At 60.1% G+C, this 55,004-nt stretch carries 57 protein-coding genes (2 of these 57 only partly in view); 29 read left to right on the top strand and 28 right to left on the bottom strand.

Annotated elements, in window-relative coordinates:
* Together ACQ4N7_RS13310 and ACQ4N7_RS13305 are read right to left on the bottom strand one after the other, a co-directional pair.
* Positions 1-950 carry the 5' portion of a CocE/NonD family hydrolase gene (locus ACQ4N7_RS13310; protein ID WP_430711987.1) on the bottom strand. The gene continues 811 nt to the left of window position 1, outside the view, so 950 of the gene's 1,761 nt are visible here — the first part of the coding sequence; it begins with the start codon at positions 948-950; its stop codon lies off the left edge, out of view.
* Between the two features lie 45 nt (positions 951-995).
* Positions 996-1,481, bottom strand: a complete 486-nt coding sequence (locus ACQ4N7_RS13305; RefSeq protein WP_430712006.1) for a cupin domain-containing protein — start codon at positions 1,479-1,481, stop codon at positions 996-998.
* Between the two features lie 503 nt (positions 1,482-1,984).
* Here ACQ4N7_RS13305 and ACQ4N7_RS13300 point away from each other — a divergent pair.
* Positions 1,985-3,118 carry a SpoIIE family protein phosphatase gene (locus ACQ4N7_RS13300; RefSeq protein ID WP_430711986.1) on the top strand — a complete coding sequence of 378 codons (1,134 nt, stop codon included), beginning with the start codon at positions 1,985-1,987 and terminating at the stop codon, positions 3,116-3,118.
* 102 nt (positions 3,119-3,220) lie between these two features.
* Here the strand turns inward: ACQ4N7_RS13300 and ACQ4N7_RS13295 are convergent, their stop codons facing one another.
* Genes ACQ4N7_RS13295 through ACQ4N7_RS13285 form a run of 3 tightly spaced genes read right to left on the bottom strand, consistent with a single transcriptional unit; the run spans position 3,221 to position 6,428 of the window.
* Positions 3,221-3,547 (bottom strand): STAS domain-containing protein, encoded by a 327-nt coding sequence (locus tag ACQ4N7_RS13295; protein ID WP_430711985.1) that lies wholly within the window; start codon positions 3,545-3,547, stop codon positions 3,221-3,223.
* 53 nt (positions 3,548-3,600) lie between these two features.
* Entirely contained in the window at positions 3,601-4,713 is a 1,113-nt protein-coding gene (locus ACQ4N7_RS13290; protein WP_430711984.1) for a glycerate kinase, read from the bottom strand.
* Between the two features lie 5 nt (positions 4,714-4,718).
* Positions 4,719-6,428, bottom strand: a complete 1,710-nt coding sequence (locus ACQ4N7_RS13285; protein ID WP_430711983.1) for a DUF3352 domain-containing protein — start codon at positions 6,426-6,428, stop codon at positions 4,719-4,721.
* Positions 6,429-6,781: 353 nt separating this feature from the next.
* On the opposite strand from ACQ4N7_RS13285, the gene ACQ4N7_RS13280 reads away from it, so the two are divergent.
* Positions 6,782-7,447, top strand: a complete 666-nt coding sequence (locus tag ACQ4N7_RS13280) for a Pr6Pr family membrane protein (protein WP_430711982.1) — start codon at positions 6,782-6,784, stop codon at positions 7,445-7,447.
* A gap of 41 nt (positions 7,448-7,488) precedes the next feature.
* Here ACQ4N7_RS13280 and ACQ4N7_RS13275 read toward each other — a convergent pair whose 3' ends face one another.
* The 4 genes from ACQ4N7_RS13275 to ACQ4N7_RS13260 form a co-directional block, all read right to left on the bottom strand.
* Complete coding sequence (locus ACQ4N7_RS13275; RefSeq protein ID WP_430711981.1) at positions 7,489-7,896, bottom strand: hypothetical protein; 408 nt, start codon at positions 7,894-7,896, stop codon at positions 7,489-7,491.
* Between the two features lie 93 nt (positions 7,897-7,989).
* Complete coding sequence (locus tag ACQ4N7_RS13270; RefSeq protein ID WP_430711980.1) at positions 7,990-8,646, bottom strand: pentapeptide repeat-containing protein; 657 nt, start codon at positions 8,644-8,646, stop codon at positions 7,990-7,992.
* Between the two features lie 29 nt (positions 8,647-8,675).
* A complete protein-coding gene (locus ACQ4N7_RS13265) occupies positions 8,676-10,067 on the bottom strand; it encodes a DICT sensory domain-containing protein (protein WP_430711979.1) in 1,392 nt (463 codons plus the stop codon).
* Positions 10,068-10,108: 41 nt separating this feature from the next.
* Complete coding sequence (locus tag ACQ4N7_RS13260) at positions 10,109-11,704, bottom strand: photosystem II high light acclimation radical SAM protein (protein ID WP_430711978.1); 1,596 nt, start codon at positions 11,702-11,704, stop codon at positions 10,109-10,111.
* 484 nt (positions 11,705-12,188) lie between these two features.
* Between ACQ4N7_RS13260 and ACQ4N7_RS13255 the strand changes: the two genes are divergently transcribed.
* From ACQ4N7_RS13255 to ACQ4N7_RS13235, 5 genes are all read left to right on the top strand, one after another.
* The gene (locus ACQ4N7_RS13255) at positions 12,189-12,602 is read left to right on the top strand and encodes a DUF1830 domain-containing protein (protein WP_430711977.1); all 414 of its coding nucleotides are present in this window, start codon (positions 12,189-12,191) and stop codon (positions 12,600-12,602) included.
* A gap of 159 nt (positions 12,603-12,761) precedes the next feature.
* Positions 12,762-13,199 (top strand): DUF4079 domain-containing protein, encoded by a 438-nt coding sequence (locus ACQ4N7_RS13250; protein WP_430711976.1) that lies wholly within the window; start codon positions 12,762-12,764, stop codon positions 13,197-13,199.
* 118 nt (positions 13,200-13,317) lie between these two features.
* Positions 13,318-13,896 (top strand): hypothetical protein, encoded by a 579-nt coding sequence (locus ACQ4N7_RS13245; RefSeq protein ID WP_430711975.1) that lies wholly within the window; start codon positions 13,318-13,320, stop codon positions 13,894-13,896.
* A gap of 293 nt (positions 13,897-14,189) precedes the next feature.
* On the top strand, positions 14,190-15,326 hold the full coding sequence (locus ACQ4N7_RS13240) for an ABC transporter ATP-binding protein (RefSeq protein WP_430711974.1): 1,137 nt from the start codon (positions 14,190-14,192) through the stop codon (positions 15,324-15,326).
* A gap of 131 nt (positions 15,327-15,457) precedes the next feature.
* Positions 15,458-16,141, top strand: coding sequence for an SH3 domain-containing protein (locus ACQ4N7_RS13235; protein ID WP_430711973.1), 684 nt, complete (start codon positions 15,458-15,460; stop codon positions 16,139-16,141).
* 125 nt (positions 16,142-16,266) lie between these two features.
* Here ACQ4N7_RS13235 and ACQ4N7_RS13230 read toward each other — a convergent pair whose 3' ends face one another.
* From ACQ4N7_RS13230 to wecB, 3 genes are all read right to left on the bottom strand, one after another.
* On the bottom strand, positions 16,267-17,172 hold the full coding sequence (locus ACQ4N7_RS13230) for an MBL fold metallo-hydrolase (protein WP_430712005.1): 906 nt from the start codon (positions 17,170-17,172) through the stop codon (positions 16,267-16,269).
* A 329-nt stretch (positions 17,173-17,501) separates the two neighbouring features.
* The gene (locus tag ACQ4N7_RS13225) at positions 17,502-18,206 is read right to left on the bottom strand and encodes an RNA polymerase sigma factor (protein ID WP_430711972.1); all 705 of its coding nucleotides are present in this window, start codon (positions 18,204-18,206) and stop codon (positions 17,502-17,504) included.
* A gap of 380 nt (positions 18,207-18,586) precedes the next feature.
* A complete protein-coding gene (gene wecB / locus ACQ4N7_RS13220; RefSeq protein ID WP_430711971.1) occupies positions 18,587-19,714 on the bottom strand; it encodes a non-hydrolyzing UDP-N-acetylglucosamine 2-epimerase in 1,128 nt (375 codons plus the stop codon).
* 134 nt (positions 19,715-19,848) lie between these two features.
* Here wecB and ACQ4N7_RS13215 point away from each other — a divergent pair, with 134 nt between their 5' ends.
* Positions 19,849-20,325, top strand: coding sequence for a CRR6 family NdhI maturation factor (locus ACQ4N7_RS13215; protein WP_430711970.1), 477 nt, complete (start codon positions 19,849-19,851; stop codon positions 20,323-20,325).
* A gap of 218 nt (positions 20,326-20,543) precedes the next feature.
* Here the strand turns inward: ACQ4N7_RS13215 and ACQ4N7_RS13210 are convergent, their stop codons facing one another.
* Both ACQ4N7_RS13210 and ACQ4N7_RS13205 read right to left on the bottom strand, forming a co-directional pair.
* Positions 20,544-21,275 carry an EcsC family protein gene (locus ACQ4N7_RS13210; protein ID WP_430711969.1) on the bottom strand — a complete coding sequence of 244 codons (732 nt, stop codon included), beginning with the start codon at positions 21,273-21,275 and terminating at the stop codon, positions 20,544-20,546.
* A gap of 84 nt (positions 21,276-21,359) precedes the next feature.
* Entirely contained in the window at positions 21,360-22,199 is an 840-nt protein-coding gene (locus ACQ4N7_RS13205) for a DNA adenine methylase (RefSeq protein ID WP_430711968.1), read from the bottom strand.
* A 243-nt stretch (positions 22,200-22,442) separates the two neighbouring features.
* On the opposite strand from ACQ4N7_RS13205, the gene ACQ4N7_RS13200 reads away from it, so the two are divergent.
* The 4 genes from ACQ4N7_RS13200 to ACQ4N7_RS13185 all read left to right on the top strand — a co-directional run bounded on the left by ACQ4N7_RS13200 (position 22,443) and on the right by ACQ4N7_RS13185 (position 25,338).
* On the top strand, positions 22,443-22,640 hold the full coding sequence (locus ACQ4N7_RS13200; protein WP_106903601.1) for a DUF751 family protein: 198 nt from the start codon (positions 22,443-22,445) through the stop codon (positions 22,638-22,640).
* 27 nt (positions 22,641-22,667) lie between these two features.
* Positions 22,668-23,111, top strand: coding sequence for a 30S ribosome-binding factor RbfA (rbfA, locus tag ACQ4N7_RS13195; RefSeq protein ID WP_430711967.1), 444 nt, complete (start codon positions 22,668-22,670; stop codon positions 23,109-23,111).
* Entirely contained in the window at positions 23,108-24,763 is a 1,656-nt protein-coding gene (locus ACQ4N7_RS13190) for a glycoside hydrolase family 3 N-terminal domain-containing protein (protein ID WP_430711966.1), read from the top strand. The genes rbfA and ACQ4N7_RS13190 overlap by 4 nt, the downstream gene beginning before the upstream one ends.
* 128 nt (positions 24,764-24,891) lie before the next feature.
* On the top strand, positions 24,892-25,338 hold the full coding sequence (locus ACQ4N7_RS13185) for a hypothetical protein (RefSeq protein ID WP_430711965.1): 447 nt from the start codon (positions 24,892-24,894) through the stop codon (positions 25,336-25,338).
* 97 nt (positions 25,339-25,435) lie between these two features.
* Here ACQ4N7_RS13185 and ACQ4N7_RS13180 read toward each other — a convergent pair whose 3' ends face one another.
* On the bottom strand, positions 25,436-25,843 hold the full coding sequence (locus ACQ4N7_RS13180; RefSeq protein ID WP_430711964.1) for a nuclear transport factor 2 family protein: 408 nt from the start codon (positions 25,841-25,843) through the stop codon (positions 25,436-25,438).
* Between the two features lie 157 nt (positions 25,844-26,000).
* Positions 26,001-26,498 (bottom strand): orange carotenoid protein N-terminal domain-containing protein, encoded by a 498-nt coding sequence (locus tag ACQ4N7_RS13175; RefSeq protein WP_430711963.1) that lies wholly within the window; start codon positions 26,496-26,498, stop codon positions 26,001-26,003.
* Between the two features lie 379 nt (positions 26,499-26,877).
* Between ACQ4N7_RS13175 and trpD the strand changes: the two genes are divergently transcribed.
* The 3 genes from trpD (at position 26,878) to ACQ4N7_RS13160 (ending at position 28,806) form a co-directional block, all read left to right on the top strand.
* Complete coding sequence (gene trpD, locus ACQ4N7_RS13170) at positions 26,878-27,936, top strand: anthranilate phosphoribosyltransferase (protein ID WP_430712004.1); 1,059 nt, start codon at positions 26,878-26,880, stop codon at positions 27,934-27,936.
* Between the two features lie 94 nt (positions 27,937-28,030).
* Positions 28,031-28,372: a DUF6883 domain-containing protein gene (locus tag ACQ4N7_RS13165; RefSeq protein ID WP_430711962.1), complete on the top strand. Its 342-nt coding sequence runs from the start codon at positions 28,031-28,033 to the stop codon at positions 28,370-28,372.
* Positions 28,372-28,806 (top strand): hypothetical protein, encoded by a 435-nt coding sequence (locus ACQ4N7_RS13160; RefSeq protein WP_430711961.1) that lies wholly within the window; start codon positions 28,372-28,374, stop codon positions 28,804-28,806. Before ACQ4N7_RS13165 ends, ACQ4N7_RS13160 begins: the two co-directional genes overlap by 1 nt.
* Positions 28,807-28,957: 151 nt before the next feature.
* Here ACQ4N7_RS13160 and ACQ4N7_RS13155 read toward each other — a convergent pair whose 3' ends face one another.
* The 4 genes from ACQ4N7_RS13155 to ACQ4N7_RS13140 all read right to left on the bottom strand — a co-directional run bounded on the left by ACQ4N7_RS13155 (position 28,958) and on the right by ACQ4N7_RS13140 (position 32,423).
* The gene (locus ACQ4N7_RS13155) at positions 28,958-29,155 is read right to left on the bottom strand and encodes a hypothetical protein (RefSeq protein ID WP_430711960.1); all 198 of its coding nucleotides are present in this window, start codon (positions 29,153-29,155) and stop codon (positions 28,958-28,960) included.
* Positions 29,156-29,205: 50 nt separating this feature from the next.
* Positions 29,206-29,811, bottom strand: a complete 606-nt coding sequence (locus ACQ4N7_RS13150) for a rhomboid family intramembrane serine protease (RefSeq protein WP_430711959.1) — start codon at positions 29,809-29,811, stop codon at positions 29,206-29,208.
* Between the two features lie 30 nt (positions 29,812-29,841).
* Positions 29,842-31,452, bottom strand: a complete 1,611-nt coding sequence (locus ACQ4N7_RS13145) for an NAD(P)H-hydrate dehydratase (protein ID WP_430711958.1) — start codon at positions 31,450-31,452, stop codon at positions 29,842-29,844.
* Positions 31,453-31,514: 62 nt separating this feature from the next.
* A complete protein-coding gene (locus tag ACQ4N7_RS13140; protein WP_430711957.1) occupies positions 31,515-32,423 on the bottom strand; it encodes a hypothetical protein in 909 nt (302 codons plus the stop codon).
* 565 nt (positions 32,424-32,988) lie between these two features.
* On the opposite strand from ACQ4N7_RS13140, the gene pip reads away from it, so the two are divergent.
* Positions 32,989-33,936: a prolyl aminopeptidase gene (gene pip, locus ACQ4N7_RS13135; RefSeq protein WP_430711956.1), complete on the top strand. Its 948-nt coding sequence runs from the start codon at positions 32,989-32,991 to the stop codon at positions 33,934-33,936.
* A 154-nt stretch (positions 33,937-34,090) separates the two neighbouring features.
* On the opposite strand, the gene ACQ4N7_RS13130 is transcribed toward pip, so the two are convergent.
* Positions 34,091-34,582 carry a hypothetical protein gene (locus ACQ4N7_RS13130; RefSeq protein ID WP_430711955.1) on the bottom strand — a complete coding sequence of 164 codons (492 nt, stop codon included), beginning with the start codon at positions 34,580-34,582 and terminating at the stop codon, positions 34,091-34,093.
* Positions 34,583-34,671: 89 nt separating this feature from the next.
* Complete coding sequence (locus ACQ4N7_RS13125; RefSeq protein ID WP_430711954.1) at positions 34,672-35,349, bottom strand: diacylglycerol/polyprenol kinase family protein; 678 nt, start codon at positions 35,347-35,349, stop codon at positions 34,672-34,674.
* Between the two features lie 73 nt (positions 35,350-35,422).
* On the opposite strand from ACQ4N7_RS13125, the gene pyrH reads away from it, so the two are divergent.
* Both pyrH and frr read left to right on the top strand, forming a co-directional pair.
* Positions 35,423-36,151: a UMP kinase gene (gene pyrH / locus ACQ4N7_RS13120; RefSeq protein WP_430712003.1), complete on the top strand. Its 729-nt coding sequence runs from the start codon at positions 35,423-35,425 to the stop codon at positions 36,149-36,151.
* The gene (gene frr / locus ACQ4N7_RS13115) at positions 36,141-36,701 is read left to right on the top strand and encodes a ribosome recycling factor (RefSeq protein WP_430712002.1); all 561 of its coding nucleotides are present in this window, start codon (positions 36,141-36,143) and stop codon (positions 36,699-36,701) included. Before pyrH ends, frr begins: the two co-directional genes overlap by 11 nt.
* A 39-nt stretch (positions 36,702-36,740) precedes the next feature.
* Here the strand turns inward: frr and ACQ4N7_RS13110 are convergent, their stop codons facing one another.
* Positions 36,741-36,899: a family 2 glycosyl transferase gene (locus ACQ4N7_RS13110; RefSeq protein WP_430711953.1), complete on the bottom strand. Its 159-nt coding sequence runs from the start codon at positions 36,897-36,899 to the stop codon at positions 36,741-36,743.
* A 787-nt stretch (positions 36,900-37,686) separates the two neighbouring features.
* On the opposite strand from ACQ4N7_RS13110, the gene aroF reads away from it, so the two are divergent.
* The 9 genes from aroF (at position 37,687) to ACQ4N7_RS13065 (ending at position 48,729) form a co-directional block, all read left to right on the top strand.
* Complete coding sequence (gene aroF, locus ACQ4N7_RS13105; RefSeq protein WP_430711952.1) at positions 37,687-38,598, top strand: 3-deoxy-7-phosphoheptulonate synthase; 912 nt, start codon at positions 37,687-37,689, stop codon at positions 38,596-38,598.
* A gap of 86 nt (positions 38,599-38,684) precedes the next feature.
* Positions 38,685-39,494, top strand: a complete 810-nt coding sequence (locus ACQ4N7_RS13100) for an LmeA family phospholipid-binding protein (RefSeq protein ID WP_430711951.1) — start codon at positions 38,685-38,687, stop codon at positions 39,492-39,494.
* A gap of 99 nt (positions 39,495-39,593) precedes the next feature.
* Entirely contained in the window at positions 39,594-40,253 is a 660-nt protein-coding gene (locus tag ACQ4N7_RS13095) for a MotA/TolQ/ExbB proton channel family protein (protein ID WP_430711950.1), read from the top strand.
* The gene (locus ACQ4N7_RS13090; protein ID WP_430711949.1) at positions 40,250-41,551 is read left to right on the top strand and encodes an NAD(P)/FAD-dependent oxidoreductase; all 1,302 of its coding nucleotides are present in this window, start codon (positions 40,250-40,252) and stop codon (positions 41,549-41,551) included. Before ACQ4N7_RS13095 ends, ACQ4N7_RS13090 begins: the two co-directional genes overlap by 4 nt.
* A gap of 13 nt (positions 41,552-41,564) precedes the next feature.
* Complete coding sequence (locus tag ACQ4N7_RS13085; protein WP_430711948.1) at positions 41,565-41,846, top strand: hypothetical protein; 282 nt, start codon at positions 41,565-41,567, stop codon at positions 41,844-41,846.
* A gap of 189 nt (positions 41,847-42,035) precedes the next feature.
* Entirely contained in the window at positions 42,036-44,135 is a 2,100-nt protein-coding gene (locus tag ACQ4N7_RS13080) for an FAD-dependent oxidoreductase (protein ID WP_430711947.1), read from the top strand.
* Positions 44,136-44,320: 185 nt separating this feature from the next.
* Positions 44,321-44,971 (top strand): type I restriction endonuclease, encoded by a 651-nt coding sequence (locus ACQ4N7_RS13075; protein WP_430711946.1) that lies wholly within the window; start codon positions 44,321-44,323, stop codon positions 44,969-44,971.
* 111 nt (positions 44,972-45,082) lie between these two features.
* The gene (clpB, locus tag ACQ4N7_RS13070) at positions 45,083-47,698 is read left to right on the top strand and encodes an ATP-dependent chaperone ClpB (protein ID WP_430711945.1); all 2,616 of its coding nucleotides are present in this window, start codon (positions 45,083-45,085) and stop codon (positions 47,696-47,698) included.
* A gap of 437 nt (positions 47,699-48,135) precedes the next feature.
* Positions 48,136-48,729, top strand: a complete 594-nt coding sequence (locus ACQ4N7_RS13065) for a late competence development ComFB family protein (RefSeq protein ID WP_430711944.1) — start codon at positions 48,136-48,138, stop codon at positions 48,727-48,729.
* A gap of 42 nt (positions 48,730-48,771) precedes the next feature.
* Here the strand turns inward: ACQ4N7_RS13065 and ACQ4N7_RS13060 are convergent, their stop codons facing one another.
* The 3 genes from ACQ4N7_RS13060 to ACQ4N7_RS13050 are packed head-to-tail and all read right to left on the bottom strand — an operon-like array spanning position 48,772 to position 51,755.
* On the bottom strand, positions 48,772-50,007 hold the full coding sequence (locus ACQ4N7_RS13060) for a tetratricopeptide repeat protein (protein ID WP_430711943.1): 1,236 nt from the start codon (positions 50,005-50,007) through the stop codon (positions 48,772-48,774).
* Positions 50,007-51,401 carry an argininosuccinate lyase gene (argH, locus tag ACQ4N7_RS13055; RefSeq protein ID WP_430711942.1) on the bottom strand — a complete coding sequence of 465 codons (1,395 nt, stop codon included), beginning with the start codon at positions 51,399-51,401 and terminating at the stop codon, positions 50,007-50,009. Before argH ends, ACQ4N7_RS13060 begins: the two co-directional genes overlap by 1 nt.
* Positions 51,402-51,416: 15 nt before the next feature.
* Positions 51,417-51,755, bottom strand: coding sequence for a hypothetical protein (locus ACQ4N7_RS13050; protein ID WP_430711941.1), 339 nt, complete (start codon positions 51,753-51,755; stop codon positions 51,417-51,419).
* 29 nt (positions 51,756-51,784) lie between these two features.
* Between ACQ4N7_RS13050 and ACQ4N7_RS13045 the strand changes: the two genes are divergently transcribed.
* On the top strand, positions 51,785-53,527 hold the full coding sequence (locus ACQ4N7_RS13045) for a PhnE/PtxC family ABC transporter permease (protein WP_430711940.1): 1,743 nt from the start codon (positions 51,785-51,787) through the stop codon (positions 53,525-53,527).
* Between the two features lie 138 nt (positions 53,528-53,665).
* On the opposite strand, the gene ACQ4N7_RS13040 is transcribed toward ACQ4N7_RS13045, so the two are convergent.
* Positions 53,666-54,025: a hypothetical protein gene (locus tag ACQ4N7_RS13040; protein ID WP_430711939.1), complete on the bottom strand. Its 360-nt coding sequence runs from the start codon at positions 54,023-54,025 to the stop codon at positions 53,666-53,668.
* Between the two features lie 454 nt (positions 54,026-54,479).
* Between ACQ4N7_RS13040 and ACQ4N7_RS13035 the strand changes: the two genes are divergently transcribed.
* A complete protein-coding gene (locus tag ACQ4N7_RS13035; protein ID WP_194050585.1) occupies positions 54,480-54,701 on the top strand; it encodes a DUF4327 family protein in 222 nt (73 codons plus the stop codon).
* A gap of 44 nt (positions 54,702-54,745) precedes the next feature.
* Here the strand turns inward: ACQ4N7_RS13035 and ACQ4N7_RS13030 are convergent, their stop codons facing one another.
* On the bottom strand, positions 54,746-55,004 hold the 3' portion of the coding sequence (locus ACQ4N7_RS13030) for a DUF72 domain-containing protein (RefSeq protein ID WP_430711938.1). 644 nt of this gene lie beyond the right edge of the window; the window shows 259 of its 903 coding nt (coding positions 645-903); the start codon falls outside the window, past its right edge; the stop codon is at positions 54,746-54,748.

Below are 55,004 nucleotides of genomic sequence, written 5' to 3'. Positions count from 1 at the left end.
ATCGGGCTATCGGCCTCAGGGCCAAAATCGACAGCGCCCACCCGGCGGCCCCAGGGCAAATGTCCCCAGGGGCCAATCCAAAGAGCCTGGGGGGCCTGGCTCTGCGCCACCATCTGCTGGTACAGGCGCAGGTCGCCGCGCAGGTAGGGGTCGTACCAGCCGCCAATGTGCAGCATCGGCAACTCTACCCCGGTTAAATCGGGCTGCAGCGCTTGCCAGTAGTCATCGGGCTGGGGATGGTCGAGCCACTGGTGAAAAAACGAGTCGGGGGCGTAGGTCTTGAACACCTGGGGCCGAGCGGGAACAGCATCCCCCAGTGGCAGGGCGATCGCCGCCTGGCGTAGGGCCTGGTAGGCCGTTTCATCTTGCGCTAAACGAGCGGTTTCGGCGGCGATTTGAATTGCCCAGCCCAGGCCAATTTGCAAAGGCAGGGCACCGTTCTCGTAGGCCCAGTCGGCGTAGAGGTCGTAGCCCACCATCGCAGGGGCGATCGCCCTCAGGGCAGGCGGTTTCTGCGCTGCCGCATACAGCTGCGTCATACCCTGGTACGAAAAGCCGTACATGCCCACCGCACCGCTGCTCTGGGGCAGGGCCGCCGCCCACCGCACCGTGGCGTAGCCGTCGGCAGCCTCATGGCGAAACAGGTCAAACTCGCCGCCGGAGCTGCCCCGCCCCCGCACGTCCTGAATCACCACGATATAGCCGTGGCTGGCGTACCAGCTGGGGTGGGCATAGACCACCGTTGAGGCGATCGCGCGTCCGTAGGGCTGCCGCATCAGCAGCACTGGAAACGGCCCCTCTCCCACGGGGTAATACACATCGGCGTCAAGGTATACGGCGGCGGGGTGTTGCCCTGCGGCTGTTCCCTCAAGCTGGGGAGAGGCTAATTTCAGCCTGAGCGTTTGCTTGGGCGCAACGGGGTAGGGGCCGGGGGCATGGGGCGTAGGCAAGGGTCAATGATTTGTGTAGTGGGAGACAGGTGGGCATTGCCCACCCTACTGGGCGAGAGATATGGGCTGGGGCCTGTCGTGCCGCCCCAGCACGGCCAGGTCTTCGTCGTCGAGCGTGACAGGAGTGCCGCTGCGAATCAGCTCCGCAAAGTCTTCGTTGGGCACCATAATGCACAGGGTATAGAGCCGACAGGGGCCGGTATTTTCAACGACGTGGACGCCGTTGGGGGGCACCAAAATGCTGTCTCCCGCTTGAATAGCCACCGTTTTGCCGTCGCAGGTGGCGCGGCCCTCGCCCTTGAGCACAAAGAACATTTCGACGGCGACCTGGTGGCGGTTGGGGGGCGTTTTGCCGCCGACATCAAAAATTTCGACGCAGTAGGTGAGCGACATATCGGCAATGGTGGGGTCAAACACCAGGGCCAAACGGTTGGAGTCGCCGGGGCTAATGCGGTAGGCCTGATAGTCTTTAGGCGATTTATAAACGGGTACCACGCAGCTCGTGGGCAACGAGCAAGCCACCGTATCCATTACAGGAGCGTCCATAACCAGAGTGTCCATAAAGGTCGACCTAACGGTTCGGGCTTGACTATGCTTACAGAGTCCCACGGCGATCACAGTAGCTCACTGTACCTTTCATAAAAAGTTGCCTGGCTGACCAGGGGCGTCATCAGTTGTTGGTCATAGCTAGAAGGGGTCAGTCCTCCGTCTGTTAGCTGGGTGGGGCATGGCAGCGCTGATGTCTTAGCCGTCAGGCCAGCCGTTGTCAGGCCAGAATGGATGGCACGTCCTGGGCCTGTTGAGAGGTACTCCGTAAGGTTCAACCAGAACTCCTGCCGTGTAGTCAGGCTGCATAGTTGCATAGGTTCTTCATGAAGCTTCTTGACAACGTGGTTTAGGGTTACGCTAAACCTGTGTATACCGCTCAGCGGCGATCGCAGGGTTGTGATTAAACCCCGTGTCGATTTCCGCCGCCATCTGCCCCCTCTATACTCTGGCGGTTTTACGATTAACCCCTCAAGCCACAGCGCAGCATGATCGACATCCTCATCATTGAGCACGATGCCGCTACGGAGCAGTTTTTGGTCAGCGCCCTCAAACAGCAGGGCTACAGCGTGACCACGGCCCGCAGCGGAGCCGAGGGGCTAACCCTGGCCGAAAAGCTGCAGCCGGGGGTGATCATCTGCGACTGGAATATTCCGGGCGACATTGGCGGGCTGGCAATTTGTCAGGCGCTCAAGCACCACCCGGTGCTCTCAATTACCTCGCTGCTGCTGCTGACGGCCCGCTACAGCACCGCCGATCGGGTCAAGGGGTTGGAGATGGGGGCCGACGACTTACTCTCAAAGCCGGTCGATATCAACGAGCTCAATGCGCGGGTGCGGGCGGGGTTGCGCATTTACCAGCTGACTCAGGATCTGCGCCAGCAAAAGCAGCGCATGGAGGCCGAAATGGCCGAGGCTGAGGGCTACGTGCGATCGCTCTTGCCCAACGATCAAACCGGTCGGGTGCCGATTCAGTCGCGGTTTTTGCCCTCTCAGCAGCTCGGTGGCGACTGCTACGACTACTACTGGCTCGACCCCGACTACCTGGTCGTGTACCTGCTCGATGTGTCGGGGCACGGGCTGGGGTCGGCGCTGCTGTCAACCTCGGTGCTGAATGTGCTGCGATCGCAGTCGCTGCCCGACGTGAGTTTCTACCGCCCCGAAAAGGTGCTGCGAGCCCTCAACGAAACCTTTCAGATGAGCGACCAGAACCAAAAATACTTCACCATCTGGTACGGCGTGCTCAACTGTGCCAATCGCCAGCTACTCTACGCCAGCGCGGGTCATCCACCGGCGGTGCTGGTGTCGATCGACGGCGACCAGCAGGTGACGACCACCCGCCTGCGCACCCCCGGTATGCCCGTGGGCATGCTGCCCGACGCCAAGTACCAGTGGCAGCGCTGTCAGCTGCCCCCCAACAGCAGCCTCTACCTGTTCAGCGACGGCCTCTACGAGGTGCTGCAAAGCAATCAAAAGTACCTCGGCCTCGACGCCTTTGTCGAGCTGCTGGCCCTGGCCAAGCGCGAAAAAAGCGTTGACCACATTCTCAATGCGGTCATTAAGCGTCAGGCGGGAGAAATTGCCAGCGACGATATGTCGCTGATGATGGTCAGCCTCGACTAGCGTTCTGTGGCAGCAAAACCATAGGCTTGGCTATGGTTGTAATTTGTGCAACCCGCAGCCTGGCGCTCTAAACGCCAACCATGCGTGATGCTTCAAAACGAATTAAGACACTTGGAGCTTGGCTGCTTCAAAGGCCTGTCGGTTTTCGTAAATTTCAAAGACGCGATCCATGCTGGTGAGTTCAAACAGCATCTTGACCTGGTCATTCATCGAGCAAATGCAAAGGGTGCGGTTTAGCCCTCGAATCTTTTTGAGCAGCACAACCAGCGTGCCCAGGCCCGAGCTGTCGATAAACGTAATATCTTTAAGGTCGACTAAAATAATTTCGGCTCCGTTTTGCAGCAGGTCTTCTACTGACTGACGAAACTCTTCGGCTTTAGTGCTGTCTAAAATACCGGCAGGCTCAATAACTTGAACGTTAGCGCTCATAATAAAAGTCACTATCCTAAACTAAAAACTTGCTTAACAGCTAACTCATATCTCTACGCCTCAGCCATAGCTAAAGCCGGAGAATAAATCGCTCTGGGCGTGCGATCGCGGTCAATTTCTACTACCAGGTTAACGTGTTCGCCGTCCTGCTTGAGCGGAGCGATAAACAGCTCTGGATGCAGCGCTCGCCAAAAATAGTCGACAAATTCGTCGATGGTGGCATCGCTCATGCCCGCTTTGCCCTGGGCTTTCATCTGGTGCTCGGCGTCTTTGCGCCACTGCTTGCTGAGGCGGTAGTCGGCCGGGCAGAGCACCATCAGGCGATCGAGGCAGTCCCACAGGGGCAGGTAGGTGGCCAGCTGCGCGTTCATATCGCGGGCAAACTGACGGTCTGCCTCGGTAACGATGGGGGAGGGGGGCCGATCAAAACAGCTGGGGTCGATGGGGCGCGCTCCCAAAAACCAGCCCTCAAACAGCAGAATATCGACATTTTGCACCCATTCGGGGTCGGTGCGATCGCCTTCGCCACCGTGCAGAGATTTATCAAAGCGGGGCAGGGCTACCGCTTCCCCCGCCTGGGCTGAACGAATGTGGGCCAGCGTAGCAAGCCCCAGGTCGATATCGTGGGTGCCCGGTGGTCCTCGCCAGCGCAGCCGGGGGTCGCTCTGAATGAGCTGCTGGCGATCGCGGTAGGTCTTATAAATGTCATCGATGGAGAGGCCCACCGCCCGGTAGCCCATTACTCCCAGCAGGTGCTGCAAAATCAGAGTGAGAGTGGTTTTGCCGGTGCCCTGTCCGCCCAGCACCCCCTGAATGAGCGGCGCATTGAGCTCGTCGCGGGCCTGCTTGAGGGTGAGCGCCAGGGGCAGCCACAGCTGCCAGTACAGGCTCAGGTACTGGTCTATTGGGGCTGGGGGCAGGGGCAAGGCTGTGTGGTGGGGCACCAGCCTGTGCAGCCAGTTCAGGCGCTCTTGCAGTTTGTCTGTGCCATTGGCAGAGGTAATGCCCCAGGCGGCGGCCCGGCGAGGGTCAGTCAGTTCCCACGCCAGCAGCAGCTGAATCTGGGCCTCGTCGAGGGGGGTACCCGCCAGGTGGGTAGCCAGCAGGGCGGCAATATCAAAATTGCCGGGCACAACGTTCATCACCGAATCTGCCGAATCTACCATAGCCGTTACTGGTTGCTGAGCTGAACCAAAATGCTGCCGGTCTGCATGACATCACTGCGATCGCCGCTGACCAGCGTAATCTCTTGCAGATGTTTGAGCGCTGGTTGGGCTGCCGTGCCCCACAGCCGCCACTGGGGTAGCTGTGCGACCAAAGCCGTCTGCACCTGAGCCCAGTCAATATGCACATAGCCATTGCTGGGGCCAGGCAGCTGCGCCACCTGCTGCCACCAGGCTGGCTGCTGGCGGGGCTGGTCGGCGGGGTGAAGCACGGTATCGAGGGTAGCGGGAGACGCCGCCAGCACCTCGTACTGGTCGACCTCGGCACGTAGCCCAGCCACCTCGGCGACCACCTGCAAGGGCCGGGGAACTCGGGTTGGGGGGAGAGTAAGACGAGTCCAGGCGATCGCCGGAGTTCCCCTCAAGTCGAGGGCTCCAGTACCCAAGCCCTGCTGCCGCGCCAGCTCGTCCAAATGCTCCAGGGTTTCGGCCAGAGTCGTGGTTTGGGGGGCAATAATCAGCCAGTCAGGGGAGGCCGTGCCCAAGGCCGCTAGCCCCACGCCGTAGGCGCGATCAACGCCGCGCTGCAACAGGTCGGCGGCTCCCGAACCTAAAGCCCCATCCATAGTGCGAGCCAGGGGTGTAGTCGCGTTCTCTGCCCGAGCCGTCAGGGCCAGCAGCGGCTTTAGGCGCTGGCTCAGGGCCGTTAAATCAGAGCCTACCGCCGTCACCGCTAGCGAGTCGGGCAGGTAGGGCGCGATCGCCTGCCAATCGAGCGCTGTCGCCCGCTGGGGATGCAGCCGGTGCCCTTGGGCCGCGAGGAGGGCGGTGTGGCCCACCAGCCCCTGGCGGGTGAGCTGCCACGACATCAGCCCCCAGCCCACTTCATCGTCGGCGGCCTCTAGCTGGTTCAGGCTCACGGTGGCGTCTCGATCGGGGTGTAGCCAGCGATCGACGGCGGGCAGGTTGAGGGCCAGCAGCCCAACCCGAGACTGGGGCAGCTCTTTCAGGGCGATCTTGTAGCGGCGATCGGCCTGAAGGTTGAGATCGCTCGACTGGGCGGCGGTGAGCGCCTGACGCAGCACATCGGGATGGTTGGCCGCCAGCACATAGCGGTTGGCTACCAGGGTGGTAGCAAGCTGGGCCGTTTCTTCGCCAGGAAACCGCTGTACGCCTCGCTGGGCATAGATCAGGCGGTTGCCCGAAAAGTCTTCAAAGGTGAGGGCGTCGCCTGCGATCGCGCGGTTTTGCCAGTACAGCTCCAGGGCCGCCTGGGCAGCGGCGCTGTCGTTACAGGCCAGCGCCACCAGGTAGCCGGGGGTCGTGCCGTTGGTGGCATCCTGATCGAGATCGGGGGTGACCAGGGCGGCGGTTACCTCTTCTCCCAGCCAGGGCTGAATGTCGCGGCTGTAGCTGAGGCCGGTGTTGGCCAACAGCGCCTGCTCAATCAGTTCTTGGTCGCGGTGCGTCTGCTGGCGCAGGCGGGGAGCCGCCAAATAGTCCCAAAGGCTGGCGAGGCGATCGGGGCGCACCAGCACCGAGGCCACCACCGTGGCCTGTTTGGGCACAAACTGCAGCGCCAGCGGCTGGGCCTGACCGCCGCGCTCAATCAGGTACAGCGGGGTATTGAGGGTGAGACGGCCCAGCAGGCCCAAACCCAGCACCAGCACCAGCCCGGCGGCAATGGCGAGGGGACGAATAAAGGAGCGAAACTTCATTGACCTCACGCTTGAAACCCCAAAACACCCGCAGCACCACGGCTGCGCTGACTAATTCTTCTTAGTGTATGGCCCTACGAGACCCGTAACTCCTCCGATGCCAGCGGGCTGTTTAGAAATTAAACAATGTAAACCTTCAGAACTCCAGGGATGACTCGGGGAAGAAGGAGAAACGGCGGCGGCTGCGATCGCCCCTGTCTGCGCCTGTAAGAGTATTTTGGGCCAAATTCCGCCGAATGCTATAGTTAGCGTTAGAAAAGACCGATGGGCTACCCGTACCTGCCGCTAAGATTAACTCTCGTTATCCAGCGTTTTGATACTGACGTTTTGATATTGGCTTTTTGATACTGACTATGACGCACTCCTCTGGCCTCAAGCGGTTTGCCGCCCTCTCAGCTTCAGTCGGCTGGTTGGCGCTGGCGGCGCAGTTTTACCTCTCGGTGCAGCTGGGCATAGCCAACGGCAACGGCGTACTGGGCGGCGTTGTGGCCTACTTCAGCTATTTCACCATTTTGACGAACGGACTGGTGGCGATCGCGCTCACCGCCGGGGCGCTCCCCGACTCGACCGCTCCCGCCTGGCTGGCATTCTTTCGCCGACCGGGCGTGGTCACAGCCATCACCGCCAGCATTATCGTGGTGGGCAGCGTTTATTTTTTAATCTTGCGCCACATTTGGGAGCCCCAGGGGCTGCAGTGGCTCGCCGATGTGCTGCTGCACTACGTCATGCCGCCGCTGTTTTGGGTCTACTGGTGGTGGGCCGTACCCAAGCAGGCTCTGCACCCTACCGCGATCGCTCGCTGGATGGCCTATCCCCTGGGCTACGCCGTCTACGCCCTGGGTCTGGGCGCGATTCGAGGCCGCTATCCCTACCCGTTCATCGATGTTATTGCCCTGGGCTACCCCCGCGTGCTGGTCAACTCAGCGGCGATTTTAGCGGTCTTTGGCCTCCTTTGTCTGGCCCTGATTCTGCTGGGACGGCTAGATCGGCGCTCCCGCCGCTTCTTCCGGCTCGGTTGAGGTCAAACCAGCTCGATGCTGGGCTTTTTCCTGGTTGACGACTACTCCCAGTCCACTGGCTGAATGCGCTCGATGTAGTCGAGGTTGGCCAACTCGATCAAAATGGTGTCGTAGTCGGCCTGATTGGTGTTGCCGATTGCCAATACCTCACCCTCACCGCAGTCAATCCGGCCCCGACTCTGGGGAAATAGCTGCACCGAAGGGTCAATCGCACCTACGGCCTGGGCGTAGGCGTCGCCCACGGGAATGCAGAATTCATAGTCGAGCGATCGCTTGCCGTTGGGCGGACCGTAGAGGCCGTTTTCATCGAACGTGCTGAGGTCAAAGGCAATTTTTTCGCTCGCACCGCTGTTTGAGGAGGACACTGGCTGGCAGGCGACCGCGATCGCAAGCACGGCTGCCCCTGCGGGTAGGGCGATCGCAACCCGAATGCCAAAGCTAGAGATCATGGGCACAGCGGAGGTTTTAGGGCAATGGAGATTCGATAGCGACGATACCAGTCTAACTGGGTAGCTACCCCGATCGCTGCTCCAGCCCGCAACCTACTTGTCTAAGCGGGTGCCAATCAGGCAGGCTCCGCTGAGGCTGACGCCATCGAACTGGGTACCCGTGAGGTCGGCGCAGAGCAGGTTGGCCCCGCCCAGCGTTGCTCCCGACAGGTTAGCCTGGCGCAGGTCGGCTTCTTCTAAATTGGCGTTGTCTAGCCGCGCCCCCTGCAGGTCGGTCTGAGAGAGATCGGCTCCCTTGAGGTTAGTATCGCTGAGGTTAGCCCCCCGCAGGTCGGCACCGCGCAGATCAACCCCCTGCAGGTTTACCCCCATCAGGTTGCAGCCGCTTAAGAATGCCCCGGCCAGGCTCACCCCAGCCAGGCGAGCTCCCATCAAGTTAGCGCCACGCAGGTTAGCGCCGCGCAGGTCGGCTCCGGTGAGGTCGCACTGCATCAGATTGGCTCCCCACAGGTTGGCCCGCAGGTCGGTACCCACCAGGCTCGCCCCCATCAGGTTCGCGCCTTCCAGGTGAGCCTTGGCGAGGGAGGCGCGGCTCAGGTCGGTGCCGACCAGGCTGGCCCCGGCCAGCTGGACGCCCGCCAAATCAGCGCCAGAGAGGTCTTCGTCTTCTAGATTGGCCCCGGCCAGGTGACGGAGCTGGCCCGATCGCAGGGCGGCAATATCTACAGAGTCGCTAGGCACAGGGGTCACGGTTACAGGGGTCGCGGTTACAAAAGAGGCTATCGAGGCAGCAGTTCAGAGGAGGTGGGAAAGACCGATGTTTGGTCAGCGACATCAGGGTTTAACAGCCCCGATCCCAGGGTAATTTTAGTCGGTATCGTGGGCAAGCTCATGCCCTGCTGCAGGCCCATTACCATCAGCCCCAGTATTTCGACCAGTTTTGGATCCCATTGCTCTCCGGCTTCGGCCTGGCAGGTGCTCAAGACCTCACCCAACACGGTCATATTGTCAGCGTCAGCGTCTTGGCCGTGGCGGGCTGCGGCCACTCGGCGCTGGAATTCGGCCACCAGGCTAAGCATGCGCGATTCTAGCGGCACCGCATCTCCGGCTAAGCCTGCCGGGTAGCCGCTGCCGTCCCAGCGCTCGCCCTGGTGGGCAATAATGGCGGCCACCGCCCGCAGCCGGGGCATCAGCCGCAGGGCCTGCACCTCCGGAATCAGCGGACAGCTCGGCCCATCGTTAGAGGGGGTAGCCAGGTCGGGGGCCGGGGCGATGCGGTGCAGCATCCCGGCCAGACGCAGCCGCTGCAGCTGCCAGGCGGGCAGATCGAGCAGCTGACCCATCATTTCTAAAAGTGACACCACTTCGCTGGCGGCCAGGGGGTTGACCGGGTCGCTGAGGTCAACCAGCTGGGCCATCCGCAAAAAGGCCTGCAGCTCGTTGGACACCAGATTTTGCTCCAGGTCTTCGACCAGGCTAAAGGCGAGGTTGCCCTTGAGGTCGTTGCGGCTATTTTGCAGGTAGTGCACCACCTGGCTAACGGTGTGGCTGACGGCAGTAGATTCGTCGCCCTGGAGGGCGGGGTTTTGCTGCTTGAGCAGAGCCAGGTGGTCGGTCAGCTGCGCCTGCAGGGCCGTGTCGTAGTGGCCAATATGGGCAATGGCAAGCTCGACCGTCTGTCTGACCAGGGCCGCGTCAAAGGTCCAAAAGCCGTAGAATTTGCGCTCCAGGTCGTGCTCCGGCACCCCGCCTGGGCCGTAGTCGGCCGCCGACAGCTCCTGACACAGCACCATGGCGGTGTAGTCAGGCGAGAGAATCATCAGGTGCCACTCTTCGGCCACGGGGTCATCGCTGGCCAGATCCACCAGGGCGACATTCTCGCGCTGGCTGGTGGGGTGGTCGTGAAAGCCCGCCTCTGGGGCGGCCATAATCACGATCTGCTGAGCCTGGTCGGCGATCGCGCTGTAGCGATCGGCTTCTTCTAGATACCACTTGCCCCGCTGAAAGGCCGTAACCACCAGGGGGGCTGAACCCGATGTCAAAATGCAGTCTTCCAGGGCGTGACAGAGGGCAACGAGAGTGTTTTTGTAGTACACGCCATAATTGAGCGGCGTGGTATCTGGTTCAGCTCGACCATCTACCAGCTGCTTTAGTATCGACCCCTCCAGCATTGCAATCCCCTATAGTTTTTATTTAACGGTAGCCCCGGTGATCAGGATGATAACGCAGCCACGGGGCGGCGGTCAGCCTGAATGGGGGCGCTCAAGGCCTCTTCTAAAGGCGCACGACCCAAACGTTCTTCGAGAATATCCATCACCTCGCGGCCAAAGTCATCGGGGTTGCGCTGCCAGGCTTCCAGGCAGACTTCCCCAAAAAACGACCCCAGCGGCTCCGGGTTCCACAGCAGCTTCTTTGACACCCAGGGCAGATGAATATCGAGGGGGTTGTAGTCGCGCTTGAGAATGTTTTTGTCGAAGGCGTACTCTTCTAGGTGAGTGTGGGGCTGCAGGCCAATGAAGAAAATGGCGGGTTCCACCTTGTCGCGGCCAAACACCTCCTCCAGCGCCCGGTGGTAAGCGAGGGTCTGGCGAATGGTTTCGGGCCGCTCGTCAATCACATTAAAGGAGTAGTTGACCGACACCAGGTCGTTAAACCCGGCGGCTTTGAGGTCTTTGCAGTTTTGCAGCACCGTGCGCAGGTTGTAGCCCATCCGCATTTTGCGCACCAGCTCCTGGGAGCCGCTAGTAATGCCAATTTCAAAGTAGTTCATGCCGGTGTCGGCCATCAGCTGAGCTAGCTTGGGCGTCAGGTTGTCGGCACGAATGTAGGCCGCCCAGTGAATATCGGTCATGCCAGCGTCAAGAATTTTTTGCAGCAGCTCTTCGGCATCCTGCATGAAGCGGCGGGCCGGAATGAACTGGGCATCGGTAAACCAGAAGTTGCGCACGCCCCGCTTGTAGAGCTGCTGCATTTCGGCCACCACCTCGTCGGCGGGGTTGATGCGCACCTGTTTGCCCTCCACCACTGTGTAGACGCAGTAGCAGCAGTTGTGGGGGCAGCCGCGCTTGGTCTGCACGCCAATGTAGAAGTCCTGGTCTTGCAGGTAGTAGTCAAACTCGGGCCAGATCGCCTCAATGTAGTCGTAGTTGCAGGCGGTTTTTTCCAGCGGGGTGGGCTCCTCGTGAATTAGGCGATCGCGCGGTGTGGTTTCTCCAGCAATGTAGCAGCGCTGGTCGGCAAAATCTTCGCCCCGCAGAATGCGCTCTAACAGCATTTCCCCCTCGCCCACGGAGATAATTGTGCCCTTGGGCAGGCGGTTGTGCAGCTGCTCGTAAAATACGCTGACGGCACCGCCGCCAACCACGGTGGTCACGTCTTTGTGGTAGCGCCGGGCGCGCCTAAAACCGCGCTTGATCAAGCCCTGGTTGCGCCAGAGTTCGGCCAGGTAGGTGGTCGCCATGCGCAGACCGCCCAAAGCACCCCTGGCTTTTAAGAACAGGTTGCGGGCGTAGAAAAACTCAAAGGCGTTTTGCAACGGGTTGCCGCCGCGACCGCCCACGGGGGCAAAAATTTGAATATCGCGCCAGGAAAATACCAGCAGGGTGGGCTGAAAGGCGTCGATGCAGCGATCGAGGGCAGCCCCATAGTCGAGGGGAGGAACGGCCCCCAGATCAAAGATGCGCTGCTCTACATCGGGGAACAGCTTGTGGACATGATCAGCCAGGTAGACTACCCCAACGGGAAAGATGGGATTGCAGGGCAGCCGCACGTAAAGCACACGGGCCTGGCTAGCGGTGAAGAAAGGCATGCTTATCAGGCTTGATACATATCTTCACGATAACACTGTCCTATCGCTTAGATAGGGTAAAACCACAAATCTCTGCCATCAAACCGCCGCATCTATAAATAGACGTAAATTTGCTCTGGAATTACGCTGAAGGAGACTGAGGATCTTTGTGAACTTCTGCACTCCGCCGCGAGGTGTAGAGCCAGAACGGCAGCAAAACTTTGGACTATGTCTTTAGACGTATCTGGGCATGGTATAAAAATATAATTAAGTTTTGAGCCTGGTCGCAGAACAAAGGCTTCGAAGACCCCCTCGCGCCGATGCTGGCGAGGTGCGGCTGAGAAAAAGCTTCAAGTCGGAGCTGTTGCAAAGCTTGAAGCAATGTGTCCGATTGTTGTGAATAGTGACGGCGTTGTAGGGGTTGGTAGTCGCCTTTACAACAGCTGGGGATCGCGAAGTGTTAGGCTTTGCCCAGTGATTCTTGCAGTATTGCCGTAAAGCATCAATGGCACAAATCCTTGATCCCCTTCCCTCCGATGGCCAGAGCCAGATTCTCTGCTGCTACGTAAATGCCACCAGTAAGATCCAGGTTGCTCGCATTACAAATGTGCCCGATTGGTACTTTGAGCGGGTGGTTTTTCCGGGGCAGCGGCTGCTTTTTGAAACCGTTCCAAAAGCACTCCTAGAGATCCACACCGGCATGATGGCCAGCGCCATTTTGTCAGACAGCATTCCCTGCGATCGCCTGCAGGTCGATGCCTCTGAGCCAGCGGGTTTTGACTCGGCCTCAAGTGAGGAGCTTGAGGCCAGCCGAGTCAGTGCTCCGCTAGATAGTCCCCTGGCAGAGCAAGCCCCTGCGATTCCGGAACGGATTGCTCCGCAAATCGCTGTCTCCCCTGCCGGCAGCTCGATGTTCTAGAGAGCTATTGGGCTGCCATTGGGCTGTGAGTCAGTAGACTGTAGAAATAGCGCAGTCGCCCTGGCTTTAGCAGCTTAGCCTTCACAGCGGTTGAAGGTAGGTTATGCACCTGCTCAATGTCACCAGGGCCGTGCCGACGGTGACAGTTAAGGGGGAACGGTGAACCTACCTTCATTTTTATGGTTGTGGCGCATTGCCGCCTGGTCGATGGGGCTTACCCTCACGGGCTATGTGCTGCTGGCGATGACGGGTGGCGTGCTCTACTACACTCGATCTAGAAAGCAGAAGCGGTCGGCCTGGGTGCGGCCTCTGCACATCGGACTGGGCACGGCGATCGTGACGCTGGTGCTGGTGCTGCTTGCCATTGGCATTATTGGCACTCTGGGAGAGTATGGCCGTCTGGGCCACTCTGTCCATCTGCTGTTTGGGCTATCGGTGGTGGCGCTGGTGCTGGCTTCGGCCTGGAGCGCTAGCCGCATTGCCCCCGAGCGCCCCTGGGCGCGCCCGCTCCATGTGGGGCTGAATAGCGGTTTAGGGCTTGGGCTCGCTGCCGCTGGGCTGTCGGGTTGGCAGGTTGTGCAGAAGTATTTACCTTAGAAGCATAGTCAGGGGACTGGTCAGCCTTGGAACGCGCGGCGCTGATGCTCTGCGAGAGGCCCGCTTCCCCTGAACGTTGATCGCACTATTTTGATCCCAGCTTGTCACCGTACTCGTAATGGTTGAGTCTTCGCCTTTAGCCCCGGCTGCTTCGGCTTCCAGCGATCGCCAGAGCTTTAATATTTCGCCGCTCATTCGCCTGACGCTGCTGCTGCTGTATCTGGCTCTGATGGGGCCGCTGCCGTTTTTAGCCCAGGTGACTGAGGCGGGCATCTCTCCCCAACTCATGACCGCAGGCATTGTTCTGGGTGGTCTTGGCCTCTATGGCGCACTCGGCCAGCGGGTCGAGGTCGATGACCAGGGCATTCAAGTCACCTACCCGGCCTGGATTCGCTGGCTGTTTCGCGGCGGCTGGCAGCTGCCCTGGAGCGAGGCCCAGGCCCTGAAGCCCCGCTCGACCGGTCAGGGAGGCATTGTGTATTACTTCGTCGGAGCGAATCAGCAGGCCTATCTGCTGCCCATGCGGGTGGCCGGGTTTGCCCAGCTGGTCAGGCTGGTCGAAACCTATACCGGCATCGATACTCAAGATGTAAAGCCCCTGGCTCAGCCCTGGATGTACTTTATTTTGCTGGGGTTTACCCTGCTGCTGCTGCTGGTCGATGCCTGGACGATTACTACCGCGCTGCAAATGGCTTAGCTTGCCTGTTTAGACCCTCACTTAGAATCAGAAATTTAATAAGGTGGGATAGCCGTCTCGGCTGTCCACGGTCAGGCAGAATGCCTAGCCTACAAAACGTGGATTTAATAAAATCCCTACCTCTTAATCGCCCCAGTAGCGGCGACCCTTTCGATCTGCGGTAAGCCTGCGATCGCTCAAGGAGCGGTACAGTAGAGCGGTATAGTTAATGAACAACATTTTCAATAGTGCCCCTGCCCTAGCGCCCCGCCCTGCTGCTAGCGGCCCCGCCGCCCGTTGTTTTTTGACTGGCTATGACCCCACCGAATATTCTTCGCCTCGATGCCGTTACCAAGGGCTACAGCCCCAATCTGCCCCCGGCGGTAGACCAGGTCAGCTTGAGTTTGAGGGAAGGAGAAATTTTGGGGCTGCTGGGTCCGTCGGGCTGCGGCAAAACGACCTTGCTGCGACTCATTGCTGGCTTTGAACGCCCCGATCGCGGCACGCTTTACCTGGGCCGTCAGCCGGTGGGTGGCTCTACCTGGTTGCCTCCAGAACACCGCGACGTGGGTATCGTGTTCCAGGACTATGCGCTGTTTCCGCACCTGACGGTCGAAAAAAATGTGGCCTTTGGTCTACAGCGGCGGCGAGAAAAAGGCCGGCGACAGGTAGCGCAGGGGCTGTCCTCGGCTGATATCGCTAAGCACACGGCGGCGGCGATCGCCCTGGTCGGCCTCGAAGGGCTCAAGCACCGCTTTCCCCACGAGCTGTCGGGGGGGCAGCAGCAGCGGGTGGCCCTGGCCCGCGCCCTGGCCCCGCGCCCGGCCATTATTCTGCTCGACGAGCCCTTCAGCAACCTGGATGTGCAGGTGCGACTCTACCTGCGCCAGGAGGTGCGCGATATTTTGCGCCAGGTGGGGGCTTCAGGAGTGTTTGTCACCCACGACCAGGAAGAAGCTCTGGCCCTGGCCGATCGCGTTGCCGTGATGAACCAGGGCCGCCTGGAGCAAATTGATGTGCCAGAAGTAGTCTACGGCCAGCCTGCGTCGCGCTTTGTGGCTGAGTTTGTCACCCAGGCGAATTTTCTGCCCGCCCAGGCCAGTCCCCAGGGTTGGCAAACCGAGGTGGGCTGCTTTACCGCCGCGAGCACCGGAGCCCAGCCCGCCCAGGCCGACCTGATGGTGCGCCAGGAAGACATTGCCCTGGCAGAAGATGCCGAGGGGGCGGCGGTAGTGCGCGATCGCCAGTTTTTGGGCCGCGAGTACAAGTACTGTCTGCAAACGCCCGGTGGGCAGCTAATCCATGCTCGGCTGCCCCTGGATAGCGCGATCGCGGTGGGCCGTCGGGTTAGGGTGACGGTGCCGTCGCAGCGGGTACGGCTGTATCCAGCGGTGGGCCAGCCCCTGGCTGAAACCGCCAGGCCCAACAGTCTCTCAGTGCCCTTGGTCTAGCGACCTCGCCTGGCCGCCCGCACCCACAGGTGCCCAGGTTTAGAATTTTGCAGTAAGGTTACGCTGGGGTGCTGGAATGGCAATTCTGCCCTGCCCCCGCGTCACCCTAGTCACTTCAGGTCGCTGTAATTATGAACCGGGTTTCTCGACGAGTTTGCCTGTCTCTTGCCGCTTTGAGTCTGCTGGCCGCCCCAGTTCTGGCTGCCGGTTCGACGACCCCAACGCCCGCCAACCTAGGGGAGCAAACCCCGCTGCTGGCGCAGGAAGACATTGTTGAAACGGTGCTCTATTTTGAAACGGCGACCAGGGCGGTGCGCGTTTACCGCAGCGGTAGCGCTCTGTTTATGAACCTCTACAACAAGACTACCGATGTCGTAGAGGTGCGGGGCGTCCCCGTCCAGCTGGTGCCCAGCACGCGCGATCAAACGGTTTACGCCACCACGGGTGGTGAGGCCAGGCGCTTTGCCCGCATTAACGTGCAGAACGAAACCGAGCTAGAAGTTGTCGCCGCCAACGGCCGTGTTGTGCTGCAAGAGCCCGGTTTTAACACCGTGGTTGGGGTACCGCCCGGCAGCAGCAACTTTCGCGGCAACAGCTTTGCCCCTGGCACCCCGGCCCTGGTGCTCTCGGCTGAAGCCGCTCGGCTGCGATCGGGCCCCCGCCTGGGCAGTACCATTGTGGGCACCGCCCCCCGCCGCGCCGTAGTCGATGTGCTAGATCGGGTGGGCAACCCAGAGGATGGCTTTATCTGGTACCAGGTGATCTACGAAGGCACCACCGGCTGGGTGCGCGGAGACCTGCTTCAGCCCACCTAACAGCCTGCCAAGCCAAAGGCAACAGGTTAGTGAAGGTTTAGGGGTCAAGGTTTCAGGTTCGCGACCGGCCTTGAACCGCACACCATCAACCCTGAACCCAAGTTATTCAAAACCCAGTTGAAAAATTAAAGTTCTAGGGTCATGCCTTCGCGGGCCAAACGGGTAGGGGCAAAGCTGGTCTGCACCTGGCGCTCGAGCTGATCGAGCTGGTCGTCGCTGTGGCAGGGGTTGTGGTGGAACAACACCAGCTGCTTGGTCTGGCTGGCCTGAGCTGCTTCAATGCCCAAGTGCCACGGCGCTAGCCCCGAGCCATTGGGGTCTGAGTAGGCCGCATCGGCGTAGGTACCGTCAAAGATCAGCACATCTGCCCCGCTGGCCAGCATCAGCAGGTTGGGATCGAGGCTAGTTTGGGTGGGGTCGGTGTCGGTGGCGTAGACCAGCACTCGGTCTTGCCAGCTAACCCGATAACCCAGGGCGCTGGTGTGGCGATTGAGGCTCCAGGTTTCGACTACCACATCGCCCAGAGAAATGGAGTCTCCGGCGGCGATATTGTGAAACGTCATGCTGGCCGACATGGTTTGCAGGGGCTTGAAGAAGTTGGGCCGCAGCATTTGCTCCATCAGGCGCTGCTTAATGGAGGCTCCGTTGAGGGCGGGGGCACCGTAGATATTGAGCTGGGTCGTCGGCACAAAGGCGGGCGCAAAAAACGGAAAGCCCTGAATGCGGTCCCAGTGGGTGTGGGTAAAAAATAGGTGGGCCTCGACGGGCTGTTCTTGCTGCATGAGGTGGCAGCCCAGCACCCGCAGCCCGCTGCCGCCGTCAAAAATAAGCCGCTGGCCGCCCACTAAGACTTCTACGCAGGCCGTGTTGCCGCCGTAGCGGACCGTATCTGCACCTGGGGCCGGAATGTTGCCGCGCACTCCCCAGAAGGTGAGCGTAAAGGTTTGCCCTGGGGTGCTTTGCTCAGGTTGACTATTGTCTCCAGCGCGAACCGGAGATAGGGCATCAGACGAGCTAGCGGTATTGGCCATGAACGTTAAGCGTTTCACCCAGTTTAGACGGTGTTTAGATAGCGTTTAAATGGCGATCGGGCGGGCATGAACCGCCGTGGGCACCCCTGCGGCCAAACTCAAACGATGTCTAATGATTCGGTGCTGAAGGATCCACTCTAGGGCCTCAGTCAAGTTTACTCCCCAGATGGAATTTAGTATTCCCCTGCGGGCTCCTCTGTCCGCCTGACTAACAGTAGCGGTTCAGCCATTCGTCATAGCTGATTTGACGGGTTTAGCTCAGAGGTTGTTTTTGGGAAGACGCACTGCGGCCGAGGGTTAATAGCGTGGTTCTTGGTCCCAGTATGGCGCTACTCCATGGAACTGGAGGAATCTGAATCGGATGAATCGGCCTGATCGGCACTGTAATGGTCTGAATCGAGATGATCGGACAGAGCTTCAATCAGGCCAGGAGAGCCAGGTTCGCCACTGAAAATATGGTAGGCCCGTCGCAGCCGCTCCAGAGCGCGCTGGCCTCGCTTGCGCAGGGTGGCCTGAGAAACGCGGTCGCCGCCTGTGCCGACGAGGCGGGCCTGCACCTGATGCCAGGTTAGGCCTTCTACCACCTTCCACTGAATCAGGTCGCGATCGCCTGGTGAGAGCGCTTCTAGGGCTTGCAGCACCGCGTCGATGGCCTTGCCAATCGCTTCATCATCTACTGTGCCGAGGGCTGGGCCTTCGGCCTCGGCAGGCCCCTGGTCCATCAGTTCGTCAAAGGCGGCGGCTGAGTAGCGGAGGCGATCGCGCTTGCACTCGCGAATAATGTTGTAGGCGGTGCGCCGCATCCACGCTTTGGGCTGAAGAATGTGCTCCTGATTTTGCTGGGTGTACCTGACTCCCCGCAGGTAGGCCTCAACGAAAATATCAATCTCGGTGATGTAGACCTCGAGCCCAAACTGATGAATGGTGCGCTTGATAAACGCCAGCAGCGATCGCGCATGCGGATTGTTGGGCTTGAGCAAAAACTGCACGTCGCGGTTAAACTGCTGTGTTTCTGATGGCGGGGGAGAAGGCATAACTCTGGGTAGATGACCAGCGGTTTAAGTTCTAATGTAGCTGTATCAAGTTTTGGTGAAGTGTGAGATTTGCTAACCTAACACCGTGATTCTGCGGAAGCAACACTGTGATGCTTGTCACAAAGACTAAAGCCTGGCCTGAGGCAAAACCCTCTGCCGTGGTCATTGTCTTGCCTCAGATGCGGCGGTTAGCTGGTATAAAAACGCAAATTAGCTTTGGCAACAATCTGAGAATTGGCTGTAGCGGCGGTCCGGTTATTAAGCTTTCATGACATTTGTTTGAGACGACAGGTTTGAGGCAGGGGCAGTTCGCCAGGCGATTCGCGCAGCGTTCAGACCCGATTCGGAACGAGTATCCGTCCCGCAACCGCAGCTCTGGGCTAAACCGCCACTGGCCCCAGGCAGTGCGCTTTGACAATGGCCAAAATGCGATCGGCGGCGTGGCCGTCGCCAAAGGGGTTGACGGCTCGGGCCATCGCTCCGTAGGCGGCCTCGTCGGTCAGCAGCTCCAGGGCGTGGCGGCTAATGGCCTCGGCACGGGTGCCGATGAGCCGCGCTGTGCCCGATTCTATGGCTTCGGGGCGTTCGGTCGTGTCGCGCAGCACGAGCACGGGCTTGCCCAGGCCGGGAGCCTCTTCCTGCAGGCCGCCCGAATCGGTCAGCAGCAGGTGGCAGCGGCTCATGGCCCCGACCAACCGGCGGTAGTCAAGCGGTTCACACAAAAATACCCGAGGGTGGTCGCCCAGCAGCCTGGTCAGCGGGTCGCGCACGATTGGGTTGCGGTGCAGGGGCAGCAGCAGGGCGGTATCGGGCTGAGCGTTAAGCACGGTGAGAAACCCAGCCGCAATGTCGTTTAGGGGGTCGCCCCAGTTTTCGCGCCGATGAACTGTGGCCAGCAGCACACGATACTGATTCCAGTCGAGGCCGTCAATGGGGCAGTCGGGGTTTTGATCGGCCACCGTTAGCAGCGCATCGATGACGGTATTGCCGGTGTGGTGAATTTCGCCAACGACACCCGCCGCTTTGAGATGCCTCACAGCCTTGGTCGTCGGGGCAAAGTGCAGCGTTGTCAGCTGAGAAATCAGCCGCCGGTTGGCCTCCTCGGGGTAGGGGCTGTAGATGTTGTCGGTGCGCAGACCGGCTTCGACATGGCCCACCGGAATTTTTTGGTAAAAGGCGGCCAGGGCGGCGGCAAAAGCGGTGGTGGTATCGCCCTGCACAATGACTAAGTCGGGTCGCTGGGCCTGAAAGTGGGCCTCTAGCCCCTGCAGGCTGCGGCAGGTGATATCGGTGAGGGTTTGCTGCGGCTGCATGATGGCCAGATCGGCGTCGGCTTTGAGATCAAACAGGGCCATCACCTGGTCCACCATTTCACGGTGCTGGCCGGTGAGTACAACCTGGGTTGCGATCGCCGGGTCGCGCTGAAACGTGCGAATGACCGGAGCTAGCTTAATGGCCTCGGGGCGGGTGCCCAAGATAATGCACACGCGCAGGGGAGAATCAGACATGGGGCCGCCAGAAACGCTACAACAACAGACCTTTAGGCAGGCTGCCACAGAGACACCGCCCAAAGCGTTATCTATGATGGCACGGCCTCTGCGACAATAGGCACTAGCGCCTGTCATCGAGCGATTATTGCCCCATGGCCCATACGATTACTCTGCACGAGTCCCACTTTCAAACGCTAGATTTGGCTCCGGCGCAGGAGGTGATTGAGCCCCTGCTAGCGGAGGGCAAACTGCCCCACGGGGACCTCGGTCTGCGCTTTGAGATCGACATCAGCCGCGACCCTGCTGACCCCAGGGAACTGTCGGAACTGCCGGAGGTACGGCTGTGGTTTATTCGCCTGGATACCTGCTATCCCTGGCTGCCCCTGGTGCTGGACTGGGAAGCGGGTGAACTAGGGCGCTACGCCGCTATGCTGGTGCCCCACCAGTTCAGCCCTACCGAAGGCATCCGCTACAACCCCGAGGCGCTAGAAATTTTTATGATGGCCAAGATCTTTGTCATCGCCGCCTGGCTGCGCTCCCAAAACATTACCAACTACACCCGACTCAAGTTTATGACCCAGATGCTGGGTTACGAAATCGATGACGGACTGTTCGAGCTGCTGGTTTAAGGTGCCAGATGCACGGTAACGTTGTGCATCTAACACCTTAAACCTTCGATTTACACCAATCGTCTATGCCGATAGCCGTTCCCTGAGCGGAGTCGAAGGGAACGGCTATTTTTAGAGCAGATCCTATTGGGTTACACCTAGTTTGTAGGGGCATTGCATTGCAATGCCCCTACGGGATCCCTGTTGTGAATCAAGGATTTCTCAACGTAGACCTCGTCTTACACCACAATTTCGGTAGGGGCCGATCGCTTGGTTTCGTAGTAGCGGCAGGCAAAGTAGCCCACGCTGTAGATTAGCGACGCGTCGGTGGCGATGCCCAGCACAGCCCCCAGGCCAGGAATGACTTCGGCAATGCTCAGCCCCGACTTGACCATGCCAGCGGTGGTCGATGACAGCAGCCAGATGGCCAGCACTTCGCCCCGGCGATCGTTGTCGGTGGGCGAATAGCCGTAGATAGTGGCAATGCGGTAGATCATGCTGGCCTGGAGCGCGGCGACCGCGCCAATGTCGACCAGGGTGAGGGCAAAGGCGACCGGGGGCGCAAAGTTGGTGGCCAGGCCCACGCCTGCGGCTTTGAGGGCGGTTTCGGCCATCACTCGCTGGGCCAGGGCGCGCTTGTCTTCGAGCGGGTACTGCGATCGCAGCTCATCCACCTGCGATCGCACCTCGGTGACATTCACCTGGCCCAGCGCCGCCAGCAGCACCCGCACCCCTGGGACGGCGGTGGCGTACCGCAGCAGGGGCAGGTCGGCGATCGGGCCGACCACGCTGCCGACGGTGGCCGTCATTGGTTCTAGAAAGGGCTGAAGCCTCGACAGCATGGCGTTGCCGGTGCTGGCGGTAACGTTGTCCAGCACGGTGACGACAGCCTGCATCACCTGAGTCACCGCCTGAAAAGTTTCGCGGGTCTGGTCTTTGGCTTCGGTGTTGGGGGGTGGGGTCGTCGTCACGGGCTCGCCTCTGGGTCAGATGGGGTTATATCTTTCTAATACTTAACCTATCTGCTAAAGCGAGCACATCCATCCCCGGCTAGGTCAGCCGGTAATCAAGAGTTCACCAATTTTGCCGCGGCACCCGGCGCGGGAGTTAATCGCCCGTGCCGCCAGCATGGGGTGCATCGTAAACCCCTGGTACAGCTGGCGAATAAACTCGCAGTCGGAGTTAGACAGCATCACCCGCTGCCCCTGGGTCGCCAGGGTGCGAAACACCGCCGCCAGCCGTTCCTGGTCGGCGGCGGTAAAGCCGTAGCGGCTGTAGCTTGTAAAGCTGCTGGTGGTGCTAATTGGGTGGTAGGGCGGATCAAAGTAGACAAAATCGCGGCGGGTGAGCGATCGCTCTAGCAGCGTCTCAAAGGAAAAGGTTTGAATCTCGGCCATTTGCAGCGCCGCCGAGGCCGCCCGCAGCAGCAGCGGGTCGCAGATGGCCGGGTTTTTGTATTTGCCCACCGGCACGTTGAAGTGGCCCTGGGAATTTTCGCGGTAGAGGCCGTTGTAGCAAGTTTTGTTGAGGTAAATCAGCCGGGCGGCGCGCTCAACGGGCGATCGCAAATTTTGCCGCTGGCGCACCTCATAGTAGTAGTTGGGGCTGTGGCGACGCTGATGATCCCACAGGTGGCGAATCAGGGTTTCGACCTGGTCGCGCACGCAGCAGTAAACATTCACTAGCTCGGGGTTAATGTCGCCCAGCACCGCCCGCTTGGCCCGCCCCGCCAGGTGAAAAAACACCGCCCCCCCGCCCAAAAATGGTTCGTAGTAGGTGTCAATGCGCTGGGGCAAAAACGGCTCGTACTGGCTGAGCAAACGCCCCTTACCCCCGGCCCACTTGAGAAACGGGCGCGGGTAGAGAGAGGTAGAAGCCGAGAGTGCCGCCGTCACAAAACCGCCCCAAAAACGTTCAAGATCAAATGTACTCTTTAAAAAGAATGCCCCAACTATAGCAAAGCTCAGCTCAGCCGCAACGTCTGGTTGTCTGCTAAGTCTGCCAGGCGGATTGCCCGACGGTTTACTTCGGCGTTTTGTCGTGGGTTAGGATGTAAGACGAAAGAAACCTAGGAATCGGGCGCTGCGGCCTCATGCGCACTGGTCCCAGCCCTGGCCTCTACCCCCCGACCTGCCGTCATGAAAGACTTTTTTGATAACGTTTCGCGCTATCCTCGCTACTTCATTTCGTTTACGCTGGGCGTGTTTTTTAACGCCGCTCAGCCCCTGGTGCCGCTGTTGCAGCGTCCCTCTACGGCGATCGCGCTGATTGGCGCTCTGGTCGCTGGTTTTCTGTTTCTCACCTTTACCCTACGGGCCATGCTGGGCCTGGGTTAATGCCCTTACGTTCAGGAGTTCAGGCCGATGGCCAACAATCGTCGCGTCGAGCGGGTGGCTTCGCTGATTAAACGCGAAATCAGCCAGATGGTGATGCTAGACATCAAAGACGACCGGGTGGGGGCGGGTATGGTGAGCGTCACCGATGTTGACGTTTCGGGTGACCTGCAGCACGCCAAGGTGTTTGTCAGCATCTACGGCACCGACGAGGCCAAAGCCGAAACCATGGAGGGGCTCAAGGCTGCCACCGGCTATGTGCGCCACGAGCTGGGCCAGCGGCTGCGGCTGCGGCGCACCCCCGAAATTATCTTCAGAGAAGACCTGGGCGTGGAGCGCGGTACCCGCGTGCTGTCGCTGATCAACCAGCTCAGCCAGGAGCGGGCCGAAAAAGGCCTGTCTGACGAGCCCGACGCTGAGCTGGAAAACGGTGACCCCGCTGCCATCACGAGCCCGACCGAGGAAGAAGAGTGAGTCAGGCGATCGCGACCGCCCGGCTCCCCGCTCCTGACGGCCTTTCGCTGGCGGAGCAGGTGGCCCAAATGGTGGTGGTACGGGCCTCGGGCCACCTGTTTGACCACGAAATTCGCTACCCCGCCTGGGAAGCCGACCAGGCTACCCTCACCCGCTACGTCGAAGAACTGGGGGTGGGCGGCGTCATTTTGCTGGGGGGCAGCGCCGCCGAGGTGGGCTTCAAAACCCAAACTCTGCAAGGGCAGGCGCGCGTGCCGCTGCTGATCGCCGCCGATGTGGAAGAGGGCGTCGGCCAGCGGTTTAGCGGGGCGACCTGGTTTCCGCCGCCGATGGCGCTGTCGGCGGTAGCCAACCGCGATCTTGAAACCGCCCTGGCCTACGCCGAGGCGTTTGGGGCTGCCACCGCCGCTGAGGCCCTGGCAATTGGTCTCAACTGGGTGCTGGTGCCCACGGTCGACATCAACAACAATCCCGACAACCCGGTGATCAACGTGCGGGCCTTTGGGGATGACCTGGAGCGGGTCTGTGCCCTCACCCAGGCCTTTCTGCGCGGCGTACAGACCCAGCCGGTGCTGAGTGCCGCCAAGCACTTTCCCGGCCACGGCGATACGGCGATCGACTCGCACCTGGAGCTGCCGGTGCTGCCCCACGATCGCGATCGCCTCCACAGTTTAGAACTGGTGCCGTTTGAGCGGGCGATCGCCGCCGGGGCAGACGCCATCATCACCGCCCACCTGCGCATTCCCGCCCTCGATGCCCGTCACCCGGCTACCCTGTCGGCCCCTATTCTCACCGGGCTGCTGCGTCAGCAGATGGGCTTTGACGGGTTGATTGTCACCGATGCCCTGATCATGGGGGCGATCGCCAATGCCTACGGCCCCTACGAGGCGGCGGTGCTGGCGGTCGAAGCCGGGGCCGATGTACTGCTGATGCCGGGCGACCCGGAGGGGGTAATCGCCGCCGTGGTCGAAGCGGTACACCGGGGCCGCCTCACCCCAGAGCGCATTTTGGCCAGCGTTGAGCGCCTGTGGCGAGCCAAGCAAAAGGCGGCTCCCGCCCTGCTGCCCGATGGCGCAGGCCACGCCTGGGAACACCTGCCGCCACCCCCGGTGCAGCTCAGTGCCCTGGCCCAGCCCGCCACTCGCCGCCTCGCCGCCGACATGCTCACCGCCTCCATGACGGTGCAGGGGCAGGTGACTCCCTGCACCGCTGATACCCCTGGTGACAATCTGGTGCTGATTGACGACCTGGTTGGCTGTCGCTTTTTAGACCGCACGGCGGCGGCGATCGCCTGGCCCCAGGGCCATCACTACCAGCTCAAACTGATCGATACGCAGGGGTGCATCCAGCGGCCCCAAAGAGATAGTCTGCGGCCTAGCCTGGTGCAGATCTTTGTGCGGGGCAACCCTTTTCGTGGTTCGGCGGCGCTGATGGACCTGGCCACGTCCTGGCTCGCTGCACTGCGCGAGGCCGACTGGCTCCAGGGCGTGATTGTCTACGGCAGCCCCTACGCCCTAGAGCAGCTGCGGCCCTACCTGGGCCAAACCCCCTACGGCTTTACCTATGGGCAAATGCCCCTGGCCCAGGCCCTGATTTTACCGGCCCTGCTGCCCGATCTGGCGGTAGCCCCCAGCCGCGAGTTTACCGATTGAGCCGCCCCGTCTCATTAGCAAACGTAACGTCTCCTATCAGTTTTTTATACTTTTGTTTCACCACATTGAGAAAACTTAGGTGGTTACACGATGCTATAAGGTGTCGCTTACCACCCTCGGGTAAAGCCATGTTCTCTGAGCTGTCTTTGTCACCCCGCTACCGCCTCGATGACGAATCTCCCTGGCTGAAGGGAATTGACCCTCTGCGCCGCTACTGGATCTGCGTCAACGGGGATCAGCGCGCGATGCGGGTGCTGCCAGGGCTGTCTACTCAGAGCGTAGAGGCTTTCAAACAGGCCATTTGGGGGTTTAGAAGCCTCAACATTGGTCAGGAGCTGACTCTACCTGCGGGCATGAGCGATCGCATTACGCTCCACTGCGTAGCCGAAAACTGCTACGCGATCGCCGACAAGTCTACCGGGGCCGAGGTCTGGCACCTGTTCGATGCCGAGTCGTTAGAGTCACTGCTGCTCACCGCCCACCCCGACTGGCAATGTGCCCCTGAGCACCTCAACCTGGGGCGATCGCTGCTGACCGCCGCCTGGGGGCAGCCCGCTGTGCCCAAGGCGGCATAGCGGGAGAGATCGTGTGGTTATTGGGGCACCGCGATCGCGACTGTTCTGGCCATCACTCGCGATCAGAGCATGATCAAAGACTTAAGCCTGCTTCTGCCTAGCCGCGATCGATCTGCATCAGCTCTTGCAGCGTGGCCAGCAGCTTGATCTCGGTCGATTGCAGCGTATCGTCTGCGGTTAGCGCAAAGGTCCACCGCACGTTGACGGTAAAGAGCGACGTTTTTACCCGCCCCTTAACGACCACCTGTCGGCTGGCGTCTGGGCTGGATGTTTCCTCAACCTCTACCGGTATGGCTCGCATGTTAACCGCCTCGGCCTGCAGGTAAACGTAGATGGCCTCAGGGCCGACAATCGGTTCCTCAAAGGGGGCAAGCAGCACCCCATCGGGCTCAAACAAGGCCGCTACGGCGCGATACTCTTCGGCATTAAAGCCCGCAAAGTAGCGATCAACGGCGGCGGAAACTGCTGCCAAATCAAGGGTTGCGTCAGCCACATCGGTAGGCATGGTCATTCTCCCGAGTTAAACAGTCTCAGCATACGAGGCTCAGCCTGGGGCAGGCTTCTACCCTTTGACAGGACAACGCAAAACCGGGTTCCCGCTGAGCGGCCAGTTGATAAATCTGCCACCTCGCAGGAATCCGGCTCTCACTTTGACGATCAGTTTAGGCAATCGGATCGACACCCATGGTGACCACAGCCTGCCGCAGCACCGTAATCTGCTGGTTAAAGTCGAGCTTAGAAATTTGTCCAAACACAGCTACAGCGTCGCTGCCCAGGGTGTAATAGTCAGGCACGGCAACGACTGTACCAGCCCGCATATCTTCAGCCAGCTGATACCAGAAAGCCAGCTTGGTGTTGTTGGTCAAAACACCGTAGGCGCGGGTAGCCGGGGTACTTTTACGCTCAACCAGGTCGCGCATGAACTGCAGCTGCTCAGACGGCACCATAGCCCGCACCTGGGTCAGTAGGCCCTCGGCAAACTGCAGGCGGGCGGCACCAGGTGCGGCCGGAGTGATGGCTCGGCCCATGTTGTCGTACAGCACCCAGAGCAGACCCAGCTGCTCGTCGGCAACCAGACTTTTAAAGGCCGCAATGGCGCTAGAAACTGGCGTTACAGAACCCATCGAGGCCTTTGCCGAAGTACTTAGGGTGTAGGTCATAAAAACCTCCAGAGGGGAAACAAATGGCTGTTACAGCTCCACCGTAACAAAAGATTACGAAATGTTTAGCGATCGCGTATTTGACAAATTTATGTGCATTGTCGAGGCCTTTCAATGTTCCCCCGAGTTCTAAGAGCTGTAGTGCTTGCCCTGTCGGAGTTCACGGGCGTTGCCTGAGCCCGCTCAATCAGCATTATTACTTATTTGCAAGGTCATGGTTTAAGGTGTGCCGGAGCCGAGGCGGCGGGCTGGTGCCGGGGGGCGATCGCGCCTTAGGCCTGAGGTTCGCGCTCTAGCGCACGTTCTGGGTGAAAATAAGGGGGCTCAATCTTACCTTTGTCCTCATACCCCAGAAGGAGTTTAAGTCGTGACCCAAGCCATGCCTGCTGCCCTCGCCCAAGACTGGTCGGCCCTTTTGCAGCGGCTGATCGGCGGGGAGTCGCTCAGCCAAGACCAGGCTGAAACCCTCATGCGCGGCTGGCTCAGCGAAGATATTCCCGAAGTGGTGTCGGGTGGGCTGCTGGCGGTGCTTCAGGCCAAAGGCGTTTCGGCAAACGAACTGGCCGGTATGGCGCGGGTGCTCCAGGGGCAGTCGCTGGGTGGGGAGGCCAAAATTCACCACTCTACCCCCTGTATTGACACCTGCGGCACCGGCGGCGACGGGGCGCACACCTTCAACATTTCTACCTGCGTCGCGTTTGTGGCGGCGGCAGCGGGGGTGAAAGTCGCTAAGCACGGCAACCGCTCGGCCTCCAGCAAAGTGGGGTCGGCCGACGTACTAGAAGCCTTAGGCGTGAATTTGGGGGCCGACCCGGTCCAGGTCAGAGCAGCGCTGGATGAGGTGGGCGTGACATTTTTGTTTGCCCGGGGCTGGCACCCGGCTATGAAGGCGGTAGCCCCCCTGCGCAGCACCCTCAAGGTGCGCACGGTATTTAACCTGCTGGGGCCGCTGGTGAATCCATTGCAGCCCACGGGGCAAGTCATTGGGGTCTATGACTCAGCGGTCGTGCCCGCGATGGCCGAAGCGCTCAATCAGCTGGCCGTTCCCCAGGCGATCGTGCTGCACGGGCGCGAGCGGCTGGACGAAGCGGGCCTGGGCGACAAGACCGACCTATCGGTAGTCGAAAACGGTCAGGTAACCAGCGCTACTCTTGATCCCCAGGCGCTAGGACTGGCTGCTGCTCCCCTCAGCGCCCTGCGCGGTGGCGAAGTCGAAGAAAACACCGCTATTTTGACCGCCGTTCTCCAGGGCAAAGGCACCCAGGCCCAGCAGGATGTGGTGGCCCTGAATGCAGCCCTGGCTCTAAAAGTCGGCGAAAAGGTAAAAGCTAATTCCCTAGATGATGCCATTAAGGAAGGCATTGCCCTGGCCAAAGATATTCTCGCTAGCGGGGCCGCCTGGGAGAAACTGCAGGCCCTGGTGACGTTCTTGGCCTAGCTCAGGACCTAAGCATTGAGGATTCAGTAACGTAGGATAGGCGTCTCGGCTATGTCAGTCTCAGGCAGAATTAGCGAACCTCCTGATTGCTCATATGGCCCAGCCTACAACGCTAGTTATGCCTATTGAGAAAGCCGTTTACCTCTTCACCCGAGATACGGTGCCGGGCCAGGGCGGCAACAAGCAGAAGTTTTGGCAGACTGTGATGGGGTTTGAGTCGCCCACCGCCATCTATGCAGCGGTTCTGAAGGCTGTGACCGTGGCAGACTTAAGTTTTCAACGGCAGGATCAGTATGGCGATCGCTATCAAGCTGTCAGCCGCATCCGAGGAGAAACAGGTTTGATTTGGTGGATCAGAACGGGTTGGATAGTACGCCCAGGGGAGAGCATCGCTCGTTTTGTTACCGCTATTCCAGAACGTAGGGGAGAGAACTGATGGAGCAATTTGAGCTATTCGATCAGGTGCAGCTCACCGACGCGATTCCCCTCAGCGGGGAGATGAGCAATGCCCTGGAGCCGCTGGAAATTGCCCCAGTGGGCATCATCGGTACCATTGTCGAGGTGCTAGAACCCGGTGAGGCGTTCTTGGTAGAACTGTTTGGCGACTGGGTGAGACTGGAGGAAGGGGCGGGGCTGGTGCGGTCTACTCCTAATCATGCCACCGCGTTTCGCGAAACTCTGGGAGTGGAGGTGGTGAAAGCAGCTCAAATGAATCTTTTGCATCGCCCCAGTGCAGTAAAAAGTGACCTGTTTCGCCTGCTCGACAACATGCCAGAGTCTCTGCTGGCAGAGGTGCAAACCTTCGCAGAGTTTTTGCAGCATCGGCAGCAGCACACTCTGCCGACCGCCCCACCTCCCACGCGGAGCTAGTCTACTGGACGGTTAATGGGGAAGATTGCCTGACTAGGTCTATCAAATCGAAAGGCTATGGTAACGAGCCGCTGTCTTTTCCCCAAGTCGACCAATCGATGCGCCTAGAGCCCCATCTTGTTTTTCCCGACCCGCACCACTTCGTGAGCCACTAGCCGTCGGGGAACTGCCAGCAGGGGATGTGCTCGACCCGGCGACTGCCGCAGGTGCAGACCAGATTTTCGTCGTCGGAGGCCATCCAGGTTTCGTCGCAGTCGCGGCAGTGGCAGAGGATGTTGTTGAGATTGGCCTGGGCCAGGCCGAAGCGCCAGCGCTCTAGCTCTTCGGGGGTGAAGTGGGAGTCGGGCATTGTGAGTTTTTGGATTGGTAATTGTGGCGCACAAGATTGGGTAGCGATCGCTAAAAGCCTGAGTTATACCGCACCCATTCCAGCATGATCGGCAGCTTGCGGGCGACGATCGCCCCCGCTAAGAAGCCCATGCCGTGGCCGACCCACGACTTGCCGCGCTGGAGCGGCAGCAGACCCCACAGGGCGCTGCCGTAGAGCAGCCCGACGACGACTGCTGCCGCGATCGCCGCCGGGCTGCGTTCAAAGTAGCCCCGCAGCAAAATGTAGCCCAGGTAGCCAAACACCACTCCACTGGCCCCCAGATGGCGAGTGCCGGGGCGACCCAGCAGCCAGATGCCCACGCCGCTGAACAGCCAGCAAAATACCGTCACCAGACCCAGCACCTCCAGGCCCTGGAGCAAAATGATGGTGCCCAAAATGACCAGGGGGCCAGAATTGGCGGCCAGGTGGCCAAAGCCACCGTGGAGCAGGGGGGCGATCGCAATGCCCGGTATTCCCTCCAGGCTGCGGGGCCGAATGCTGAGCCGGTTGAGCAGTCGTCGCCCGGTGACAAAATCGACGATGGCGAGCGCCCACATCAGCACCAGCAGGTAGGCCAGCAGCAGCACGCCCTCGCGAAAACCCTCGGGCAGCGTTATGGAGTCAAAGGAAAACAAGGCTAGGGGTGGCTATGGTAAGTACGCTCCTCAGGCTAGCACCTGGGCCAGCACCGGGTTGAGATATTGGGCCAGCTGGGTGCCATCGACCCCCAGGGTGGTGCGATCGGCGGCGGCAGCTCGGGCGGCCAGGCCGTGCCACCAGGCCCCGACCAGGGCCGCATCGCGGGCTAAATCGAGCGGATTGTCTGCTGTGTCAGATTCGGTTTGGGCCAGCAAACCGCTAACTAAGCCTGTTAGCAAATCACCGCTGCCGCCTCGGGCCAGGGCCGGGGTGCTCTCGGGCACGTACCACAGCTCGCCGTTGGGATGGGCGATCGCGGTGCAGGCCCCCTTGAGCAGCACCACGGCACCGCTCTGGTGTGCCGCCGCCAGGGCCGCCGCCCCGGCATCGTCACTGGCGGCGAGCTGCTCGGGAAACAGCCGCTTAAACTCGCCCCGGTGCGGCGTCAGCACGGTCGGGGCATTCCGGATTGACAGTGTTTCTACGCAGCCCAGCTCTGAGAGCAGGTTGAGGCCATCGGCATCGAGCAGCAGGGGGGCCTCACTATCGAGTACCGCCTGAACAGCGGGCCTGGCGCTACGGCTGAGGCCAGGCCCACAGGCGATCGCGTCGTAGCGGCCCAGATCTAAATCGTCGGGTAGACGGGCGATCGCGCCGCTGGCGGTCTCGGGGCAGCCCACCACCAGCGCCTCGGGTATCTGGGCTACCACCATCAGCCGCAGCGCCTCGGGTACCGCCAGGGTGAGCATGCCGACCCCGCTGGCCCTGGCCCCCAGGGCGGTCAGCAGGGCCGCCCCAGCGTAGGGTCGCGACCCGGCCACCAGCAAGAGATGCCCGACCCGATACTTGTGGGTGGCGGGTGGCCGGGGTAGCGGCAGTTTGGCGCGCACGGTCGTCAGCGTCGCCCGTCGCACCGGAGGTAAAGGATCTAGAACGGCGGCGATCGCCTGGGGCGGAATGTCGAAGTCAATCAGGTGAGACTGTCCCAGGTAGGCCAGCGCCCCATCCTGGCAAAAGGCCCGCTTCCACAGGCCGAGACAGAGGGTGTGGGTCGCTCGCACCGCCGTCCCCAGCACCGCCCCCGTATCGGTGTGCAGACCGGAGGGCAGATCGATGCTCACGACCGGACAGCCAAGCCCATTGATAGCGGCCACAACCCCAGCGATCGCCCCCTCGATCGATCGCTCCAGGCCAAAGCCAAACAGCCCGTCGATGAGCAGATCGCAGGGGGCGATCGCTGCCCCAGATTCTGCAACTGGAATACCCAGATAGTCTACATACCGCAGATGATCGGCAGTCAGCGGTTTGAGACGGCTGATCGGGCTGTACACCTGCACCTCGTAGCCCTGGGCCGCCAGCTCACGGGCCACCACCAGGGCATCGCCGCCGTTGTGCCCCGGGCCAGCCACAACGGCCACGCGAGGGTAGCGCTGCAGCGGAAAGTGCTGAGTAACCCAGGCGGCGATGCGGCCCGCCACCTTTTCCATCAGCGCCGCCACGGGCATACCAGCTTCAAACAGCTGCCCCTCAATAGCCCGCATTTGCTCAGCGGTCACCACCTGGTCGAGGGGGCCATCAAAAAGCCCGCCCCATGTGACCTTGACGGTTGCTGTGGCGGGCCGATGGGCAAATTTCATAGATCAGGCCTTCAACACCGAAGGCAGAGTGTCTACCGTTGCCAGCATTCTACCGTTGCTAGCTAGCGCTGAAAGAAGACTCGGCTGTTGCCGATGCCTGCCTCACGGTAAAAGTCGTTCCAGCGGTTGGCCAACCCGCGATCGGTAAAGGGGCCGACCGCTACGTGGGGGCCACGGGGGGCCGTGCGCTGCTGCACGCGATCGGGGGGCGTTCCAAGCTGAATCACCTGATTGCTCAAGTTACCTAAATTGCTGGAGTCGGTCGGAATCACCACATAGTACGGGGCGCTGGCCGACTGGGTAACTGGCGGTGCCCCAGCCGGAGGCGGAATGGCAACTCCACCGCTGGGAGCGGGTGGCACGCCGTAGTTCAGCTCCTGGCCAAACTCCACGTTGCCGGGGGTTGGCGGCACCTGGGCTACATTGGGCGGCAGCGCCGGTACCGGCACCCCCGCAGCATCGGGAACCTGGGGCAAAGCCCCATCGGGCAGGGGCGGCAGATTGCCATTGGAGGCATAGACATTGTTGGGCATTGCAGCTGTTGGAGCGTAGTAGGGCACCGCAGCAGCTACCTGGGCCATCTCGGCTGTTACCCCCAGCGCCCCCAGATCGGCAATGCGCTGCTGGGCGTTGCCCGTCATATTAAACCGTCCGGCCTGAATCACCGATCGCCCCTGGAAGGTGGTGCGAAACGCCGTTGGCTCAACCTGGCGCACCTGGCTCAGCACAGACTCGCTAGTGTCGTTGACATAGATCAAATACTGCTGACCGCTGGTGGGTACCTGAGGCAGCGCGGCCCCAGACACGGGCGCGGCTGCGGGCACCGGCATCACCCCTGCGGGCAGCGGCGGCACCGCCTCATACCCCTGAGTCAGCCCGTGGGGGGCAATACTTAAAACCGCTACAACGGCAGCGATGCCCGCCGGAATTGCTGTGCGAACTAACCCGTTTGAACTATTCTGCTTTGCCATCACGACTCCTGCCCATTACTGCTAGGGTGAACCGGCAGACGGTCAAGCATTAACGCCTTATTTGCCCGTCCTCTTATATGTCTTGAGGATGTTAGCGCAGATTTCAAAAACCGCATCGTTTTAGCGCTAACTTCGCGCTAGCACAGACCCCGCAACGGCTTTAGTGATCTCAATCACCTGTTACAACCTGCAACATCACTGGGAGAAGGGTCTGTCAGTCACCCGTAGTCAATGTGTCGTTTCTTACCATAGGGGCATCTCTGCAACAGTAAGTGCTATGGCTAACCCCTGCAGCAAACCCCTCAAAGGCAATCCATTTACCACTCAGCGCGATCCACACACGGGGGAGTGGCAGGTGGTAAAGACTCTCCCCAGGAGTCGGCGGTAATTCCTGGGGAGGTCATATTGAGGGATTTACAGGCCGACTGCCGACGTGCAACAACCCTGTCGCTACCGTCCTCAGAGGGAGATGAAAGACATCTACAGTAGCCATGCTAGAGCCAGGGTAGCTGGGCTATAGTGTGGCTCAATTCTCCCTGTAGCCTGGACGCATTAGACGACCGCCATGCGCCAACTGTATCCGCCCATTGAGCCCTATCGAGCCGAATATTTGGCCGTCTCAAACCAGCATCAGCTCTACGTAGAGCAGGCGGGCAACCCCGAGGGTAAGCCCGTTGTTTTTTTGCACGGGGGGCCAGGGGGCGGCACTAACCCGACCTATCGCCAATTTTTTGACCCCCAGCGCTGGCGCATTGTGCTGTTTGACCAGCGAGGCTGCGGCAAAAGTTTTCCCCACGCTAGCCTCGACGACAACACCACCTGGGCCCTGGTTAGCGATATCGAAAAAATCCGCGCTCACCTGGGCATCGATCGCTGGACCGTGTTTGGCGGCAGCTGGGGCAGCACCCTGGCGCTAGCCTACGCCCAAACCCACCCCGATCGCTGCGAAGGCCTGATTTTGCGCGGCATTTTTACCCTGCGGCAGCGAGAAATTCGCTGGTTTTACCAGGAGGGGGCCAGCTACCTCTATCCCGACGCCTGGGAGCAGTACCTCGCCCCCATTCCAGAGGCCGAGCGCGACGATTTGGTAACCGCCTACTACCGCCGCCTCACCAGCGACAACGCCGCAGAACGCCTGACCGCCGCCCGCGCCTGGGCCGTCTGGGAGGCCAGCACCAGCAAGCTCGTGCCCGATCCCGGCCTGCTGCACCACTTTAGCGAAGATGAGTTTGCGGTAGCCTTTGCCCGCATCGAGTGCCACTACTTCATCAATCGCGGCTTTTTCGACACCGACGACCACATCCTGCGCCAGGTGCACCGCATTCGCCACATTCCCGGCGTGATCGTGCAGGGCCGCTACGACATCGTCTGCCCCGCTACCACCGCCTGGGAGCTGCACCGCGCCTGGCCCGAAGCCCAGTTTGTCATGGTGCAGGAAGCCGGTCACTCCGCCATGGAACCGGGAATTACCCATGCGTTGATTGAAGCAACAGATGAGTTTGCCCGTCGATGAGAGGCGGGTGCGTGGGCGCGTGGGTGCGTAAGCGCGTAGGTGAGGGGATGAAGATGCGGAATGGATGAATGCAAAATTGAAAATTCAGAATTTTGCACTTTGAATTTTGAACTTTAAACCCCGCTCTGCTCATCTCCTCACCTTCCTCACCCCTCTACCCCAACGCCCGCCGCGCGATCCACCGCTGCACGCTCCACAGCCCTCCGGCGACCACTGCCCCGAGCCACAGGCCTCGGCCCAGCTGTGTGTGGCCGTCGAGCAGGCACCAGCCGCCCAAAAAGCCCAGGCCCAGGGTGCTGGCGGCTACGGCGCTCAGCATGGCTCTCAGGGCACTGTGGGTGGTCACCACTTGCTCGGCCAGGTTATTTGAATTGGGGGACGAGCCTGCGGCCAGGGCTTTAGCGGCGGTCTGAAACGACTCGTAGCTGGCCGGTTCTACCTGGTAGTAGGTGCCCAACTCTTCGTCGCGCAGGGCCGAGACGGTGTAGAGCCCAAACTGCTTGGCCTGGGCGATCGCCTCGCGAATCTGCCGCCGGGTGGCGACTGGCCCCAGGGCTTCAAACACCGACTGCCGGTAAACGCCGGTTTTGGCCATCGCCAGCACCCGATCGGTGAGTTCGAGCGGGGAGAAAGGGGGAGCATTCACGGGTTAGCAACTCCTGCGGCCTGGGTAACCGTGCGAGCAGAAAATTTGTACTATCTGATAGTACGAAAAAACAACGCCGATCGCACCCTTCACCCCATCCAGCCCATCAGCCCGTAGGCCAGCGCCGCGCTGCCCAGCGGCACGGTCAGGTTGTCGAGACCGTAGAAGGAGAGGGTTTCGAGCAGGGTAGAGGCGATCGCAACCACCAGCGCCGTGCCCCAAACGGCACCTGTCGTGAACCCCGCCGTTGCCCCCAGCACGAGCAAGCACACCAGAAAGCTGGCCAGGGCCATAGTTAGACTGCCCTCCCAGCTTTTTTGATTGCCCAAAACCTTGTAGGGATGGCGGCCAAAGTTTTGTCCAATTAGCGCTGCTAGCCCGTCGCCCCAGGTCATCACCAGAATGCCGATGGCGGCGTACTGGGGCAGCCACAGGGGCCAGAAAATGGCGGTCAGCACCCCAATGCTGATGGCGTAAAAAAACGTACCCAGGCTGTTGCGCCCTACGCCGTTGATGCCCGGCAAAATGGGCAGTCGGTACGACAGCAGCGCCACCCCGCTAAACACGACCGAGGCGGCTATGCCCATCCAGGCGGGGGTGTGTAACCACCAGGCCAGCAAGATGACGTGGCCAGCTCCGATGTGGACAATTTTTCGGGTAACTTCGGTGTCGAGGTTGGCAGTGCGGCGCAGCCCCTCAGCCGCTCCCCCAACGACCGCCAGCCAGGCGGTGACCAGTCCGATTTGCACGAGCACAGTGGCCATCATGGCAGGGGAAGCAAGTATAGTGGGGTGGGACTTCTAGACCTTACTACACCAGCTTCCTATGGTTGCAACCTATATGGATAAACCCTATAAGCGCGTACTGTTAAAACTGAGCGGCGAAGCCCTAATGGGCGATATGGACTATGGTATTGACCAAAACATTGTAGAAGCCATTACCGCCGAGATTGCTGAAGTGATTAAAGAGGGCATTGAAATTGCCATTGTCGTCGGTGCGGGCAATATCTTCAGGGGCATCAAAGGCTCAGCCTCGGGCATGGACCGGGCCACCGCCGACTACATCGGCATGATCGCCACCGTGATGAACGCCATGACCCTGCAAGACTCGCTAGAGCGCATGGGGGTGCCCACCCGGGTACAGACGGCGATCGCCATGCAGGAGGTCGCCGAGCCCTACATTCGCCGCCGCGCCATTCGCCACCTGGAAAAAAACCGGGTGGTTATTTTTGGGGCTGGTTCCGGCAACCCGTTCTTTACCACCGATACCACAGCGGCGCTGCGGGCGGCGGAGATCAACGCCGAGGTGGTGTTCAAGGCAACCAAGGTTGACGGCGTTTACGATTCTGATCCTAAACTAAACCCAGACGCCAAGCGCTACCGCACGCTCACCTACGGCCACGTGCTCAAGCACGACCTAAAAGTGATGGATAGCACCGCGATCGCTCTGTGCAAGGACAACAAGATCCCTATCATGGTATTTGACCTGTCGGTGCCCGGAAACATCAAGCGAGCGCTGATGGGCGAACCTATTGGCACGATTGTAGGAGAAGACTGTGATGTCAGTTGACGATATTTTGCTCGAAACCGAAGACCAGATGCAGAAGTCTATCGAGGCGACTCAGCGCAACTTCAACACCATTCGCACGGGTCGCGCTAACGCCTCTCTGCTCGATCGCATCGAGATCGACTACTACGGCGCGCAGACTCCCCTCAAGCAGATGGCCAACATCTCCACTCCCGATGCCACCACGCTGATGATTCAGCCCTACGATGCCAGCAGCCTGACCACCATTGAAAAAGCCATCTCCATGTCCGATGTGGGGCTGACCCCCAACAACGACGGTCGAGTCATTCGTCTCAACATTCCGCCATTGACCAGCGAGCGCCGTAAAGAGTTTGTCAAAACGGCGGGCAAAGTGGCCGAAGAGGGGCGCGTCTCGATTCGCAACCAGCGGCGCAACGGCATTGACGCCGTGAAAAAGCTGGAGAAAGCCAGCGACATCTCCGAGGACGAGTCACGCGATGCCCAGGACGAGATTCAAAAGCTGACCGACAAATACATCGCCAAGCTCGACGACGCCCTAGCCGCCAAAGAAAAAGACATCATGACCGTGTGATGCGCAGCGCCAAGACCATCGACACCGTTAAGCTCGTCTCTACGCCGCGCAGCCTGGCCTGACAAAGTAGGCAAAATGCATGGGGTAGCCTTCGGCGTAGAGCTTGTCGACCCGGTTCTGGGCTGTTTCCAGGCTTTGAAAGACGTCTAGAACCGTCTCTCTACCGTTGGCGTATCGAACACAAAGTTCCCAAACCATAGCGATCTCCCTGGTGGCTATTTCAAAAAAGCGGAGGGTCTGACTTTATGGCCCCTTCACGGCGAGCCAATTGTCTTCATCCTAGGTTTAAGGACCAGAGATGTACTCCGAGAAATCTATGAACTCGGGCCTTCCGTAGATTTTGGGAGGTCCGGCTAGCGTTCGGGTTGAATGCCTTGCCTGGGCTGGGCAAACACGGTTTTCCCCTACAGATATGTCTGGGGCAACACCTGAGCGCCGCGCCACGGTTGACGCTTCCCTAAAGCCCTGCTAGATTGCAAATACGTTTCTATTCAACCCGCAGCCATGATTGCGTCGGCACGAGCATTTTATTTTTGGTGGCAGCTCCCGGTTCACAGGTCGTGAGCACCTTTTGTGTTGCCAACCTTGTGAACCGCAGAGCTAACCCTCTGCGGTTTTGTTTTTTCTGGTCCTATTTTTTCTCTAAAACGATGCAAACCTATATCCCTTATTCGGTCGTAAGCGTCCCTGGCGCTACGTTGGCTGAGCGGAGTCGAAGCCAACGCCCCTCCGATAGCGTCCCTGGCGCTACGTTGGCTGAGCGGAGTCGAAGCCAACGCCCCTCCGATACGTCCCCTGAGCGGAGTCGAAGGGGACAGTTACGCTCGGTTTCATCTAACTGGTACTACGGCTTTTTTTACACCACCGGGTCAGGCTGGTGATAGGTCGTCCTATGCCGCTTACCTGACCCGGAGCCCACCGCTCCGGGTTTTTTGTTTTCTACCGCGATCGCTGTCTTCCCGTTCTTTACCCTGAGTTTTTAGTTATGAAAGACGCTACTTTGACCCGTAAAGCTGACCTCGACCACCGCTCGGCGATCGCCCTGAGCGACACCGTCACCATCGGCGGCGACACCCTGCTGATTGTGGGCGGCCCCTGCGCCGTTGAGAGCGCTGCTCAAATGGAGCAGGTGGCCCAATCGCTCTCGTCTACGCCCGTGCAGGCGCTGCGGGGCGGGGTATTCAAGCCGCGCACGTCGCCCTACGCCTTCCAGGGCATGGGAGAGGCGGGGCTGCAAATTTTAGCCGATGTGCGCCAGCGGTATGCGATGCCGGTGATTTCTGAAGTGATGGCGATCGATCAGATTGACATCATGGCCGACTACGTGGATGTCTTGCAGGTGGGCAGCCGCAACATGCAAAACTTCGACCTGCTCAAGGCCCTGGGCCGTACCACCAAGCCGGTGCTGCTGAAGCGGGGGCTGGCCGCCACTATCGAAGAGTTTGTGATGGCGGCGGAATACATTCTCAGCCACGGTAACCCCAATGTGGTGCTCTGCGAGCGCGGCATTCGCAGCTTTGACCCCTACACCCGCAACGTGCTGGATTTGGGGGCTGTAGTGGCGCTAAAGCAGATTACCCACCTGCCGGTGCTGGTGGACCCCAGCCACGCCGCCGGCAAGCGCGAGCTGGTACCTGCTCTGGCTCGGGCCGCGATCGCCGCTGGAGCCGACGGGCTGATTGTAGAATGTCACCCGGTACCCGAGGAATCTGTGTCAGATGCGCGCCAGGCCCTTACTCTAGAGGAGATGATGGCGCTAGCCCACAGCCTCGACCCGATTGCAGCCGCTTTGGGTCGCCGTATAGCGTCTGTGGGTATAGCCCACAAGCCAGAGCTGGAGGGGGTTTCAGGGGAGATTCTCTTTCAGAGAGGCTCCGCCAACGCGATCGCGGCCTAGCTCGGTTATCAGTATCTCCTATGGAAGGCATTAGCAATGCCGCTGTCATTGGGCTTCATATTTTGTTACAACAGTAGGGGAATTAGGTGGTACTAACCTCTATGTTCGGTGGCTTTACCGGGTTTCAATCCAAAGGGTCCAATGACTTTGGCGAACGGATGATCAACTCTGTGGCTACCCAGTCGCTCAGGCATCTGTTTAGCAGCAGTGATGCTGTGGAAGTGGCGGTACGCTGCTCCCCTCCCAGCAAGCTGCTGCAGGGCACTATCGATAGCTTTCGCATGGAAGGCCGCGGCCTGATCATTCGAAAGGAGTTTGAGGCCGCTGAGATGATGTTTGAGACCGATGCGGTGTCAATCGATGTGGGCTCGGCCATCAGCGGTAAAATTCGCCTACGCCAGCCTACCCAGGCCGTGGCTCAGGTGGTCTTAAACGAAGACGCCATTAATCGCGCCTTTGAGGCTCAGCTGGTGCGGCAGCATTTGGAGGGGGTCACCGATGAGGCGGTAACCTCAATGTCGGGAGGCGACCCCGTCACCTTTCGGGATATCCACATCACTCTGATGCCCGATCAAAAGGTCAAAATTACGGCCAAAACTGATTTGCCTAACCGTAAGGATCTGCCGATTCAGCTGTTGGCCAGGGTTACTGTAGAAAAGCGGCGGCGAATTATTTTTGCCGACGCCGAATTTTTGCCCGACGGCATTCCTGACGACGTGATACCGCTCTCGGAGACGCTGACCAACGGCTTTGCCGAGGTGCTCAACCGCATGGTCGATCTGGAACGCTTCAACCTGGATGGCGTTTTACTGCGGGTCAACCGGCTCGAAACCAAGGGCAACCAGCTGGTCTTTAGCGGCTACGCCCAGATCGAGCATTTCCCCGGCATGGTCTAGAGGTTCAGGGTTCAGGTTTGAAGTTTCGCGCCTGCCCTGAAACCTAAAACCCTGCTCGACCAGTATCATAGGTGGGTCTTGGCTGAGGACAGCGGCACTATGGGTAACTGGTTTGTGGCGGGGGGCATTGTGATGTGGCCGCTGCTGCTGTGTTCGCTGCTGACCCTGGCCCTGGCGATTGAGCGGGGCTGGTTTTGGCTGCAAATTAGTCGCCAGCAGCGGGGGCTGGTGCCCCAGGTGCTAAATACCTTTAGCCAAAACCCTCAGCGGGCGATCGCCAAGCTCAAGCAGCACCAGCAGTTGCCCATTGCCCGCATCTTTCTGGCGGCCCTTACCCTGGGCGACGCTACCCCCGAAGAATTTAGCCTCGCCTTAGAAAGTGCCGCCCAGGCCGAGCTGCCCCTGCTCAAGCGGTTTCAAACCCTCTTTGAAACGGTGGTGGGCGTAGCCCCGCTGCTGGGCCTGCTGGGCACTGTGCTGGGCCTAATGCAAACATTTTCGACCCTGCGGCTGGGCGAGACTAGCGGCCCCGCCGCCGCTGGGGTTACCGCCGGGGTGAGCGAAGCGCTGACCTCCACGGCGGCTGGGCTGGTGGTGGCCCTGGTGGCGCTGCTGCTGGCCAACCTGTTTCAGGGGTTGTACCGTCGCCAGCGGGCGTTTATTCAGGCGGCGGGGGGCAAGCTCGAAATTCTTCACCGCCGCGCCCAGCGCCAGGGGCCAAGCAGCACGACGGTTTATCTGCCGGGGCAAGTGCCGTGAGCGATCGCCCCTTTCACTCAGAGCCGCCCCAGCATGCCTCGCTGATTGTGATTGGCGCGGGTGCCGCCGGGCTGTTTGGGGCGATCGCCTGTGCCGAGGCCAACCCCAGCGCCTCTATCCGCATCTTTGAGGCGGGTCGCGAACCCCTGGCCAAGGTGAGAATCTCGGGCGGCGGGCGCTGCAACGTCACCCACGCCTGCTTTGACCCCGCCGTGCTGGTTACGCACTACCCGCGCGGCAGCAAGGTTTTGCGCGGCCCCTTCAGCCGCTTTCAGCCCCAGGATACGGTGGCCTGGTTTGAGCGGCGGGGGGTGCGGCTCAAAACCGAGGCCGATGGCCGCATGTTCCCCACCACCGACGACTCGGGTACCATCGTAGACTGTCTGCTGGGGGAAGCGCGGCGGCTGGGCATTCGCATTTACACGGGCCAGGCGATTGCTCACATTCAGCCCGATGAGGCTGGCTTTGGGCTCACCACTCGCGCCGGGGCCGGGTGGCGCTGCGACCAGCTGCTGCTGGCCACCGGCAGTAGCCCCAACGGCTATCGACTGGCCCTCAAGCTGGGCCACGACCTGGTGCCCCCGGTGCCCTCACTGTTTACCTTTACCGTGCCAGACCCGGCTCTGCGCGAGCTGGCCGGGGTGTCGGTCGAAACCGTGCGGCTCTCTCTGGCGCTGGAAGACGCGCCGGCCCTGACCCAGAGCGGGCCGCTGCTGATTACCCACTGGGGGCTGAGCGGCCCGGCGGTGCTCAAGCTCTCGGCCTATGGAGCAGAGGCTCTGCACCGCCAGCGCTACCGGGCCACCCTCACCGTGAACTGGCTGCCCGCCCTCAAGCCCGACCAGGTGCGACAAAAACTGCTGACCCTCAAGCGGGAGCAGGGCAAGCGCCAGGTGGCGGCGTTTTCGCCCTTTTCAGAGCTGTCGCGGCGGCTGTGGCAGTATTTGACCCAGCACCGGGCCGACCTGGGCACTAAGCTGAACTGGGCCGACCTATCAAAGGCGCAGCTTCAGGCGCTGGTAAACGAGCTGACGCGGGGAAACTACGCGATCGCAGGCAAAGGCGTTTTCAAAGACGAATTTGTCACCTGCGGCGGCATTCCCCTGGCCGAGGTCAACTTCAAAACCATGGAGAGCCGCCGCTGCCCAGGACTATATTTTGCGGGCGAAATGCTCAATATCGACGGGGTGACGGGCGGGTTTAACTTTCAAAACGCTTGGACGACGGGCTGGCTGGCGGGGCAGGCGATCGCCGCCAACGTTACAGTATTGCCGGAAGCGAACTTTAGAAAAAGTTAGCCGTACTAATCCTATGACCCGCTTTAAAGCAAATCTGAAAACATGGCTACGTCTTACCGCAGCAGCGTTTGTATTATTGGTTGTCATTTTCCTGGCCCTGCCCTTGCTTTTCTTGCTTCTGCGTATTCCCTCATTTGCAATTGGCGAGGGTAGCCTGTGGCTGATGCGCTGGCAGAATAATCCCAGCGGCAATGGCATTGAATTTAATTTGGGCTTTTTGCTGATAGCGGCTGTTATGGTTGGCCTGTTAGGCGTACTGGTTAAGCTTCGGCGCGATCGCTCCCGGACACCATAAATGAGTAGTTTCTACCATCTAAACAACCCCGATTACGTTTCCATCGGCGGGTGAACTTGGGCGTTATGCATCAAAGGTGGTGTGAGAGATGAATGAAAGCGAAAAGTCAACCTTTCGCTGCCCATAGCAGAACCTTACGATCAGCCGATAAGCTAGAGGGTGCAATCGACTTGCTCCCTTTGGTTTGCTATGAAACGATTCTTTCGCGCCCTCACGGCTCCCCTCTTAGCCTCAACCCTGGTCGCTGGTTCTATCCCCCTGCCCATTGGCAACGCCCGCGCCCAGGAGTCGGTAACGCCTCGAGTGGCCCAGGTGCCCCGTACCCCAGACCAGGTCGTAGAGTGCGAATTGCTAATTGTCGGCGGTGGTTTGGCCGGTACAGCGACGGCGTACGAGAGCCTGCTGATGGGCCACACCGTCTGTATGACTGAGCTGACCGACTGGGTGGGCGGGCAAATCTCTAGCCAGGGCACCACGGCGCTGGATGAGTCGAAAGAGCAGCGTCGGCAGCTGTTTTACTCGCGGGGGTATAAGGAGCTGCGCGATCGCGTTGAACGCAAGTACGGCAAGCTCAACCCCGGCGACTGCTGGGTTAGCGCCACCTGTTTTCTCCCTGCCGATGCCAACGCCATTTTGATGGAAATGCTGGCCGAGGCCGAGCGCGAAGGCGGCGGCGAGCTGAAGTGGTTCCCCAATACGGTCGTCAAAGACCTGAGTTTGAATGCCGACGGCACCCACATTGAAGAGGTGGTCGCCATTCGCCACAGCCCCGCACCGGGGACCGCCCCCCTCAACACCGACTTTCTCTCCTCAATTATCGAAGACGCCTACACCTACGACGACTCGGCCCGACTGTCGAAGGAGATTATTCAGTTTGTGCCCGCCGGTATTGAGCTAGAGGGCGGCGAGAATGCTGCACCCAGCAAAGTTGACTGGTTTGTGGTTGAGGCCACCGAAACCGGCGAACTGATTGTGCTGGCCGATGTGCCCTACGAGCTGGGGCTAGACCCGAGGTCGCCGCTCAACCCGTCTTCGCCCGTGGTAGAGCGCGACCCCTACTGCACCCAGGGCTTTACCTACACCTTTGCGATGGAGCACACCGCCGAGCCGCAGACCTACGAGGTACCTGAGTTTTACAGCACCTACCAGCCCTACTACAGTTGGGAGCGCGAGCGCGACTCGCTCAAAACCGCCCAAGACCATTTCGACTTTGTGTTTACCTATCGGCGGTTGTGGAACGCCTCATCCCCAGCGGAGGGCACCATTGCCGGGGTGTCTCGCCCCAGCGTGGGCGATATCTCGATGCAGAACTGGACCTGGGGCAATGACTACCGACCCGGCACCGAGCTGGATAACCTGATTCTCACGGAAGACCAGCTTGAGGCCAGCGGTCAGCTAGAGCCGGGCGGCTGGCTGGGGGGCCTGCGGGCCGACACCCTGCGTAAGGGTGAAGAAAATGCGATCGGCTATTTCTACTGGCTGACCACGGGCACCACCGACTCGCAAATTCCCGACACCTACAAAGAGCCCGAACCCTACAACATTTACATGCAGGGGCTAGACTCACCAATGGGCACGGCCCACGGTCTGTCGAAGTACCCCTATATTCGCGAGGCCCGGCGCATTATTGGTCGCCCTGCCTACGGCTACGAGCAGGGGTTTATGATTAGCGAAATCGACTTTTCGTGGAATGACTTCGCCTCAGACTACTACCAGCAAAACCTGGATGAGAGCACCTACACCTCACTGCGGCGCTACCTGGCGGGGCTAGATACGGTTAGCACCTTTGAGCCCGATGCCGACCCCAACACGTTCCCGATTCGAGCGCGATCGCGTCTCTACCCCGACACCGTGGGCATTGCTCAGTATGCGATCGACTTTCACCCCTGTATGGCGGAGTACCCTGCCGAGGCCCCCGGCAACATCGAGCGCCCCGGCGTGCGCCAGGCCCACGGTCAGGCCTACCCGGCTCAAATTCCGCTGCGGGCGATGATTCCCCAGCGGGTCGACAACATGCTGGTGGCCAGCAAGAGCATTGCGGCCAGCTACAGCGCCGCCGCCGCCTACCGGGTGCATTCCTTTGAGTGGTCGGTGGGAGCTGCTGCTGCCCACACCATCGACTTCTCGCTGCGCAACGGGGTACTGCCCTACGAAATGGTTGATAACTTGCCCAGCCGCGAGCCCCTGCTCGACCAGCTGCGGGCCGAGCTAGACGCCAGCGGCAACCCGACGAAGTTCCCCAACACCTCGATCTTCAACGAAGACTGGGGCAACTGGCGGCCCTGGTAGGTAGGAGGGGCAAATGACCGAGCATTGAGCGGAGTCGAAATGCGTCTTACAGATAATCAGACCTAACCTACTTAGGTACCGAGTTGGTATCCCTTGAACCCTCACCGACAGACCTCAGGATCCACCGCGATCCTGAGGTCTGCTTCTTACAATTAGAATTGGCATAACCTCTGGGCGAATGGACTATGGTGCAGACCATTGCGGCGAATACAGCCACCCTGCGTGACTTAAAACAGGCGCTGGGGCTACAGCAATCTTCAGATTCCAGCTTTTTTTTGGAGTGGCAGCAGGAGGTGCCCCCGCTAAGTGAGGCTGAGCAACAGCTGCTCGATCGCGTCCAGGCCAATTTCACCGCATTAATGGAAGACCCACCGATGCTCGAAAACAGCGTCAAGATGGTGGTGTTATCTCCCCTGCTTGATCTGGCCGGGTTTTACCGCCAGCCTTTTCGAATTGAGACCGAAACCAGCATTAATTTGGAGCTCGAAGACGATGGCGTTGTCATTCGAGGACGCATTGATGTGCTGGTCTTAAAAAAACAGTTTTGGCTGCTGGTGATTGAATCCAAACGCAGTGATTTTGCCGTGACGCGGGCTATTCCCCAGGCTTTGGCCTACATGCTAAGTAATCCTAAATCGCCCAAAACGACTGATCCAACCTTTGGTCTAATCACGAATGGCAATGAGTTTTTGTTCCTCAAAGCCACTCGGCAGCCTGTGGCTCAGTACGCCAATTCTCGGTTGTTTTCATTAATTAATCCGGGTAACGAGCTGTACAGGGTATTGCAGACGCTCAAACAGTGGGGGACACAGGTTTTAGCAACAGAAGAACTATAGACGGCAACCCGCCTGAGAACGATCGTAAACACCGACCCTGCTGAACGGCCCTGTCTTTCTACAATGCAATCATACAAAGATGCTATGGAGTAAGCCGGGAGAGCGGAGCCTATGCAACCCACCCAAAATTTATTTACTGAAAAAGCCTGGGATGCCATTGTGCGATCGCAGGATGTGGCCAAGCAGTCGCAGCAGCAGCAGATCGAGAGCGACCACATGCTGCTGGCGCTGCTGGATCAAGACGGCCTGGCCAGCAGTATTTTTGCCAAGCTAGGTGTCAACGGTCAGGTGCTGCGCGATCGCACCGAGGCCTTTATCAACAGCCAGCCCAAGGTATCTGGGTCAGGCTCGTCGGTGTACCTGGGCAAATCGCTCGATGCCCTGCTCGATCGCGCCGACCGCTACAAAAAAGACTACGGCGACGAGTATATTTCAATTGAGCACCTGATTCTGGCCTACCCTGGCGACACCCGCTTTGGCAAAGCCCTGTTTCAAGATCTGGGGCTGAGCGAAGCCAAGCTCAAGCAGGTGATTCAAGATATTCGAGGCACCCAAAAAGTGACCGACCAAAACCCTGAAGGCAAGTACCAATCGCTCGAAAAATATGGGCGCGACCTCACCGATGCCGCCCGTCGGGGCAAGCTCGACCCGGTGATTGGCCGCGACGATGAAATTCGCCGCACCATTCAAATTCTCTCGCGGCGCACCAAAAACAACCCGGTGCTGATCGGCGAGCCGGGGGTGGGTAAAACCGCGATCGCCGAAGGGCTGGCCCAGCGCATCGTCAGTGGCGACGTGCCCCAATCGCTCAAAGACCGGCAGCTGATCGCCCTCGACATGGGGGCGCTGATCGCCGGGGCCAAGTACCGGGGCGAGTTTGAGGAGCGCTTGAAAGCGGTGCTCAAAGAAGTCACCGACTCCGAAGGGCAGATCATTCTGTTTATCGACGAAATTCATACCGTGGTGGGCGCAGGCGCGACCCAGGGGGCAATGGATGCGGGCAACCTGCTCAAGCCCATGCTGGCTCGGGGCGAGCTGCGCTGCATTGGCGCAACGACCCTCGACGAGTACCGCAAATACATCGAAAAAGACGCCGCCCTGGAGCGCCGCTTCCAGCAGGTCTACGTCGATCAGCCCACGGTGCCCGACACGATTTCGATTTTGCGCGGTCTCAAAGAGCGCTACGAAGTGCACCACGGGGTGAAAATCTCCGACAGCGCCCTGGTGGCTGCTGCAACCCTGTCCACGCGATATATCTCGGATCGCTTCCTGCCCGACAAGGCGATCGACCTGGTCGACGAAGCCGCCGCCAAGCTCAAAATGGAGATCACTTCCAAGCCCGAGGAGCTAGACGAGGTCGATCGCAAGATCCTCCAGCTGGAAATGGAGCGCCTGTCGCTGAAAAAAGAGAGCGATGCCGCCTCCATGGAGCGTTTAGAGCGCATCGAGCGCGAGCTGGCCGATCTCAAAGAGCAGCAGAGTGCCCTCAACGCCCAGTGGCAGTCTGAAAAAGACACCATCGACCACATTCAGGCGATCAAAGAAGACATCGATCGGGTCAACATCGAGATCCAGCAGGCCGAGCGCGACTACGACCTGAATCGGGCCGCCGAACTCAAGTACGGCAAGCTCACCGAGCTGCAGCGCCAGCTCGAAACCGCCGAAACCCAGCTCACCGCCACCCAAACCACCGGCAAAACCCTGCTGCGCGAAGAGGTGACCGAGGAAGACATCGCCGAGATCATCTCCAAGTGGACGGGCATTCCGGTCAGCAAGCTGGTGCAGTCGGAGATGCAGAAGCTGCTGCTGCTCGAAGACGAGCTGCACGAGCGGGTGATCGGTCAGGAGGAGGCAGTAACGGCGGTGGCCGACGCGATCCAGCGATCGCGGGCCGGTCTGGCTGACCCCAATCGCCCCACCGCCAGCTTCATCTTCCTCGGTCCCACGGGGGTGGGTAAAACCGAGCTGGCCAAGGCCCTGGCCGCCTACCTGTTCGACACCGAAGAGGCCCTGGTGCGCATCGACATGTCGGAGTACATGGAAAAGCACGCCGTCTCTCGCCTGATCGGTGCCCCTCCGGGCTACGTCGGCTACGACGAGGGCGGTCAGCTCACCGAAGCGATTCGTCGCCGCCCCTTTGCGGTCATTTTGTTTGACGAAATTGAGAAAGCGCACCCCGACGTGTTCAACGTCATGCTGCAAATTCTCGACGATGGCCGCGTCACCGATGCCCAGGGCCACACGGTGGACTTCAAGAACACCATCATCATCATGACCAGCAACATCGGCTCGCAGTTTATTCTCGATGTGGCGGGCGACGACAGCCGCTACGACGAGATGAAGGCCCGCGTGATGGAGGCGCTGCGGGGCAGCTTCCGGCCTGAGTTTCTCAACCGGGTCGATGAGATGATCATCTTCCACGGGCTGCTGAAGTCGCAGCTGCGCGAAATTGTGAAGCTACAGGTTGTCCGCCTCGAAGATCGCCTGGCCGATCGCAAGATGGCGGTCAAGCTCAGCGAAGCTGCCCTCGACTTTTTGGCCGAGGTGGGCTACGACCCGGTCTACGGTGCCCGTCCGCTCAAGCGGGCGATCCAGCGAGAGCTGGAAACCCAAATTGCCAAATCCATTCTGCGGGGTGAGTTTGGCGAGGGCGACGCCATCTATGTCGATGTCGAAAACGAGCGGCTTTCGTTCAAGCGCCTGCCCGCCGAACTGCTGACTCTGTAAGCCTAAGCTCTGGGGAAGGGGGGAAGCCCCTCTTCCCCAGGTGTGGTCCACATAGTATTAACCTTTGACAATAGTCGTTGAAGTTTTAATGACTACGGTTGCGGGGATCCACATTATTTTGTCACTATAGCTAGATGCGCCAATTAAGCATATTCACCAGGTAAGCTAGTCGCTAGCCCCCAAACGATTTCCGTAAGTTTCCGGAATCCATTTGGGCACGCTGTTGTTAAGGCAGTCGCTGCCCCAGCCACCTTAACCCGCTTGCCCCTGGTTTTGGTCTACAAGGTTCGTGGCTGATGCCGTTGGTGATCCATTAGGAGCATTGCTGTGGCGGGTCGGTTCCGCCGGGAGTTGCGCCAGTTTATTCCATAGATAGAGAAGTGGGGTTGGTTATGAAAGTCGCTCACGATGTTCCAAGACATAGCTACATGAATGTTATGGAACTCCTCGTTGCCGAAGAGGTGGAAAAGCAGGTCAAAACCATGCATCCCCGCATGCTGAAATACCTGAAGCGGGTCGAGGTCGAAACCTACGCGCTCAATCGGCTGCCGTCGCTCTACGCCTCTAGCGAGAAGGGTTGGCAGCACCAGTACGAAAAAGCCAGGCGCGAGCTGCACAACCAGATTAAAAGTGCCGTGCGTCAGGCTTTTGCAGCGGTACAGGTAGACCCAATTCGCTCCTCTGAGCCCCTGCGCGGGCAAGATAACGAAGCCGCCAACGTTGCGCTCAACGCCCTGCGGGAAATTCTCAAACAGCCTGACCTCAGCTGGGATGGGGCCATAACGCGCCTGCGGGCCGTGCTGAACCGCCGCAGTGAACAGCCCGCCGCGCCGCCCGACCCCACTGATACCTCACACCGCACCCGCTACCGGGGCAACCCCTCCGACAAAATGACCAGCGGCGAAAAAGCCGACGGCAGCCACGCTCACTACTGGCGTCCCGGCACCTACGGCTCTGACGTGTCGTGGCAAAAGTCGCACCAGCCCTCAAACGGCGGCTTCGACTGGAATGACGCCCGCTACTCAAAGTAGGTAAGCAATTCAGGCTGTCGTTGTGGGGCAGCTAAACCCTGCCTAGATCAGCCCCGCCTGAGCCAGCAGTGCGGGCGGTATGCCGATTTTGGTAACGCCCTGGCGCAGACTGGCGGCGGTAGCCGGATCGATCGCCTCGTAAAGGGCGATCGCCCGCTGGAAGGCCTGCAGCGCTTCGGGCAGCTGACCCAGCTTAAACAGCGCCACGCCCAGGTTTTGGTAGGCCGCAGCATAGCTGGGGTCAAGGGCGATCGCGCTGCGGTAGGCGGCGATCGCCTCGTCGAGGTAACCCCTGGCCCGCTGGGCCGTACCCAGGTTGTAGTGGGCGATTGCCAGGGTCGGGTCAGCCGCGATCGCCTGCTGAAACAGGTCAACGGCGGCCTCATAATCGCCCTGAGCTTTTTTAAGACTGCCGTAGTTAACCCAAGCGCCCAGCTTGAGCCGGGGCGGTATGGGCTGGGCTAAAGCGGCCTGATAGTCGCCAGCGGCCTGTTCTGGCTGGGCAGAGTGGGCCAGGGCGCGGTGGTAGTGCAGTTCGTAGCGCGTCAGTTCATCGAGCGACTCGGCCAGGGCCAGGGCGCGATCGAGCAGGGGCAGGGCGGCCTCGGCCTGGTCAGACTCGACGTAGAGGGCGGCCAGCTTGTTCAGCAAATAGCCGTCGTCGGGGTGGTCGGCCAGGTAGGCCTCCATAATGGTGCGGGCGCGATCGAACTTGCCCCGCTGCACCACCACGGTCGGGTCGTAGCCGGTGTGGTGCAGGGCGGGTTCGGCCAGGGTAATCACCTGCCAGCGAGGGGCTTGCCCCTGGAGCGCCGCGATGCTGTCGTCTACGGTTTCGTGGTAAGGGCGGTTAAAGCTAATCTCGGGCAAACGGCGAAAGAAGCGGGTAATCAGCGTGTAGGGGGATTGGGGCGCTCCTAGCTCCAGGCGCAGCAGGTTCAGGGCTAGCACGTCCTCAGCGGATAAATCCCCCAGGGGCTGGCCCTGATCGAGGGCCTGGAGCACCTGAGCCGTGGCGGGCAGCAGCACCTCGTCGGCGTCGAGCACCAGCACCCAGTCGCCGGTAGCGTGGCGCAGCGACTCATTGCGGGCGGCGGCGAAGTCGTTGACCCAGTCGAAGCTGTAGACCTGGGCCCCGTGGGCGCGCGCGATCGCCACCGTGTCATCCCCAGAGCCGGTATCGACCACGATGGTTTCACCCACCACCCCCTGCACGCTGGCCAGGGTGAGAGCCAGGCTAGCGGCCTCGTCTTTGACAATCATGCAGAGGCTAATCATTACCCTTCTCCCAGCGCCTGCTGAGCCCGCTGAAGGGCCTGGCGCACCTGCTCAAAGCCGGTGCCGCCGTAGCTGTTGCGGGCCGAAACCACCTGCTGAGGGGCGATCGCCGCATAGATATCTTCCTCAAACGCGGGATGAATGGCCTGCCACTCGGCGAGGGTGAGTTCTTGCAGCAGCTTGCCCGCCGCCAGCGAGGTCTTCACCACCTGCCCCACCAGGTTGTAGGCCTCGCGGAAGGGCACCCCTTTCGTAGCCAAATAGTCGGCCACATCGGTGGCGTTTGAGTAGTCTTCGCTGACGGCCTGACGCAGGCGCGGCACCCGAAAGGTGACCCCCTCCGCCAGCAGAATGGTCATCGCTTCCAGACAGCCCTGCACGGTCTGCACCGTGTCGAAGAGGGCTTCTTTGTCTTCCTGCAAATCCTTGTTGTAGGCCAAAGGCAGGCCTTTCATCATCACCAGCAGCCCCTGCAGGTGGCCAAACACGCGCCCCGTTTTGCCCCGCACCAGCTCGGGCACGTCGGGGTTTTTCTTCTGGGGCATAATGCTGGAGCCGGTGGAGCAACTGTCGCTGAGGGTGATGAAGCTAAACTCCTCCGAGGCCCAGAGAATCATTTCCTCGGACAGGCGCGACAGGTGTACCAAAATCAGGCTGGCGGCACAGGCAAACTCGATCGCAAAGTCGCGATCGCTCACCCCATCCAGGCTGTTGCCGTAGACCCGCTCAAAGCCCAGCAGCTCTGCCGAATACTGGCGATCGATGGGGAATGTCGTACCCGCCAGCGCACCGCTGCCCAAAGGCAAAATATTCACCCGCTTTTGCACGTCGCCCAGCCGCTCCCAGTCGCGCTGGGCCATATCGAAGTAGGCCAGCAGATGGTGGGCCAGGCTGAGGGGCTGCGCCCGCTGTAGGTGCGTATAGCCCGGGATCAGGGTTTCAACATGGGCTTCGGCCAGGCCCAAAAGGGTTTGCTGGTACTGGCGCAGCTGGCCTTGAATCGCCTCAATCTGGGCGCGCAGGTACAGGCGCACGTCAGTACCCACCTGGTCGTTGCGGGAGCGAGCCGTGTGCAGCTTTTTGCCCACATCGCCGATTAGCTCGGTCAGCCGTCGCTCGACGGCAAAGTGTACGTCCTCGGCCTCAACGCCGGGGGTAAAACTGCCGCAGCGGTACTCCTGGCGAATGGTCTCTAGGCCATTCACGATCTGCTCCCCTTCCTCAGGGCTGATAATGCCGGTCTTGACCAGCATTTTGGCGTGGGCCGCTGAGCCGGTGAGATCGTACTCGATCAGCTGAATGTCGAAGCCAATGCTGGCGTTAAAGGTCGCGATCGCCGGGTGCAGCGCCGTTTCAAAGCGCTGGCTCCAGGTCTGGGCAGGGGGTGTTTCCATGGGCGGCGGCGGTGTTTAAAAGGCGGTCAGGTTGCGAATAAAGTAGCCAAGCACAATGCCAAAGAGCAGTGCCCAAAGCTGGCCCGACTCGACAAAGCCATTCCAAACATCGACCATATCGCCCAAAATATCCTGGTCAAACTGCTGCGCCAGCACCGGAGATAGAGCCTCAGGGGTTACCGCCACCCCGGCCACGCTGGGTAAATCGACGCCGGTAAAATAACTGCTGAACCCATTCCCTGTATCTGGCCCTAGGTCTAGACTAACGGGGCGTAGGATCGTGTCTATAGACAGGGGCTGAGCAGCACTTTGAAGCAGAGCGTTAGGCAAAAGATAATTGTGAGGCTGGGGCATAGCGTCCATGGCACTGTGACGACCTGAACATGGTTGACACCCAACAGACTATCACCATACCGCTGCGACCGAGCTTCTGGAACCCAAAAACGGCCAGCGCTCTAGGGATTTTGATCGCCCTGGGCCTGGCGGCGTACCAGGCGGGGCTGGGTCGGCCTGGGGCGGAGCTGATCAACTGGGGCGGCTGGCCGCAGCTGCAAGAGTTTTTGGCCGCTAGTTTGCGCCCCGACCTCAGCCCCGAGTTTGTCTCGCTGATGGGCCGTGCCGCTCTGGTCACTCTGGCCTACGCGGTGCTGGGCACGGCCTGTAGCATCGGGCTGGGGCTGGTGGGCGGGCTGCTCTGCTCGGCGGTGTGGTGGCAGACGGTTCTGCCTGGGAATGCCTCGGGCCTGCGCCGAAGTCTGTGGCTGGGAGTGCGGGGGCTGCTGGCCTTTCCCCGCGCCATCCACGAGCTGATCTGGGGGCTGGTGCTGCTGCAGGTGCTGGGGCTCAACCCCATGGTGGGGGTACTGGCGATCGCGATTCCCTTTGGGGCGATCGTCGCCAAGGTTTTTTCGGAAATTCTGGACGAAACGCCCCCCGAGCCGCTGCACGCCCTGCTCAACGCTGGAACACCGCCGCTGATTGCCCTGATCTACGGCCTGCTGCCCCAGGCCCTGCCCAACCTGCTCTCCTATACCTTTTATCGGTTTGAGTGCTCGCTGCGGGCCTCGGCGGTGCTGGGCATTATTGGGGCCGGGGGGCTGGGCTACGAGATTTTCCTCAGTCTGCAATCGCTGCGCTACGGGCAGCTGTGGACTGGCTTTTACACGTTAATTATTCTCAACGGTGCTGTGGATGCCTGGAGCGCTCTGGTGCGTCGCCGCATGGGCTTTACCAGCCGCCTCGACATTAATCGCCAGCCAGGGCGCAAACCAGGCGATAGGGCTCGATTGGCAGCAAAAGCTCCCAGACAAGATACGTTTCTGCGGCTGTCGTGGATCGGAGCGGTACTGGCGGTTCCCCTGAGCTGGTGGTGGTTGCGGCTGGATGTAGCCGTGCTGTGGTCGGCACGGACGCAGCGCCTCTTGGGAGAACTTTTGTCCACCGGCTGGCCACCCCTGCCGACTGGAGCTGAAATCGTGAATCTGGCGCAGCTCGCCTGGCTCACGGTGGCGATGTCGATGGTAGCGATCGCCTTAGCCAGTCTCGGCGGCATTCTCTTCTCCCTGCCCGCCGCCCAAAATTTTTGGCTGCCGGGGGGGCTGCTGCACCCGGTTGGTCAGCGCGATCGCGCCGCCTGGATAGCCTTCACCGTGCTGGGCTTCAGTCGCCTGGTGCTGCTGGTCAGCCGCGCCATCCCCGCCCCGATCTGGGCGCTGGTGCTGCTGTTTGTGCTGTTTCCGGGAGTGCTGCCGGGGGCGCTGGCCCTGGCCCTGCACAACTTCGGCATTTTGGGCCGCCTGATGGCCGAGGTCAACGAAAACCTGGACGATCGCCCCGTCCGCGCCCTTAGCGCCCTGGGCGCTAGCCCCAGCGCAGTTGTAGCCTACGGCATTTTGCCCCAAAATTTGGGCCGCTTTTTGGCCTACAGCCTCTACCGCTGGGAAGTGTGCCTGCGCGAAACCGTGATTGTGGGCCTGGTCGGCGCAGGCGGCCTGGGTCGCCTGCTCACCGAGCAGATCAGCAGCTTCGACTACAGCGGCGTAATGGTGACTCTGGCGGTGTTTGTGGTGCTCACATTTGGGGTGGATGCGGTGAGTCAGCGGTTGAGGGCGGTGTTGAGGGAGTGAGGAAAGGGGAGGAGGTGAGGAAGATGAGGGGGTGAGGAAAGGAGAGGAGGTGAGGACGGGGGAGTGCAAAATTCAACGTGCAAAATTTTGAATTCTCAACTTTGAATTTTGAATTTATCCATTCCCTCATCCACCCATCTACCCATCCACCCCCTCATCCCCTTGCCAATCAGGACAGCCCCCACCCCCTTGCCATCCGTAGGGATGCACGGCGCACACCAGGGTGCAGCGCTTGGCCCGACTGGTGCCGTAGGCGATGCCGTGGTAGTTGGTGCAACCCTGGCAGACGGAGGGCCGAGTTGGAGGCAGGGATTGGAAGCCGACCTGCGATCGCAAAATTTGCTGTTTGCTCTGTCGCCGATGCCACTGCTCGTAGGCGCGGCGGCGGCACAAATCGTTGGCCCGGTGAAAGAGTTCGTTGGTCACGCTCACGACCTGTCCTGCCTGTAGGGGTTTATGGCGTTGGGCGCGCCGATGGCAGCCCTGTGCAAGGCTCATGACACCAGCGGCTGCTCACCTAGTGATCTGCGGCAGCGCCAGCAGTGGCCCTAGCCTTAGCCTACCTAACGAAACCGGGCGATTCCGAAAAAATTAAAGGGTTGCAATGTCAGGCTTTGGCTTTCAGGGTCTTTAGGGCGAGGCTGCCTGTGCAGACTGCCTAGATTTTGTAGGAGTTCAGATCAACCCCAGGGCTGGGGCATGCTATGCAACTTTTGCATTTGTTTTGGCAAGAATTGCATATTACGGACTTGTAACAGTCGATAGTGTGCTACCAGAGCAAAATTACAGCATTTGTTAATGGCACAGCCCCAAGATTAAGGCGAAAATAAGCCCTAGCTGCTAGCCAAATCCTAAAAACTATCAGTAAACTGGGATACGGAATCTAAAGATTCTTGTCTGGCTTGGTTGACTTTTGTCACATGCAGCTTCTCCGTCGTTACTGGGTTTAGGTATGCTTCAGTCCCTCCACTACTCCATCGACATCATCCGTGACGAAGCTCGACAGCTGGTTCAAAAGGGTGTAGTTAGCCGTCAGCAGCCTATTTATACGCTCTGCCGTCACATTCCCGCCCGCGAGTGGGCTCTGGTTGAGGCTGAACTAGAGACATCGGGGTTTTTGTTGCGCGATCGCGTCGGCGATCTGATGGGCCGCGAAGACTGGGAAAACGACTAGGGCTAGTCTCCCGTCGGCAGTACGGCTCTTTTAAGCAAAACCGATTATCCAAACAAACTGAGCTGGGCTGAGGAGTTGTCTTCCTCAGCCCTTTGTCGTTCAGCCGCATCCCACAGCAGCTCGGGCAGCTCGACGCCTAACCGCTGCAGCTGGTGGTAAACCGCGCGGGCCACCGCTGGAGATTTCGCCTCCTGGGGGCAGTGGGCAAAGAAGTACACATCTGTACCTGCCGCTAGCCACTGGCGCAGGCGAGGCACCCACTCGTCAAAATAGGGCTGGTTGTAGGCCAGGTCGGGATGGCTG

It is taken from the genome of Nodosilinea sp. AN01ver1 (assembly GCF_050565655.1).
Classification (GTDB): domain Bacteria; phylum Cyanobacteriota; class Cyanobacteriia; order Phormidesmidales; family Phormidesmidaceae; genus Nodosilinea.
The sequence above is the reverse complement of the archived record's forward strand: the minus strand, read 5'-3'. Positions and strand labels throughout refer to the sequence as shown.

Bases quoted from the DNA above. Each gene is read 5' to 3' on its own strand.
- ACQ4N7_RS13155 (WP_430711960.1), bottom strand. From the start codon at position 29,155: ATGCCCGACTCCCACTTCACCCCCGAAGAGCTAGAGCGCTGGCGCTTC.
- ACQ4N7_RS13160 (WP_430711961.1), top strand. From the start codon at position 28,372: ATGGAGCAATTTGAGCTATTCGATCAGGTGCAGCTCACCGACGCGATT.
- ACQ4N7_RS13175 (WP_430711963.1), bottom strand. From the start codon at position 26,498: ATGACCTACACCCTAAGTACTTCGGCAAAGGCCTCGATGGGTTCTGTA.
- ACQ4N7_RS13230 (WP_430712005.1), bottom strand. From the start codon at position 17,172: ATGGCCAATACCGCTAGCTCGTCTGATGCCCTATCTCCGGTTCGCGCT.
- ACQ4N7_RS13200 (WP_106903601.1), top strand. From the start codon at position 22,443: ATGAAAGACTTTTTTGATAACGTTTCGCGCTATCCTCGCTACTTCATT.
- ACQ4N7_RS13065 (WP_430711944.1), top strand. From the start codon at position 48,136: ATGGAACTCCTCGTTGCCGAAGAGGTGGAAAAGCAGGTCAAAACCATG.
- ACQ4N7_RS13045 (WP_430711940.1), top strand. From the start codon at position 51,785: ATGGTTGACACCCAACAGACTATCACCATACCGCTGCGACCGAGCTTC.
- ACQ4N7_RS13300 (WP_430711986.1), top strand. From the start codon at position 1,985: ATGATCGACATCCTCATCATTGAGCACGATGCCGCTACGGAGCAGTTT.
- ACQ4N7_RS13225 (WP_430711972.1), bottom strand. From the start codon at position 18,206: ATGCCTTCTCCCCCGCCATCAGAAACACAGCAGTTTAACCGCGACGTG.
- ACQ4N7_RS13235 (WP_430711973.1), top strand. From the start codon at position 15,458: ATGAACCGGGTTTCTCGACGAGTTTGCCTGTCTCTTGCCGCTTTGAGT.
- ACQ4N7_RS13260 (WP_430711978.1), bottom strand. From the start codon at position 11,704: ATGCCTTTCTTCACCGCTAGCCAGGCCCGTGTGCTTTACGTGCGGCTG.
- ACQ4N7_RS13040 (WP_430711939.1), bottom strand. From the start codon at position 54,025: ATGAGCCTTGCACAGGGCTGCCATCGGCGCGCCCAACGCCATAAACCC.
- wecB (WP_430711971.1), bottom strand. From the start codon at position 19,714: ATGTCTGATTCTCCCCTGCGCGTGTGCATTATCTTGGGCACCCGCCCC.
- trpD (WP_430712004.1), top strand. From the start codon at position 26,878: ATGCCTGCTGCCCTCGCCCAAGACTGGTCGGCCCTTTTGCAGCGGCTG.
- ACQ4N7_RS13110 (WP_430711953.1), bottom strand. From the start codon at position 36,899: ATGGTTTGGGAACTTTGTGTTCGATACGCCAACGGTAGAGAGACGGTT.
- ACQ4N7_RS13075 (WP_430711946.1), top strand. From the start codon at position 44,321: ATGGTGCAGACCATTGCGGCGAATACAGCCACCCTGCGTGACTTAAAA.
- ACQ4N7_RS13280 (WP_430711982.1), top strand. From the start codon at position 6,782: ATGACGCACTCCTCTGGCCTCAAGCGGTTTGCCGCCCTCTCAGCTTCA.
- ACQ4N7_RS13125 (WP_430711954.1), bottom strand. From the start codon at position 35,349: ATGATGGCCACTGTGCTCGTGCAAATCGGACTGGTCACCGCCTGGCTG.
- argH (WP_430711942.1), bottom strand. From the start codon at position 51,401: ATGGAAACACCCCCTGCCCAGACCTGGAGCCAGCGCTTTGAAACGGCG.
- clpB (WP_430711945.1), top strand. From the start codon at position 45,083: ATGCAACCCACCCAAAATTTATTTACTGAAAAAGCCTGGGATGCCATT.
- ACQ4N7_RS13060 (WP_430711943.1), bottom strand. From the start codon at position 50,007: ATGATTAGCCTCTGCATGATTGTCAAAGACGAGGCCGCTAGCCTGGCT.
- ACQ4N7_RS13140 (WP_430711957.1), bottom strand. From the start codon at position 32,423: ATGGCAAAGCAGAATAGTTCAAACGGGTTAGTTCGCACAGCAATTCCG.
- pip (WP_430711956.1), top strand. From the start codon at position 32,989: ATGCGCCAACTGTATCCGCCCATTGAGCCCTATCGAGCCGAATATTTG.
- ACQ4N7_RS13050 (WP_430711941.1), bottom strand. From the start codon at position 51,755: ATGCCCCAGCCTCACAATTATCTTTTGCCTAACGCTCTGCTTCAAAGT.
- ACQ4N7_RS13255 (WP_430711977.1), top strand. From the start codon at position 12,189: ATGGCACAAATCCTTGATCCCCTTCCCTCCGATGGCCAGAGCCAGATT.
- ACQ4N7_RS13265 (WP_430711979.1), bottom strand. From the start codon at position 10,067: ATGCTGGAGGGGTCGATACTAAAGCAGCTGGTAGATGGTCGAGCTGAA.
- ACQ4N7_RS13245 (WP_430711975.1), top strand. From the start codon at position 13,318: ATGGTTGAGTCTTCGCCTTTAGCCCCGGCTGCTTCGGCTTCCAGCGAT.
- ACQ4N7_RS13275 (WP_430711981.1), bottom strand. From the start codon at position 7,896: ATGATCTCTAGCTTTGGCATTCGGGTTGCGATCGCCCTACCCGCAGGG.
- ACQ4N7_RS13180 (WP_430711964.1), bottom strand. From the start codon at position 25,843: ATGCCTACCGATGTGGCTGACGCAACCCTTGATTTGGCAGCAGTTTCC.
- ACQ4N7_RS13080 (WP_430711947.1), top strand. From the start codon at position 42,036: ATGAAACGATTCTTTCGCGCCCTCACGGCTCCCCTCTTAGCCTCAACC.
- ACQ4N7_RS13290 (WP_430711984.1), bottom strand. From the start codon at position 4,713: ATGGTAGATTCGGCAGATTCGGTGATGAACGTTGTGCCCGGCAATTTT.
- aroF (WP_430711952.1), top strand. From the start codon at position 37,687: ATGAAAGACGCTACTTTGACCCGTAAAGCTGACCTCGACCACCGCTCG.
- frr (WP_430712002.1), top strand. From the start codon at position 36,141: ATGTCAGTTGACGATATTTTGCTCGAAACCGAAGACCAGATGCAGAAG.
- ACQ4N7_RS13295 (WP_430711985.1), bottom strand. From the start codon at position 3,547: ATGAGCGCTAACGTTCAAGTTATTGAGCCTGCCGGTATTTTAGACAGC.
- rbfA (WP_430711967.1), top strand. From the start codon at position 22,668: ATGGCCAACAATCGTCGCGTCGAGCGGGTGGCTTCGCTGATTAAACGC.
- ACQ4N7_RS13285 (WP_430711983.1), bottom strand. From the start codon at position 6,428: ATGAAGTTTCGCTCCTTTATTCGTCCCCTCGCCATTGCCGCCGGGCTG.
- ACQ4N7_RS13035 (WP_194050585.1), top strand. From the start codon at position 54,480: ATGCTTCAGTCCCTCCACTACTCCATCGACATCATCCGTGACGAAGCT.
- ACQ4N7_RS13095 (WP_430711950.1), top strand. From the start codon at position 39,594: ATGGGTAACTGGTTTGTGGCGGGGGGCATTGTGATGTGGCCGCTGCTG.
- ACQ4N7_RS13305 (WP_430712006.1), bottom strand. From the start codon at position 1,481: ATGGATACGGTGGCTTGCTCGTTGCCCACGAGCTGCGTGGTACCCGTT.
- pyrH (WP_430712003.1), top strand. From the start codon at position 35,423: ATGGATAAACCCTATAAGCGCGTACTGTTAAAACTGAGCGGCGAAGCC.
- ACQ4N7_RS13085 (WP_430711948.1), top strand. From the start codon at position 41,565: ATGACCCGCTTTAAAGCAAATCTGAAAACATGGCTACGTCTTACCGCA.
- ACQ4N7_RS13215 (WP_430711970.1), top strand. From the start codon at position 19,849: ATGGCCCATACGATTACTCTGCACGAGTCCCACTTTCAAACGCTAGAT.
- ACQ4N7_RS13240 (WP_430711974.1), top strand. From the start codon at position 14,190: ATGACCCCACCGAATATTCTTCGCCTCGATGCCGTTACCAAGGGCTAC.
- ACQ4N7_RS13145 (WP_430711958.1), bottom strand. From the start codon at position 31,452: ATGAAATTTGCCCATCGGCCCGCCACAGCAACCGTCAAGGTCACATGG.
- ACQ4N7_RS13165 (WP_430711962.1), top strand. From the start codon at position 28,031: ATGGCCCAGCCTACAACGCTAGTTATGCCTATTGAGAAAGCCGTTTAC.
- ACQ4N7_RS13185 (WP_430711965.1), top strand. From the start codon at position 24,892: ATGTTCTCTGAGCTGTCTTTGTCACCCCGCTACCGCCTCGATGACGAA.